This is a genomic window from Dehalobacter restrictus DSM 9455 (assembly GCF_000512895.1).
GTDB lineage: Bacteria > Bacillota > Desulfitobacteriia > Desulfitobacteriales > Syntrophobotulaceae > Dehalobacter > Dehalobacter restrictus.
In genome coordinates, this window is the sequence record NZ_CP007033.1 from 972,414 (window position 1) to 1,030,084 (window position 57,671).

56 protein-coding genes (2 of these 56 cut by a window edge) are annotated in these 57,671 nt (G+C 45.6%); 42 read left to right on the plus strand and 14 right to left on the minus strand.

Annotation, left to right across the window (positions count from 1 at the left end; translation table 11 throughout):
- Nucleotides 1–762 carry the end of a UvrD-helicase domain-containing protein gene (locus DEHRE_RS04620; RefSeq protein ID WP_019225496.1) on the plus strand. It extends 3,270 nt beyond the left edge of the window, so 762 of the gene's 4,032 nt are visible here — the last part of the coding sequence; its start codon lies off the left edge, out of view; it ends in the stop codon at nucleotides 760–762.
- On the opposite strand, the gene DEHRE_RS04625 is transcribed toward DEHRE_RS04620, so the two are convergent.
- Nucleotides 726–1,175: a Fur family transcriptional regulator gene (locus tag DEHRE_RS04625; protein ID WP_019225497.1), complete on the minus strand. Its 450-nt coding sequence runs from the start codon at nucleotides 1,173–1,175 to the stop codon at nucleotides 726–728. The two genes, DEHRE_RS04620 and DEHRE_RS04625, sit on opposite strands and share 37 nt — an antisense overlap.
- A 293-nt stretch (nucleotides 1,176–1,468) precedes the next feature.
- Here DEHRE_RS04625 and DEHRE_RS04630 point away from each other — a divergent pair, with 293 nt between their 5' ends.
- The 4 genes from DEHRE_RS04630 to DEHRE_RS04645 all read left to right on the plus strand — a co-directional run bounded on the left by DEHRE_RS04630 (nucleotide 1,469) and on the right by DEHRE_RS04645 (nucleotide 5,018).
- A complete protein-coding gene (locus tag DEHRE_RS04630; RefSeq protein WP_019225498.1) occupies nucleotides 1,469–2,452 on the plus strand; it encodes a metal ABC transporter substrate-binding protein in 984 nt (327 codons plus the stop codon).
- A complete protein-coding gene (locus tag DEHRE_RS04635; RefSeq protein WP_019225499.1) occupies nucleotides 2,449–3,276 on the plus strand; it encodes a metal ABC transporter ATP-binding protein in 828 nt (275 codons plus the stop codon). The genes DEHRE_RS04630 and DEHRE_RS04635 overlap by 4 nt, the downstream gene beginning before the upstream one ends.
- Complete coding sequence (locus DEHRE_RS04640; RefSeq protein WP_019225500.1) at nucleotides 3,257–4,099, plus strand: metal ABC transporter permease; 843 nt, start codon at nucleotides 3,257–3,259, stop codon at nucleotides 4,097–4,099. Before DEHRE_RS04635 ends, DEHRE_RS04640 begins: the two co-directional genes overlap by 20 nt.
- 307 nt (nucleotides 4,100–4,406) lie before the next feature.
- Nucleotides 4,407–5,018, plus strand: a complete 612-nt coding sequence (locus DEHRE_RS04645; protein ID WP_019225501.1) for an FmdE family protein — start codon at nucleotides 4,407–4,409, stop codon at nucleotides 5,016–5,018.
- A 28-nt stretch (nucleotides 5,019–5,046) separates the two neighbouring features.
- On the opposite strand, the gene DEHRE_RS04650 is transcribed toward DEHRE_RS04645, so the two are convergent.
- The 7 genes from DEHRE_RS04650 to DEHRE_RS15475 all read right to left on the minus strand — a co-directional run bounded on the left by DEHRE_RS04650 (nucleotide 5,047) and on the right by DEHRE_RS15475 (nucleotide 11,031).
- Nucleotides 5,047–6,639 carry a sensor histidine kinase gene (locus tag DEHRE_RS04650; protein WP_158407236.1) on the minus strand — a complete coding sequence of 531 codons (1,593 nt, stop codon included), beginning with the start codon at nucleotides 6,637–6,639 and terminating at the stop codon, nucleotides 5,047–5,049.
- Nucleotides 6,640–6,808: 169 nt separating this feature from the next.
- Nucleotides 6,809–7,051 (minus strand): hypothetical protein, encoded by a 243-nt coding sequence (locus DEHRE_RS14345; RefSeq protein ID WP_034362554.1) that lies wholly within the window; start codon nucleotides 7,049–7,051, stop codon nucleotides 6,809–6,811.
- Nucleotides 7,052–7,201: 150 nt separating this feature from the next.
- Entirely contained in the window at nucleotides 7,202–8,191 is a 990-nt protein-coding gene (locus tag DEHRE_RS04655) for an IS5 family transposase (RefSeq protein ID WP_019226936.1), read from the minus strand.
- A gap of 61 nt (nucleotides 8,192–8,252) precedes the next feature.
- Nucleotides 8,253–9,389 (minus strand): IS4 family transposase, encoded by a 1,137-nt coding sequence (locus DEHRE_RS04660; protein WP_025205356.1) that lies wholly within the window; start codon nucleotides 9,387–9,389, stop codon nucleotides 8,253–8,255.
- Nucleotides 9,390–9,503: 114 nt separating this feature from the next.
- Nucleotides 9,504–10,217, minus strand: coding sequence for a hypothetical protein (locus DEHRE_RS04665; RefSeq protein ID WP_025205357.1), 714 nt, complete (start codon nucleotides 10,215–10,217; stop codon nucleotides 9,504–9,506).
- 118 nt (nucleotides 10,218–10,335) lie between these two features.
- Nucleotides 10,336–10,530 carry a hypothetical protein gene (locus DEHRE_RS04670; protein WP_019226376.1) on the minus strand — a complete coding sequence of 65 codons (195 nt, stop codon included), beginning with the start codon at nucleotides 10,528–10,530 and terminating at the stop codon, nucleotides 10,336–10,338.
- A 378-nt stretch (nucleotides 10,531–10,908) separates the two neighbouring features.
- Nucleotides 10,909–11,031: a hypothetical protein gene (locus DEHRE_RS15475; RefSeq protein ID WP_282432041.1), complete on the minus strand. Its 123-nt coding sequence runs from the start codon at nucleotides 11,029–11,031 to the stop codon at nucleotides 10,909–10,911.
- Between the two features lie 159 nt (nucleotides 11,032–11,190).
- Between DEHRE_RS15475 and aroF the strand changes: the two genes are divergently transcribed.
- From aroF to DEHRE_RS04705, 6 genes are all read left to right on the plus strand, one after another.
- Entirely contained in the window at nucleotides 11,191–12,204 is a 1,014-nt protein-coding gene (gene aroF / locus DEHRE_RS04680) for a 3-deoxy-7-phosphoheptulonate synthase (RefSeq protein WP_019226378.1), read from the plus strand.
- 21 nt (nucleotides 12,205–12,225) lie between these two features.
- A complete protein-coding gene (locus DEHRE_RS04685; RefSeq protein ID WP_242837038.1) occupies nucleotides 12,226–13,089 on the plus strand; it encodes a prephenate dehydrogenase in 864 nt (287 codons plus the stop codon).
- Nucleotides 13,090–13,101: 12 nt separating this feature from the next.
- The gene (aroA, locus tag DEHRE_RS04690; RefSeq protein WP_019226380.1) at nucleotides 13,102–14,397 is read left to right on the plus strand and encodes a 3-phosphoshikimate 1-carboxyvinyltransferase; all 1,296 of its coding nucleotides are present in this window, start codon (nucleotides 13,102–13,104) and stop codon (nucleotides 14,395–14,397) included.
- On the plus strand, nucleotides 14,378–15,478 hold the full coding sequence (gene aroC, locus DEHRE_RS04695; RefSeq protein WP_019226381.1) for a chorismate synthase: 1,101 nt from the start codon (nucleotides 14,378–14,380) through the stop codon (nucleotides 15,476–15,478). The genes aroA and aroC overlap by 20 nt, the downstream gene beginning before the upstream one ends.
- The gene (gene pheA, locus DEHRE_RS04700) at nucleotides 15,466–16,653 is read left to right on the plus strand and encodes a prephenate dehydratase (RefSeq protein ID WP_019226382.1); all 1,188 of its coding nucleotides are present in this window, start codon (nucleotides 15,466–15,468) and stop codon (nucleotides 16,651–16,653) included. Before aroC ends, pheA begins: the two co-directional genes overlap by 13 nt.
- Nucleotides 16,654–16,803: 150 nt before the next feature.
- Nucleotides 16,804–17,151, plus strand: coding sequence for a cupin domain-containing protein (locus tag DEHRE_RS04705; protein ID WP_019226383.1), 348 nt, complete (start codon nucleotides 16,804–16,806; stop codon nucleotides 17,149–17,151).
- Nucleotides 17,152–17,424: 273 nt separating this feature from the next.
- Here the strand turns inward: DEHRE_RS04705 and DEHRE_RS04710 are convergent, their stop codons facing one another.
- A complete protein-coding gene (locus tag DEHRE_RS04710; protein WP_019226384.1) occupies nucleotides 17,425–18,243 on the minus strand; it encodes a lytic transglycosylase domain-containing protein in 819 nt (272 codons plus the stop codon).
- Between the two features lie 253 nt (nucleotides 18,244–18,496).
- Between DEHRE_RS04710 and DEHRE_RS04715 the strand changes: the two genes are divergently transcribed.
- Nucleotides 18,497–18,760 carry a hypothetical protein gene (locus DEHRE_RS04715; protein ID WP_242837039.1) on the plus strand — a complete coding sequence of 88 codons (264 nt, stop codon included), beginning with the start codon at nucleotides 18,497–18,499 and terminating at the stop codon, nucleotides 18,758–18,760.
- A 53-nt stretch (nucleotides 18,761–18,813) separates the two neighbouring features.
- Here the strand turns inward: DEHRE_RS04715 and DEHRE_RS04720 are convergent, their stop codons facing one another.
- A complete protein-coding gene (locus DEHRE_RS04720) occupies nucleotides 18,814–20,973 on the minus strand; it encodes a PepSY domain-containing protein (RefSeq protein ID WP_019226386.1) in 2,160 nt (719 codons plus the stop codon).
- 295 nt (nucleotides 20,974–21,268) lie between these two features.
- Between DEHRE_RS04720 and DEHRE_RS04725 the strand changes: the two genes are divergently transcribed.
- Nucleotides 21,269–21,757 carry an acyl-CoA thioesterase gene (locus DEHRE_RS04725; protein ID WP_051408091.1) on the plus strand — a complete coding sequence of 163 codons (489 nt, stop codon included), beginning with the start codon at nucleotides 21,269–21,271 and terminating at the stop codon, nucleotides 21,755–21,757.
- Between the two features lie 81 nt (nucleotides 21,758–21,838).
- Nucleotides 21,839–22,549: an ATP-binding protein gene (locus DEHRE_RS04730; RefSeq protein ID WP_025205359.1), complete on the plus strand. Its 711-nt coding sequence runs from the start codon at nucleotides 21,839–21,841 to the stop codon at nucleotides 22,547–22,549.
- A 34-nt stretch (nucleotides 22,550–22,583) separates the two neighbouring features.
- On the opposite strand, the gene DEHRE_RS04735 is transcribed toward DEHRE_RS04730, so the two are convergent.
- The 4 genes from DEHRE_RS04735 to DEHRE_RS04750 form a co-directional block, all read right to left on the minus strand.
- A complete protein-coding gene (locus DEHRE_RS04735) occupies nucleotides 22,584–23,984 on the minus strand; it encodes a Sapep family Mn(2+)-dependent dipeptidase (protein ID WP_019226389.1) in 1,401 nt (466 codons plus the stop codon).
- A gap of 215 nt (nucleotides 23,985–24,199) precedes the next feature.
- Entirely contained in the window at nucleotides 24,200–25,582 is a 1,383-nt protein-coding gene (locus DEHRE_RS04740) for a reductive dehalogenase (protein WP_019226390.1), read from the minus strand.
- A gap of 14 nt (nucleotides 25,583–25,596) precedes the next feature.
- Nucleotides 25,597–25,905 (minus strand): hypothetical protein, encoded by a 309-nt coding sequence (locus tag DEHRE_RS04745; protein WP_019226391.1) that lies wholly within the window; start codon nucleotides 25,903–25,905, stop codon nucleotides 25,597–25,599.
- Between the two features lie 147 nt (nucleotides 25,906–26,052).
- A complete protein-coding gene (locus DEHRE_RS04750) occupies nucleotides 26,053–26,745 on the minus strand; it encodes a Crp/Fnr family transcriptional regulator (RefSeq protein ID WP_019226392.1) in 693 nt (230 codons plus the stop codon).
- A 327-nt stretch (nucleotides 26,746–27,072) separates the two neighbouring features.
- Between DEHRE_RS04750 and DEHRE_RS04755 the strand changes: the two genes are divergently transcribed.
- The 28 genes from DEHRE_RS04755 to rpe form a co-directional block, all read left to right on the plus strand.
- On the plus strand, nucleotides 27,073–27,441 hold the full coding sequence (locus DEHRE_RS04755; protein WP_019226393.1) for a GntR family transcriptional regulator: 369 nt from the start codon (nucleotides 27,073–27,075) through the stop codon (nucleotides 27,439–27,441).
- Complete coding sequence (locus tag DEHRE_RS04760; RefSeq protein WP_019226394.1) at nucleotides 27,438–28,136, plus strand: ABC transporter ATP-binding protein; 699 nt, start codon at nucleotides 27,438–27,440, stop codon at nucleotides 28,134–28,136. Before DEHRE_RS04755 ends, DEHRE_RS04760 begins: the two co-directional genes overlap by 4 nt.
- The gene (locus DEHRE_RS04765) at nucleotides 28,129–28,914 is read left to right on the plus strand and encodes an ABC transporter ATP-binding protein (RefSeq protein WP_019226395.1); all 786 of its coding nucleotides are present in this window, start codon (nucleotides 28,129–28,131) and stop codon (nucleotides 28,912–28,914) included. The genes DEHRE_RS04760 and DEHRE_RS04765 overlap by 8 nt, the downstream gene beginning before the upstream one ends.
- 304 nt (nucleotides 28,915–29,218) lie before the next feature.
- Nucleotides 29,219–30,286: an HD-GYP domain-containing protein gene (locus tag DEHRE_RS04770; protein WP_019226396.1), complete on the plus strand. Its 1,068-nt coding sequence runs from the start codon at nucleotides 29,219–29,221 to the stop codon at nucleotides 30,284–30,286.
- Between the two features lie 294 nt (nucleotides 30,287–30,580).
- On the plus strand, nucleotides 30,581–31,075 hold the full coding sequence (gene purE / locus DEHRE_RS04775) for a 5-(carboxyamino)imidazole ribonucleotide mutase (protein ID WP_019226397.1): 495 nt from the start codon (nucleotides 30,581–30,583) through the stop codon (nucleotides 31,073–31,075).
- 27 nt (nucleotides 31,076–31,102) lie between these two features.
- Nucleotides 31,103–32,401, plus strand: a complete 1,299-nt coding sequence (gene purB / locus DEHRE_RS04780) for an adenylosuccinate lyase (protein ID WP_019226398.1) — start codon at nucleotides 31,103–31,105, stop codon at nucleotides 32,399–32,401.
- A 137-nt stretch (nucleotides 32,402–32,538) separates the two neighbouring features.
- Complete coding sequence (gene purC, locus DEHRE_RS04785) at nucleotides 32,539–33,258, plus strand: phosphoribosylaminoimidazolesuccinocarboxamide synthase (RefSeq protein WP_019226399.1); 720 nt, start codon at nucleotides 32,539–32,541, stop codon at nucleotides 33,256–33,258.
- A gap of 85 nt (nucleotides 33,259–33,343) precedes the next feature.
- Entirely contained in the window at nucleotides 33,344–34,744 is a 1,401-nt protein-coding gene (purF, locus tag DEHRE_RS04790; protein ID WP_019226400.1) for an amidophosphoribosyltransferase, read from the plus strand.
- Between the two features lie 23 nt (nucleotides 34,745–34,767).
- Nucleotides 34,768–35,784 (plus strand): phosphoribosylformylglycinamidine cyclo-ligase, encoded by a 1,017-nt coding sequence (gene purM / locus DEHRE_RS04795; protein ID WP_019226401.1) that lies wholly within the window; start codon nucleotides 34,768–34,770, stop codon nucleotides 35,782–35,784.
- Nucleotides 35,781–36,389 carry a phosphoribosylglycinamide formyltransferase gene (gene purN / locus DEHRE_RS04800; protein ID WP_019226402.1) on the plus strand — a complete coding sequence of 203 codons (609 nt, stop codon included), beginning with the start codon at nucleotides 35,781–35,783 and terminating at the stop codon, nucleotides 36,387–36,389. Before purM ends, purN begins: the two co-directional genes overlap by 4 nt.
- Before the next feature lie 194 nt (nucleotides 36,390–36,583).
- Nucleotides 36,584–38,125 (plus strand): bifunctional phosphoribosylaminoimidazolecarboxamide formyltransferase/IMP cyclohydrolase, encoded by a 1,542-nt coding sequence (purH, locus tag DEHRE_RS04805; protein ID WP_025205360.1) that lies wholly within the window; start codon nucleotides 36,584–36,586, stop codon nucleotides 38,123–38,125.
- 32 nt (nucleotides 38,126–38,157) lie between these two features.
- Nucleotides 38,158–39,444 (plus strand): phosphoribosylamine--glycine ligase, encoded by a 1,287-nt coding sequence (purD, locus tag DEHRE_RS04810; RefSeq protein ID WP_019226404.1) that lies wholly within the window; start codon nucleotides 38,158–38,160, stop codon nucleotides 39,442–39,444.
- Between the two features lie 76 nt (nucleotides 39,445–39,520).
- Complete coding sequence (gene metF / locus DEHRE_RS04815; RefSeq protein ID WP_019226405.1) at nucleotides 39,521–40,429, plus strand: methylenetetrahydrofolate reductase [NAD(P)H]; 909 nt, start codon at nucleotides 39,521–39,523, stop codon at nucleotides 40,427–40,429.
- Between the two features lie 23 nt (nucleotides 40,430–40,452).
- Complete coding sequence (locus tag DEHRE_RS04820; RefSeq protein WP_025205361.1) at nucleotides 40,453–42,420, plus strand: N-6 DNA methylase; 1,968 nt, start codon at nucleotides 40,453–40,455, stop codon at nucleotides 42,418–42,420.
- Between the two features lie 70 nt (nucleotides 42,421–42,490).
- Nucleotides 42,491–44,812, plus strand: a complete 2,322-nt coding sequence (gene priA / locus DEHRE_RS04825; RefSeq protein ID WP_019226407.1) for a replication restart helicase PriA — start codon at nucleotides 42,491–42,493, stop codon at nucleotides 44,810–44,812.
- Between the two features lie 181 nt (nucleotides 44,813–44,993).
- Nucleotides 44,994–45,446 carry a peptide deformylase gene (def, locus tag DEHRE_RS04830; RefSeq protein ID WP_019226408.1) on the plus strand — a complete coding sequence of 151 codons (453 nt, stop codon included), beginning with the start codon at nucleotides 44,994–44,996 and terminating at the stop codon, nucleotides 45,444–45,446.
- A gap of 143 nt (nucleotides 45,447–45,589) precedes the next feature.
- Complete coding sequence (gene fmt, locus DEHRE_RS04835) at nucleotides 45,590–46,537, plus strand: methionyl-tRNA formyltransferase (RefSeq protein ID WP_019226409.1); 948 nt, start codon at nucleotides 45,590–45,592, stop codon at nucleotides 46,535–46,537.
- Nucleotides 46,538–46,695: 158 nt separating this feature from the next.
- Nucleotides 46,696–47,385, plus strand: coding sequence for a zinc metallopeptidase (locus DEHRE_RS04840; RefSeq protein ID WP_019226410.1), 690 nt, complete (start codon nucleotides 46,696–46,698; stop codon nucleotides 47,383–47,385).
- Nucleotides 47,386–47,423: 38 nt separating this feature from the next.
- The gene (rsmB, locus tag DEHRE_RS04845; RefSeq protein WP_019226411.1) at nucleotides 47,424–48,839 is read left to right on the plus strand and encodes a 16S rRNA (cytosine(967)-C(5))-methyltransferase RsmB; all 1,416 of its coding nucleotides are present in this window, start codon (nucleotides 47,424–47,426) and stop codon (nucleotides 48,837–48,839) included.
- Nucleotides 48,840–48,971: 132 nt separating this feature from the next.
- A complete protein-coding gene (gene rlmN / locus DEHRE_RS04850; protein WP_019226412.1) occupies nucleotides 48,972–50,054 on the plus strand; it encodes a dual-specificity RNA methyltransferase RlmN in 1,083 nt (360 codons plus the stop codon).
- Nucleotides 50,032–50,817, plus strand: a complete 786-nt coding sequence (locus tag DEHRE_RS04855; protein WP_019226413.1) for an FhaA domain-containing protein — start codon at nucleotides 50,032–50,034, stop codon at nucleotides 50,815–50,817. The genes rlmN and DEHRE_RS04855 overlap by 23 nt, the downstream gene beginning before the upstream one ends.
- Nucleotides 50,818–50,830: 13 nt before the next feature.
- Nucleotides 50,831–51,274 (plus strand): FHA domain-containing protein, encoded by a 444-nt coding sequence (locus tag DEHRE_RS04860; protein WP_019226414.1) that lies wholly within the window; start codon nucleotides 50,831–50,833, stop codon nucleotides 51,272–51,274.
- Entirely contained in the window at nucleotides 51,261–51,983 is a 723-nt protein-coding gene (locus DEHRE_RS04865; protein WP_019226415.1) for a Stp1/IreP family PP2C-type Ser/Thr phosphatase, read from the plus strand. Before DEHRE_RS04860 ends, DEHRE_RS04865 begins: the two co-directional genes overlap by 14 nt.
- Nucleotides 51,984–52,035: 52 nt before the next feature.
- Nucleotides 52,036–53,274: an FtsW/RodA/SpoVE family cell cycle protein gene (locus DEHRE_RS04870; protein WP_019226416.1), complete on the plus strand. Its 1,239-nt coding sequence runs from the start codon at nucleotides 52,036–52,038 to the stop codon at nucleotides 53,272–53,274.
- The gene (locus tag DEHRE_RS04875; protein WP_019226417.1) at nucleotides 53,271–54,686 is read left to right on the plus strand and encodes a peptidoglycan D,D-transpeptidase FtsI family protein; all 1,416 of its coding nucleotides are present in this window, start codon (nucleotides 53,271–53,273) and stop codon (nucleotides 54,684–54,686) included. The genes DEHRE_RS04870 and DEHRE_RS04875 overlap by 4 nt, the downstream gene beginning before the upstream one ends.
- Nucleotides 54,686–56,362 carry a Stk1 family PASTA domain-containing Ser/Thr kinase gene (pknB, locus tag DEHRE_RS04880; protein ID WP_019226418.1) on the plus strand — a complete coding sequence of 559 codons (1,677 nt, stop codon included), beginning with the start codon at nucleotides 54,686–54,688 and terminating at the stop codon, nucleotides 56,360–56,362. The genes DEHRE_RS04875 and pknB overlap by 1 nt, the downstream gene beginning before the upstream one ends.
- A 90-nt stretch (nucleotides 56,363–56,452) precedes the next feature.
- The gene (gene rsgA, locus DEHRE_RS04885) at nucleotides 56,453–57,322 is read left to right on the plus strand and encodes a ribosome small subunit-dependent GTPase A (protein WP_019226419.1); all 870 of its coding nucleotides are present in this window, start codon (nucleotides 56,453–56,455) and stop codon (nucleotides 57,320–57,322) included.
- Between the two features lie 150 nt (nucleotides 57,323–57,472).
- On the plus strand, nucleotides 57,473–57,671 hold the 5' end (the start) of the coding sequence (gene rpe, locus DEHRE_RS04890) for a ribulose-phosphate 3-epimerase (RefSeq protein WP_019226420.1). It continues 506 nt past the right edge of the window; the window shows 199 of its 705 coding nt (coding positions 1–199); the start codon lies at nucleotides 57,473–57,475; its stop codon lies off the right edge, out of view.

The following is a 57,671-nucleotide window of genomic DNA, read 5'->3' on the forward strand; positions in this document are numbered from 1 at the left end:
AATTATATCGATAATAACGACAGTGATGGGCTTCACGGCAGAAATGTAAAGAAAGAGATTGCGCGAAGGCTTGGTTGGGAGTATCCCTTCACTGCCAGTACCCGGATACCGCCCAAAGTCTCTGTCACCGAACTGAAAAGACGGCTGGAAGTAGAGCTTATGGAAGAGCCGGAGCTGGGGCTTGCAACCGGATCAGCTCTCCTGCCACAGCTGATCAAAAAGCCGTTGTTTCTCGAAGAAAAGAAAGGGTTGGGTGCGGCAGAAGCCGGAACGATCCTGCATTTTGTCATGCAGCACCTGGATGTTCAGCGCAATGACATTCCGAATCAGATTCAGGAAATGGTCAAAAAAGAACTGCTCACAGAGCAGCAGGCTGAAAGCGTTGATCCGGAAAAGATAATGTTTTTCCTCGAGTCCCCGCTCGGACGCAGAATGAAGGCTTCAGGCAGTGTAAACCGTGAAGTTCGCTTTAATATAGAAATACCCTGCCGGGAAGTATTCTCTGACATGGCGGCAGGTGCCTGCGGGCAGGAAGTGGTCTTGCTGCAGGGCATTATTGACTGTTATTTTGAGGAAGAAGACGGGATTGTTCTGGTTGACTATAAGACGGACCGGATTCCGGAAGGCGGATCCAGCATTATTCTGGAAAGGTACCGCCAGCAGATTCTCTATTACGCCAGGGCGCTGGAAATGCTGACAGGGAAAAAAGTCAAAAAAAAGTATTTTTATCTTTTTGGCTGCGGCGAGATCTTGCAGTCTTGACAGTAACCGTAGATTTCCAGTTTGTGCTGGATCACATCGAAATTGGCTTGATCTTTCAGGGCCTTTTCAAATTCTTTCATTGGACAGTCCATAATCGAGATCCGTTTATTGCACTTCATACAAATCAGATAGTGTTTGTGCTTGTCGTGATTCAGTTCATATCTGGCTTTGCCATCATCAGAGATATTCGTTTTGAGAAGGAGATTGCCCGACATCAGCTTTTCCAGCGTACGATAGACGGTAGAAAGGCAAATGGACGAACTTTTATCTTTTAGAGAAATAAAAATCTCTTCAGCCGTCAGAGGTTCTTCTGCATTCTGAAGCAGGTCAAATATCAAGTTCCTATGCTTGGTATTCTTGATCCCTGCTTTTTTCATGATTTCTTTTAATGGGTCTTGCTGGTTTTCAGGCAAAGAATTCAGTCCTTTTAGTCAAATTTTTACGTACAACGGAACAGTGCCCCCCAAATTGATCATGAGGTTGTTTTTGTCAGTCGCTCCCAGAAGATTTTTTATGATTTTAGCCTTATATATCTGACTCTATTGTAATACTTTTACACAGCTTCACAAAGCATTAATGACTTTGCCAAAAAATATTTGAAATAATTTCTAATCAAGAGGAATAAAATGCATACTTTTGTAGTATAATCGATTTATATATTAATGCAAATGCGAACCATTTGCAAAAAAATAGGGGAAATTAGCTGATGACTGCTAAGACCGCAAAGACGGCTGTGATTGATAAAACGGCAATGAATAGGAAAAATAGGACCAATAGGACAAAAATGTTTTTTAAGTGGGCGAAACCTTTTTGCGCGGTTTTGCTGGCAATCATGGTAACCTTAAGCGGGTGCGGTGCGAAGGAGAGCGCCGCGGTGAATACGGATGACAGTCGAGGATCGCTGAAAATTGCGACTTCGTTTTATCCGATCTATCTATTCACTTTAAACATCACAAAGGGTATCTCGAATGTGACCGTCGTCAATATGACCAAACCGACAACCGGCTGTCTCCACGATTATGCACTGACGACCGAAGATCTGAAAAGCCTGGAAGATGCCAAGGTTCTGGTGATCAACGGCGCGGGAATGGAATCATTCCTCGCTAAGGTTACAGGGCAGATACCGGATTTGAAGATCATCGACGCCAGTGAAGGGATTACCCTGATTCAGGATGAAACAGGGAGAAATCCGCATGTGTGGCTGAGTATATCTAAAGCGATCAGACAGGTTCAGAACATCGGCGATCAGCTGGCGGTCCTTGATCCCGAAAATGCTGAAAAATATCAGGAAAATACTGCAGAATATATTGCAAAGCTCGAACAGGAAAAAAATAAAATGCACCAGGCCCTGGATGGGGTAAAGAACCGGGATATCGTGACTTTTCATGAGGCATTCCCGTACTTTGCCGAAGAATTCCATTTGAATGTGGCAGCTGTGATTGAGCGGGAGCCCGGATCAGAACCCAGCCCAATAGAACTGGCTGAAACGATCGAGAGAATCAAAGTATTAAAAGTTAAGGCTTTGTTCGCCGAGCCTCAGTATTCTGCGGATACAGCAGAGACAATTGCGAATGAAACAGGTGCCCGGGTCTATTACCTTGACCCAATCGTCACAGGCCCTTTGGAAATGGATGCTTACATTGATCTGATGGATAAAAATCTGCAGACGCTGCAGGAGGCTCTCCGATGAAAAACAAATGCTGCAATCATGAATTATATGAAGAATGCGGATGCGGCTTATGCCGTACGAGGATCAACCACCTCGGGGTAACGCTGAATAACAAAGAAATACTGCGGGATATCAATCTGGAAATATACTGCGGCGATTTGACTGCGGTGATCGGACCGAACGGAGCTGGTAAGACAACCTTGTTTAAAGCTATCCTCGGTGAAATTCCACACACGGGAACGATTGAATTTCTTGATCCTAAAGATAACCAAAAGGGCCGTCCGCTCATCGGCTATGTCCCGCAGAAACTTGATTTTGACAACAGTTCGCCGGTCACTGTGCTGGACTTGTTTACAGCGACTTACAACCGTTTTCCCGTCTGGCTCGGTTCTTCTCAAAAAACAAAAAAACGCGTTCAAAAGAATTTAACGCTTGTGCAGGCTGAACATCTGCTTAACAGAAGACTGGGTGCGCTATCCGGAGGGGAGTTGCAAAGAGTATTGCTTGCGCTGGCGCTTGACCCCGTCCCAAATCTCTTGTTTCTTGATGAACCGGTGTCGGGTATCGACCAGAAAGGGTTGGAACTGTTCTATGATATTGTCTCCAGGCTGCGTCAGGACTATGACTTGTCGATTATTCTTGTTTCGCATGATCTGAATCTCGTGGCCAAATATGCAGACCGCGTGATACTGCTGAACCATGCGACCATCGAATGCTGTGGAACCGCTGCGGAAATCTTCGCCAACGAGAAAGTGATTAAAACATTTGGTATGGGGTGGACCAAAGGAAACGCTGAATCCAAAAGAAAAGAGGAAGAACAAACCAATGATCGAACAATGGTATAGACTGCTGGATGCCTTGCTTCCTCTGGCCTGGCTGGAATATGATTTCATGAAGAACGCCCTGCTGGCTGTTCTTTTGGTGACGCCCATTCTAGGTATCCTCGGCACAATGATCGTGAATAACCGGATGGCCTTTTTCTCAGATGCGTTGGGGCATTCGGCATTGACAGGCGTTGCGGCGGGAGTTGTACTCGGGATCCAAAGCCCTTTTTGGGCTCTGCTGGTTTTTTCGGTGTTGTTTGCGGTTGCGGTAATTAGTGTTAAAAATGCCAATACGGCATCGACGGATACGATCATCGGCGTATTTTCCTCAACGGCAGTTGCATTGGGTATCGTGCTCCTGTCACGCAACGGCGGCTTTAGCAAGTACTCCGGGTATTTGATCGGGGATCTGTTAAGCATAACCCCTTCAGAGCTGGGAATTTTAGCCCTGATTTTTGTGCTGGTGCTGGTGTTTTGGGCAGGCTGGTTCAACAAGCTGCTGTTGGTAAGTGTCAATCAATCCCTGGCCAAAAGCCGGGGAATTCATGTCCGCTTTTATGAATTTGTATTTGCCATCGTGGTCGCCGTTGTGGTAACGTTCGCGATTCGTTGGGTAGGCATTCTGATTATCAGTTCCCTGCTTGTACTGCCAGCTGCTGCTTCCCGGAATATCGCGGCAAATACGAGGCAGTACCATGTCCTTGCCGTGATCATCGCCTTGATTTCCGGTCTGGCAGGACTCATCCTGTCGTACTTTTGGGGAACCGCAACAGGCGCTACCATTGTTCTGGTACTTGCCCTATTCTTTGCCGGGACATTTGTCTGGAAAGTTTCAACAAGATAGGATCTACGATGACCATTCTAGCAAAAAAGTTCTTAAAGTAACCACATAGATAATGAGCTAACTATGGCATGCAGACTTGCAGACTTACAGAAGTAACCTTATGATCAGTCTGGGGGACACAGTTCTGCTGTAAGCGGAGCATGGAGTGCGCAGCGCGGCCTTTTGTACCATGGATGGCACAATGGCCGGGAAGCAGTATTGTGGCCCACAGACTATCCCCAAAAATAGATTATTATCTCAATTTGCGCTGCCTCAATAAGAAGTTAAAATGAGCTTACCGCGTTATTTAAGAAAGGACTGACCAATCATGTGCAGAGAAAAAACACCTTGGGAGAAATGTGCTGAATTTCATGGACACGAATGCATGGGGCTTGCAATTGGCTTCAGACAGGCGTTTATCGGACTCGATGCGCTTGGTGTAGTGAGGGCGGCTGATGAAGAACTGTTTGCGGTCGTCGAAAACGATGCCTGCGGTGTCGATGCGATCCAGGTACTTACCGGCTGTACGCTCGGAAAGGGTAATCTGATTTATAAGGATTCCGGCAAACAGGCGGTCACGCTGGCCAACCGCAAATCCGGTAAAGCGGTTAGGATTTTAAGAAAACGCGGCAACAAACCCGATGATGAACAATACACGGAATTGAAGGCAAAAATATCGGCAGGTACGGCCAGTGAACAGGAAAAGATTGTTTGGGGGAGCCTGCAGAAGGAAAGAATTGAAAAATTCCTGGCCGCACCTGCAGCTGAACTATTTACGGTTACCGAAGTAGCCATGCCCCGAATTGAACCGGCCAGAATTTTTCAGACAGTCGTATGCTCTCAATGCGGGGAGCCATTTGCAGAAGTCAAAGCACATCTTGTCGGAGGAAAAATTATCTGTTCCGACTGTAACGAAGCCTATACCAGGGGATGGCGTTAACCGGAATGGCCCTGATTATAAACAGCCCTCATACTTGAAAAATTGCTTTTAGTGTTGTCCCTTTATTTATTTGTGAAGTAATTTTCAATTGTCCGCCAACACTTTCAATACGTTGCTTCATGACAGCCAAACCCGAATGAGCACCGGAAATAAGCCAAGTTTCCAGTTCATTTACATCAAATCCTTTACCATTATCGCTGATTATGATCTCCAAAATATTCTTTATGAGAATAATATCAACTTTAAATACATGGGACTCTGAATACCGCAGGGCGTTAACGATTCCTTTTTCGATAAAGCGAAAGGCTACAGTTTCAATTTGCTTATCAAAACGATTGCTATTTTCTATCCCAAAAGTATTGAGAATGATTAAAGCCAATTCTTCACGCATGAAATCCTGAATCCACAATTCAATAGTTGGCAATAGCCCTGAACTATCTAACAGCGGAGGGTTGCGCTTATCAATTTTTGCTAAAATCCCCAGCTTAATATCTTGGTCGATTTCCCCAATTTTCAGCATGGTTTGCTGCTTTATACTTTCCGGTAAATTCTTTCTTTGCAAGTAGTCCAGCCAGCTGTATTGATCGAGAACATAGTGGTACGGACCGGCTAATAATTTAGGTATTAGACGATCTTGATTATTCATATTAGCAAAAAGTGAATAGACAAAATTTGGGGGAATAGTATTTTCTATTTCTGTTTCGCTTATTGTTTTCGTATCGTTTATACGTTCATTTAACACAATTAATTCTTTATTAAGGCCATTGATCACAATTAATATCAGCAATTGATAAACCAGTTGACCGGCAAGAAGCGTGAGAAAAGATAATTCTGACTGTATAAATTTTATTTTTGAAAAACGGTGGCCGAAAAAAACGCCGCATACTGAATTATTAGACGAAAAAGGAACAAAAACTTCAGCAGGAAAATCATCTGGAAGTACTTTTGTCTCCATATCAAGTTTGTTATGGTTGTTAAAATATTCTTCCAATATTTTACGTTCATCAAGATTTTCTTGGAAACGGCCAACAGCTTTATTTAGATTATTAAACTGGACATTATCAGTAATAAGGAAAATCCCGTCGATTTCAAGATTTTGGGTCATTTCTATGAGTATTTGGTCATTGGCAATAAGCGAGGTCAGGTTCTCATTTAATTCCTCAATCCTTTGTTTAAAGCTCTTTTTTTCCTGAAGAAAACCGGATTTTTTAAACAATTTACTTAAAATAACTTGGAGATAATGGTAACAAGCAATCAAGATATAAATTGAGAAAAACAATTCTATATATACTTCAAATGTAATAGAAGGCACAATTTTTAATAAGTAAAGGGTTAATAACAAGATAAAGCTAAGACACACTGACGAGAGAATTTGAGAGATGAACCCTTCGTAGATTCGGCGGTAATCCGGCAGATATTTATTAACAACTACATAGTAGAGAGAGAAGGGTACAACTGCAATAAATAACTCAGGAAAAAATGAATTCATAAACGTATAAACCCATTGTTTAGAATTACAAAGAGTAGGAAGCGCAATAAAAAGAAAAAAGGGCAAGAAGCCAATTAGTAACCCTAATAGGATAATATTTGCTTCATTTTTCGCTGCTTGATCTTTTGACAATTTTAATATTATCAGATTAACCACAGCAAATGAGATACTAATAATCATCGTAAATAATGCTAGTTTAACTAACAAATTTGAGAGGCTGAAAAAGCCTATGGAATGTATAATTAGTAACTCAACTTTCCCACCATTAAATAATGGTTAAAGCCATGATTTTTCTGACACATCAGGTTGCAAACAACAATCGTTCTTTGAAAGACCGTGGAATAGTGCTAAGAAAAGTATCCATAATCATATTGGCTAATTCCTGGCTTATGACAGGAAAATTGCTTAGAACACGCCTGAGAGTGTCGATTAACAATACTAATGCTTGAGAAAGTTTGAGATCTTCCATTTCATCACTGTAATAGTAAAATAGTTCTCCAATTGTCCTATCATCCTGAGTATTTCTGCTTTCAACTGCTAACATAATGTATCTTAGGGAACCACTGATTAATAACGTTTTTTATCATCCCAATAAATAATAAAGTGGGATAATCCCAAGTTAGCGGCCCTATCGCCGCCGATTTCAGCTGCCTTTTCCGAGTAATTCTCGAAAAAAGGCGTACTTATCCCCGGATTACGCGCATTGGCTTCGCCAGCCGCCGCTTCGGGCGCACATCAGCAGGTTTGCGCTGGCGGCCAGCATATACAGTCTATTCAGATTCTTGGCAATTCCTCTATAACAAACCTTTTTGAAGCCAAATATGTTCTTAATGATATGAAAGGCGTGCTCCACTTTGGCTCGGACAGACGCTTTCCGAAACTCTATATGGCAATAAAAATCCCGTGCAGGGCCATTGTCCATGCTGCGTTTCTTTCCGGGACGCTCAGCGATACGGTAATCAATTTGTGATTTGTGAGGGTCCTCTGTGATTTCCGGTCGTTTATTTAGTCCCAAATATCCGGCGTCACCGTAGAAAACCTCGTCTTCCGGCCTCATTAGCTTTGACGCTTCGGCTATGTCATGCACATTTGCGCCTGTTGCCGCTATACCATGAATATAACCGGTCCCTGCGTCCACACCGATATGGCATTTCATGCCGAAATACCACTGATTACCCTTCTTTGTTTGGTGCATCTCCGGATCGCGGCTACCGCTTGCGTTCTTCGTTGAGGATGGCGCGCTGATCAGTGTGGCGTCAACAATGGTTCCACCTTTCATGATATGTCCGCACTGTTCCAAACAACGGTTGATCGCCTCAAAGAATGCCTTCCCTAAGCCGCTTTCCTCAATCAAATGACGGAATTTGAGCAGGGTGGTCGCATCCGGCGCCTGCTCATGTATGAAGTCTATTCCCATAAATTTTCGCATGGCGTAACTGTCGTAAATGGCATCCTCTACACCTTCGTCAGAAAGGCTAAACCATATCTGCAGCAGATACATTCTCAGCATTTTTTCAATCCCGAGCGGTGGACGACCGCGCTTACCGTCAAAATAGTGCGGCTGTATAAGCGCCACCCATTCGTCCCAGGGGATGATCTCGTTCATTATTTCAAGAAATTCTTCTCGTTTCGTTTTCTTCCGTCGGTTTGAGTATTCTATATCCGAAAAGGTTTGTTGCCCCATTTTTACCACCTGTTACTGTTTTCTTTAATTTTACCATTTTTTTGTCCGGGGGGCGATTTAATCAGTGTTTCCTTAGAAATACGATGGATGTTGCGGCTACCTGAGCATCATAGTTTCGTCCTTGGTATTCTTTAGCCAGAGCCAAATACGACTTGCATACTTTGAAGAAAACTTCTATGTCCCAGCGTTTGCCGTAAATACGGACAATTTCTTCTTCAGATAGCTCCAAGTCCGTACTCAGGAGGGCCAGCCAGTTTTTCGATCGCCTGTCCTGAACAAAAACAATTTTCACATCGGTTAAGTCTTGAATATTTTTGGTCTCACGTATTTGAACTGTTATTGAACCGATGATCCCTGTTTTAGCATCAGCAATATCACCTGCCAATTTACGAAGTTCCTGAAGGGGCTGCCATTTTCCGTTATAGTGGTAATGAATTTTCTCTGTAATCTTCAACATGCAAATAACATCGCGCTTTTCTTGTTTGACCCTTAAGATCGTCTTAGGATGGGCAAACCAGCTGTCAAAAAGAACGTACTTAGCTGGAATATGAGCAGCACAGTGGAGAAGATTAATCAAAGCATCGGTTGTACTCCCCATCGCCTCGGTTCTTCTTTTGTAAGCAATCGTTCGCTTATCCAAAGGCTTGGCCGGATTCAAGATCTTCTCCGGTTTCTGGGAACTTAAGAGTGAAAAACCAATAGGCAGAAATGTGTTTCCATCGGACCAGCCCAAAGTCAGCATTCGAAAGCCTTTCACAAATTTATGGGTTGTGTGGTCAAAGACCCGAGTCATCAGTTCAACTTTCTTACTTCGACTTCTGCTGTAAAGAGAATCATCAACAATGAGTACCGATTTCCGATCATCACTGGTCAAACCATTAACAAAATCAATGACCTTAGATGCTAGTAACAACAGGAGTTTTGACCAATTATAATGACCGGAGTTTAAGAAGCGATAGGCTGTATTTTTACGGAAAGATAATTCTTCGGGTTTCATTTCAAGTGTTCTAAAGAGATTCTTTCCGGTAAAAACAAGGGTGAAAAGTTCTTTTAAAATAGTCACACACGGAATTCCTGATTCTTTATAAAAATTGCAACGTTTAAGGAGCTTGGAAAATGAATTCTGGATAAAATATTGATCGATTCGTGAGGAAACAGCATTTTCGTTACTCGTCAAATCTGGTATAATACTGGTCATAGGAAACCTCCAAAGTACTGGTATTATTGGGTTTGTGGTTATTCTCATTATACCAGATTTGGTGGTTTCCTTGTTGTATTTAACCATACTTTCAAAGACTTTCAAGGTTTCAACCTACCCGACAGGGTGGGAAAGTTGAGTTAGTAATATAAAAAATACTGCGGCAAGAGCGGTTACAATTTGGCAGCTTACTTTATTGATTTTATTTTCTTTATCTAACGGGAAAATCGAGAAGAAATAAATTAAAGCCACTGCGGTTAGCAAAAAAGTTATGTACTCCAATTCTTTACCTAGAAACAAACCACGGCTGGAAGCTTGAGCCAGAAGTATTGCTAAACCAAGGAAATAATTTAACCAAAATAAAGCGCGGGCCTGTACTAAAGATGGACGTTTCAACCAGGCTATAAATCCCAGGAACCAGAAAATGAACCCAAGTAAGAAATATGGAAGTATAGCTAACATCCTTTGTAAAGCAGGTGGATTTTCTATAGTAATAGTCTGTTCTGTTGTATTTTCTTTAGCAGAAAAACTAATACTGTTAGCTCCTTCGGCCCGCCCCCATTTTCTTAAGATATGATAATTTCCTGCATCCTCCGAATTGATTTTGAAGATCTGATCACCGAACCGGATACCCGATTTATACCCTTCTCCGTTCTGATTGGCAGTAACCACATACCAGTGACCGTCAGAGTTATTAATATCTAAACCAATAAAAGGGCGCTGTGAACAGGAAAAGAAGTAGACTATCCCTATAAAAATAAATATTGCACTGGCTAAATAATAAACTTTTTTTTTATAAATCTTTCCAAATAAAATATTCATATTCACGAAACACTTCCCTTATTATGTATACTACCAGGCATTTCTTTACGGTCGTGCCTGGCAGTATAGTCTATGTTTATATGAAAGACAATTTGATTTAAGCTGAAAGTGATAAGTTTAAATTTTACATCCAACTCTCCATTGGAGATGCAGTGATAAGAGCAGCGCCTCCAGAAACTCTGTAACCGGATAAAACTTTTTGTACAGCAGTGAACTCATTTGACTTAACCTTGTTACCTTGTTGGCTGTTTTGTGCCAACAACATCTTGGGATTTCTAACACAATCATGAACCAAATTAGCAATACTCTCGTAGTTCATCGAGAAAACCCCCTTTTTAAACACAAGTCATCTGCGGTGTTCTTTGTTAAGATAGTTTGACATGGGAAACTTCCAGCTTAACCAATTTTATGTAAATTTCGCCACAAAATGTATATTTCCTCCTAAAACATGTTATATATTTGAAAAAATGGATGAATTGCGAAATGCCTATAGAGAGGCGTTATTTTCTGGCTCCCTAAATAAAAAAGCAAGTTTGGCGGACTTATTTTCAATGTCCTTATTTACAAGTAAAGCTAATGCAGAAAAAGAAAGGTATACAATAACTTTTGTTTGACAGCCAAAGAATCTATACGGTATAATGAACAAAACTCAAAAGTACCTTTTGGGAGAATGAAAATGCTTAACGGTAAGAGAATGCTAGAACAAATCAATAGCTTTACGTTTAGAAGCTTTAGCCAGTGCTATTATTACTTTTATTTTAGCACCGGTTATTTTTGGTTGTTCTACAATCGAATACTTTCTCTCTTCACTAATGAGCATCCGGAAAAATGCCTTGCGGCCTGATCCCGGTCGAGAGGAACCCGAATACGAATTGCGATACCGTTAAAGAAGGCTCATTAGAAATAATGAGCCTTCTGTTTTTATTCAAGCTTGCGTAGTATCATGTAAGTAAGTAGGACAGTTTAGGAGGTAGGGAAAATGATTATTGTAATGAGGCCAAAGACGCCACCAGAGGAGATCACGAAAATGAAACAGAAGATATTGGACCTGGGATGTGAGGTTCATGAGTCTTTAGGCGTGAACTACCATATTCTTGGATTGATCGGGAATACCAGCAGCATTGACCCGGACACGCTGCATGCAAATGATTATGTTGAAAAAGTCATTCATGTTCAGGAGCCTTTTAAAAAGGTTAACCGTTTATTCCACCCGGAAGATACGGTCATCAGTGTCGGGGACAGAAAAATCGGCGGCGACACCTTTGCTGTGATTGCCGGACCATGTTCGGTAGAAAGTGAAACGCAAATCGTCGGCATTGCCGAAGCGGTCAAAAAATCCGGGGCTGCTTTTTTAAGAGGTGGCGCTTTTAAGCCGCGTTCCTCACCGTACAGCTTTCAGGGTTTAAGAGAAGATGGTCTGGAACTTCTGAAAATAGCCAGAACCAAGACAGGACTGCCGATTGTATCGGAGTTAATGTCAACCGAATATCTGGAGAGATTCGTTGAAGACGTGGATATTATTCAGATCGGCGCCCGCAATATGCAGAACTTTGAACTCTTAAAAGAAGTCGGAAAAATCCAAAAACCGGTGATCCTAAAAAGAGGGTTATCCTCGACGATTGAGGAATTATTACTCGCTGCGGAGTATATTCTGGCGCATGGCAACGAGAATGTTATTTTCTGTGAAAGAGGCATCCGTACTTTTGAAAATTACACCCGGAATACGCTTGACCTGACTGCTGTGCCGGTGATCAAGAAACTGAGTCACCTTCCGGTCATTGTTGATCCAAGCCACGCGGCAGGGCTCTGGTGGCTTGTCGAACCGATGGCTAAAGCAGCGATGGTCGTAGGTGCCGACGGTGTCATGATCGAAGTGCACAACGACCCGGCCAATGCCAAATGCGACGGGCAGCAGTCTATTAAACCGGAGAAATTTCAGGCTTTAATGGACTCGCTGAGACAGCTGGCGGTTATACAGAACAAGATTATTTAATTAATGAGATGATCCCTGGAGGTGGATTTCTTGGAAGAACCGGACTTTGGTAGCATGGAAATTACGGTGGTAGGTCTGGGACTTATTGGCGGATCATTCGCCATGGCTTTGAATAAACTAAAACCAAAGAGAATCTGGGCAGTCGATGTTAACAGCAGCGTACTGGAACAGGTAGAAAAAACGGGTGTGATCAGCAAAGGATTCACGGAGGCAAGCATTCCGCTGCAAAGCTCGGATATTGTTGTGATCTGCATCTATCCGGAGCTTGCCGTTCAGTTTGTGAAAGACAATCTGGCCTATTTTAAAAACGGTGCCCTGATTACAGATACGGCAGGACTCAAAGAACAAGTCGTTCAGGAGATTAGTTCAGTCTTAAGGGAAGATTTGAGCTTCGTCGGGGGACATCCGCTGGCTGGCAAAGAATCCAGCGGATTTGCCTATGCTTCTGAAGAGATTTTCCGGGGGGCCAACTATCTGATTACCCCAATCGACGGGACGAAGAATGAAAGCTTGAGACTGGTGGAAAGGTTGATTCTTGGTCTCGGCTGCAGACAGCCAATCCGAATGGAACCGCATAAACATGACGAAATAATTGCGCTGACAAGCCAGCTTCCTCATGTCATTGCGGCCGCCCTGATGAACAGTTCCGGCTCCGAGGATACCGGCAGCTTTGTCGGAGGCAGCTTCCGCGATGCAACACGGGTGGCGAGAATGAATGCCGAGCTCTGGAGTGAACTTTTACTTGAGAATAAAGACAATATTTTAGAACAGATTGACGTGTTCACCGAAAACGTTCGGCTGATCAGGACAGCGATCGCGGAAAAAGACCAGAATTCGCTGAAAGAAATGCTTGAGAATGCCGGCCGGGGCAGAGAAAAGTTTTAAGGAGAGATTTTCTTGACGTGCTTACGCTTGCAACCTTCAACCTTAACAGGGGAGATCAGGATACCTCCTTCTAAAAGCATCAGTCACCGGGCAGTGATATGCGCCGCGCTGGCTGAAGGAATCAGCAGCATTGACAATCTTGTCTTCTCTGAAGATATTTCTGCAACCTTGGACGGGCTGGTGTCTCTGGGTACAACCGTCGGAGAAGTCTCGGTGAACCCTGGTGAACCAGGCGCGCTTTGGCTGGAAGGGAACCCGAAGCTTCAAATCGCGCAGGAAACAATCAACTGCCGGGAATCCGGATCTACGCTGAGATTTCTGATACCGCTGGCCACACTGACAGGAGGCCCGGTGACCTTTACCGGTGCCGGCAAGCTGGTGGAGCGCCCGCTGGACGCATATTATGAGCTGTTCCAACTGCACGGAATCGAATATCAGACCCGGAACGGTTATTTGCCCTTGACGATCAAAGGGAGGTTTTCACCGGGTGAGTATAAACTGAAAGGCAATGTCAGTTCTCAATTTATTACAGGACTTATGTTTTTACTGCCGCTCTTGGACGGAGATTCCAGAATTGTCATTACAACGGAACTGGAATCCCGCGGTTATGTTGACCTGACCATCGATGCGCTGGAAAAGTCGGGAATAACCGTACAAAACAACGCATACCGGGAATTTTTTATTCCAGGAAAGCAGCGGTATAAGGCAATTAATTGCCGCATTGAAGGAGACTACTCCCAGGCCGCGTTCTGGCTGGTGGCAGGGACACTGGGGTCCGGTCTGAAATGTCTAGATATCAACGCTCAATCCTTGCAGGGGGATAGGATGATCCTCGATATTATGTTGGCGATGGGTGCCCGAATTGTTTGGACGGATGATAGTTTGGGAGTCCTGAGCGCCCAGACTGTGGGAACAGTGATCGATGCCGGGCAGTGTCCGGATCTGGTCCCTGTACTTGCAGTCCTGGCTTCTTTAAGCAAAGGAACAACCAGAATCATTAATGCCGGAAGACTCCGGATCAAAGAATCGGACAGACTCAAAGCAACGGCATCAGAGCTGAACAAACTTGGGGCCAGGATTCAGGAGCTGCAGGAAGGGCTCCTCATCGAAGGGGTAGAAACCCTGCATGGCGGAACCGTCGACAGTTGGAACGATCACCGGATCGCGATGGCCATGGCTGTGGCCTCCATCAGGTGTACAGAACCTGTGTTTCTAACCGGAGCCGAAGCCGTAAAAAAATCATATCCGCATTTCTGGCAGGATTTTTGCAAATTGGGAGGTAGAGCTGATGAGTGGAACATGGGGTGAATACCTTAAACTATCGTTGTTTGGGGAATCACACGGAAAATGCATCGGGATCGTACTTGATGGTCTACCGGCGGGACTAAAGCTTGATTTGCCCTTCATCGGCCGGGAACTGGCCAGAAGGGCACCAGGGAAGAATCCGCTTTCAACCCCGCGAAAGGAAAAAGACGAATTTGAAATCCTGAGTGGTTTCTTTAAAGGAACTACGACTGGAGCCCCACTCTGCTGTGTGATCTGGAATAAAGACCAGCACTCCGGGGATTATTCCGAATTGAAAGACACGGTGCGGCCCGGCCATGCGGATTATACCGCGATGGTAAAACACAGAGGCTTCAACGACTACCGGGGCGGAGGGCATTTTTCAGGCAGACTTACAGCGCCGCTGGTATTGGCTGGCGCGATTGCCAAGCAAGTCCTGGAGAAGAAGGGTATTATGATCGGCAGCCATATTTTAAATATTGGCGGTATAAGAGAGGATCATTTTGATAGCCTCCGAATTGATTCAGGGTTGCTTTGGAAACTGACAGAGCAGGAATTCCCGATTCTATCGGAAGAAGCGGGTATTCGGATGAAACAGGAGATTCTCCAGGCCAAAGCTAAAGAGGACTCTGTCGGCGGTGTGATTGAAACTGCCGTAGTCGGTTTGCCCGCCGGTTTGGGGTCACCATTCTTTGACTCAGCTGAAAGTAAAATTGCCCATCTGCTGTTTGCTGTTCCGGCGGTGAAGGGAGTCGAATTCGGTACTGGGTTTGCAATTACGCAGATGAAAGGATCCGAAGCCAATGATCCGTATGCTCTCGCAGATGATAAAGTAGTGACGCTTTCCAATCACAATGGCGGAATTCTTGGAGGGATCACGAATGGAATGCCTTTGCTATTCCGGGCTGCCGTGAAACCGACACCTTCGATTGGCAAAGTGCAGCAGACGGTGAATATGGCCTCCAGGGAAGAGACGCAAATTACGGTTCAGGGGAGACACGACCCTTGCATCGTCCCCCGGGCGGTTCCTGTGGTAGAAAGCGCCGCTGCACTGGCCTTATTGGACTTGATGATAGAAAAGGATGGGGTAACGTGGATGAACTAGAAAATCGGAGACTGCAGGACCTCAGGTCTAAGATAGATGAAATCGATACCGAGCTGCTTCGCCTTTTTGAAGCAAGAATGGAGACCGTCATTGAGGTAGCCGAATATAAGATTTTGAACAGCATCAATATTTTGGATGAATCCAGGGAGAATAAAGTCCTGCAAAAAATTGAGCAGGTCAAAAACAAGGATCTGGCTAAGACAGCAGAAGAATTCCTCAAAGCCGTCATGAGTATTAGCAAAGGTGTTCAGGCCGAACGCTTTTTCAGGCCAGAAACAGGTTCCTGGCAGGTCATTCCGGAAATTGAAGAGGAGTCGAAAATTGAAGAACCGGGAAAATGTGTTTCCGGAAATGTGATCGGGTTTCAAGGAATTCCGGGTTCCTATAGTGAGCAGGCGCTTAAGGAATATTTCGGGGAAGGCAAGAATACCAAGAATTATGTGAACTTTGAAGATGTGTTTCAGGCGTTGGCTGCAGAAGAGATTGATTACGGGGTTCTTCCGCTGGAGAATTCTTTTACCGGCGGTATTGCCGACGTCTACGACCTGCTTTGCCGGTTCGGCTTTTATATCGTTGGTGAAAAATGTATCCAGATCGATCATAACCTGTTGGCGGTTAAAGGAACAAAACTCGAAGATATCAGGGAAGTATGCTCCCATACCCAGGGTTTTCAGCAGTCCAGTAATTTTTTAAGAAAACATCCCGAATGGAGCCAGGCGACCTGCAGCAATACCGCGGTAAGTGCCAAGAAAGTCGCCGATGCAGGTTCGAAAGCCCTGGCATCCATTGCAAGCAGGCGAGCGGCAGAGCTCTATGGTCTGGACATTCTGGCTGAAAAAATCAATAATAACCCGGCGAACTTTACCCGGTTTATCATTATCGGCAGAAAACCTGAGCTTAGAAGTGCGTGTAACAAGATCAGTCTCGTTGTCGCCATTTCCCATGAACCCGGTTCATTGTACAGGGTTCTCAGTCATTTTGCCCGCAATGGGCTGAATATGATGAAGATTGAATCTCGTCCGATGACGGATAAGACCTGGGAATATCTCTTCTATATTGATTTCGAGGGTAATCTGAATAATCGTGTGGTCAAGAAAGCCGTTGAGGGGATCGAGAAAGAAAGCGCTTACTTCCAGATGCTCGGAAACTATCCGTTGGATAAACAAGACAGGTAAAAATAATAAAATAAATAATAAAACTGAATATCAAGTTGTTTCAGGGATCCATTAATTCTTAATTACCCCAGACTAACCCGATAAGTCGATCACCGGAGTAAACTCGATATTCAGTTAATAAAACAGAGAAATCAGATCGGAGGCGAAACGATGATCGTCGGACATGTGAACGAATTGGCAGGGGTCCCTATGCAGGGAGCAGGAATACAGGGTGCCATCAAAAAAGTACTGGTATCTCCCAAAGAAGGCTGGGAGGGCTGGACGATGCGGCTCTTTACGCTTGAACCAGGGGGCTTTACACCCAGACATACGCATGATTGGCCCCATATTAATTATATTGCTTCAGGCGAAGGTACACTGCATTTAGACGGTCATGATTATGCCCTGAAGGAAGGCGCGTATGCCTATGTTCCCGGAGGTGCGCTCCATCAATTTCAGAATGACTCCGGGAAAGAATTTTCATTCCTATGCATTGTACCCGAAGAAGGAGATAAGTAACCTTTATCTTTGCCTTGGATACTATCAATTGAGAATGTCAAGATCGCTTCATTTTTCAATTTGTTTGAATAAAGATTTAGGGGCTGCCAGAATAAGTGGCAGCCTCTTTCAATACGTTCTTTTGGTATGTTTCTTTGTTCAAATAATTGTTACCTTACCCGGACGCCGGGTTCGATGCCCCACGGTCCTCGAAGCCGAACAGTTTGGCAGGAATTGATTCCACCAAAGGTAAAGCCTGCTGATATTAGAAAAAGCTGAGATGTCCCGCTTCTCTTAGGCGCTTCTACCTGTGTAGTAACTCATAACGTTTTGAACAAAATTTCTTGTTTCGGCAGGCATTTTCACAAGATCCTCCAGCCCCTGGACGCCTCTGGCCCGGATTGTTCCTGATCCAGCATTATAGGCAGCCAGAGCCATCTCCGTAGATCCGTAACGGTCGATCAGCTGCCGTAAATAACGCGTTCCACCGTCAACATTCTGTTCAATATTAAAGGGGTCGGTTACGCCCAGCCCTGAGGCTGTTGCCGGCATCATCTGCATGAGCCCGATTGCGCCTGCTGAAGAGACCGCGTTCGGGTTAAAGGATGATTCCTGACGAATGACGGCTGAGATCAAAGATTTTTCCACACCGTATTTTTCCGAAGCTCCCGTAATCGCAGCTTTAATTGAAGCATCAATCGAAGACGCGTCGAAAGAGCTGTCTGTATTATTCGTGTTGTTCATGTTATTCATGTTGTAAGCACTGTAAGCACTGTTGTATATCTGCCCGGATGAGGGCATGTTATTTGTTCCTAGGAAGTCCCCGGTTCTGGTCAGGCTTTCGGTTCCGTCTCCTGTGTTGAGCAGTGAATTCTGCAGATTGATAAGGTTATAGAGATAGAGCATTTGCATCTGGTCAGACGTGTTGGAAGGATCCGTTTGATCCATCTGACTTGACAGATCCGATGTGACATTGCTGTCTTGCTGCATGGTCTCCAACAGCATTTTATAAACCATCTGAAAAGCTTCGGAGTTTTCAGAAGTGCCTTCCAGGGCCTGGACCATATTTTGAAGCTGCAGCTGCAGCAGTTCATTTTGAGCATCAATTTTCATACGATCACCCCGGTAAGCTTGTTTTTAGAAAGATGGAAACGTACTGTTTGTCTTAACTATTATTATGCGATGAACAGACGCTGAAAGCAAGCATGGGATTGTCTTTATTTACCTGCACAATTTCCCGCGGACTTGTTTTATAATAGATGAGTACTTATACAATACAACTGCAGCAGGTGGGATAATAAAGGTGAAACCTCTTTTTGAAAGATCGACAACCCTATTTGAGAAAGTTTTCTTAACTTTGGTTATATTGAGTTTGATAGCATTCTTAGTTGGCTGCAATGTGGATCTGGACATCCTTGTCTATGCGGGATTCGGCGCGTATGTAATCCTTGGCTTCTTTGCTTTTATGCAGCCGAAAAAAATGATGGAAGTACTGAAAAAAGAAAATGAAGATTTTTTAGTCAGAAATCAAAAAAGAATCCCGCTAATTAAAACAGGATTCAGATTTGGTGGATTCACACTGGCCGTTCTTGGGATAGCGCTCGGCTACATTTTCACTGTTTATTATTAGTCTTAGTCTTGCCTGTGGGCCTTGTAGGGATTTCCTTACAATTTTGTACGAAATTAAGATTTGAACCCGGTTTCAAACGCTCTGATCAGGGCGTAAGCTGTATCAGCGCGGGTCATAGGCTGAAGCGGATAAAATTTGTTGTTGTCCGCTTTCAGAATGCCGAGACCCGTGGCGAGTGAAGCGTATCCGCGCTCTTCAACCGGGACATCATCGAAGGAAGTCTGGAACATTGGGTTCAGCGCGGCAATCTTTTCGAGCCCGAGGAAGCGGACGATGATTTGGCTGCACAGTTCTTTGGTAACGATTTGGGACGGGGCCAGGTTATCCTGAATCCATCCTTCTTCTTTAGCTTTTTTTATGACATCGGTATCGGGAAGATTGTTCTCCGAGCCGTTTTTTATTGTGTAAAGAGCCCGCAGGAAGGCACTGGCAGTGATATTTTCGGTCGGCCGGAACTGGCTTCCGTATTCACCGAATAATCCAGCCATCCCCAGCACGGTGATTTCTTTTTCCGCAGTGTTTCCGGCAATATCTGTGAAGATATGAGTCTGAGGCTGATCTTTTAAGGAATTTCCCTGGAAATCCAAAAATGATCCGGTTCTGGCATCTATCAGGCCGGAGGTTTGACTGCTTTCTGAGGAGGGCTGATAGACAAGCCGGACTTCCTTGGCTTCTCCTTGATCGTACAACAGAACATAGGTCAATTGCATAGGTCTAGCCTGGAAGAGTATTTCCTGGACTTTGGCTGGAGACATTGCTTCCGACAATTGCGGGAAATCGAGATTCCACCAATTCAGATAATAAGAAGTGATTTTCTTCGTCTGCAAGTCAACAGTAATGCTGATGTTATTGGAAGGGAACAGAATGCCGTTGACGATCCGTTCATAGTTGAACGTGATGCTGGTGAATTCTGCTGATTTGACGAAATCAGCTGTGTTGTCCGTATTGAGTTTAACCTGCTGAGATTTGGCCGGCTGGATTTTTCTGATAAAATCCAGCGCAATGGTCTGGGCCTGTTCGCTTGTAATCGCATTCAGGCTTCCGTCGGTGTTTGCGGAAGAGGAGTAAACAGAGAAAGAGATTAATTCGCCGCTGGCTGCATTGACCCTGGAATTAATCGTTTGGGCTCCGGACCCGCTTGGGGTTCCCCATTCAAAGGACCATACCTTTCCGCCGCGTAGACTGTAGTCCTGGTAAAGATTGATGCTTTTCAACGTAACGTTCGAAGGGATTTCTACCCACTGCTTGACGGCCTCAATCGCTTTTTCCCTGGTTAAAAGCTTCGCATTTTCGGCGATTTCCTTTTGTTCCTGCGGCGTTAAAGGAACGGATTTGGCTGCGCTTTCAGCCGAGCCAAGTCCACCCAGCGCCCGGTCATTCGTAAACAGCCATTGACCGGAGTTCAGGACCAAGGGTTTTCCGGTGAATGCATCGATTGTTCCACCGTTTTTCAGGGTATAAACCAGCTGGACTTTCTCACTATTTTGTGCTGTGGTCAATGGCTTATAAGCCGGTGCCAGAAAGTATTGCAGTTCCAAAAGTTTAGCGGTATTAAAGTATTCAGTTGCTTGCCCGGCATTGATGATATTATTCACTTCAGGGATCTTAAAATCATTCCAGATGATGTTATAAGCAGTGACCTTGCCGCTCGAAGCACTCACCTGTACACTGACCAGGTTGCCCTGAAACGGGATGCCGTTTTCAAACCGCTGCCAATTGTAGCTGTAAATGGTCTCGCCATAGAGATTGATCGGAACAATCGCCTTATTCTCGAGGAATTTCAATTTGGCATATTTCGTCCCGGTTAATTTTTGGACAGTAGCTTCCGCGACTTGTCTGGCCTGTTCCGGGGTTATCCGCGGAAGTGTATAGGCCTGATTGCCCTGGACAGACTGCCAGGAATATATGGACAGAATTTCTCCGCTGACAGCGTCGACCTGGGCTGAAAAATTACCGCCGGAGCTGCCGGAAGTGTTCCAGTCCAGCGACCAAACCTGACGGGACTGATAATTGCTGAAGCTTGAAGTGAACTCGGTCAGCTCTTTAGAAATTTCAAAATTTTGTTTGACAATCTGCAGGGCTTGTTCCAGGGAGATTTTTGTTTCCGCCGAACCTGTCTGAGGCGTTACGGTATCAGCGCCCAAAAGCGGTACCGGCAGCTGGAAGATCAAAACAAAAACCAGAGGAAGTATTAACCAGCGATGACGTTTCATTTTTCCAACCATCCTTTCACAACATTTTGATCTGTATGCGTTTTCTTGCTAAAATAGACTGTAATAAGGCAGCGATTATGACGCAGCCGAAAGAAAATATTTCCTGTTTTTCCGCAAACTGATTAATCAAAAATTTTAGAGATCACCAATGCCAAGAAACCAATGCCAAGAAAGTGGAAACTAGAAAGGAATCGGATTCAAGGCGGTTGAAATGCTGGAGGCTAAAAAGAAAAGTAAATAACAGATAGCTAATGATTAGCTGTCAAATATGAAAAATTGAGAATAGGAGTAAGAAATGGAACCATATTTGATCTCGACAAAAGAAATCCAGGTAAGTTATGCCGATACCGATATGATGGGCGTAATCTACCACGCCAATTATCTGAAATGGTTTGAACTCGGAAGATGCCAGCTGGTCGAAGATGCCGGATATCATTATCTGGATATGGAAGAAGCCGGGTATTATGCTCCGGTCTATCAAGTCGAAGTAACCTATAAAAAAGCGGTACACTACGGTGATCGTGTGTTCGTGAAAACCTGGGTCGAAGAAAATCAGGGTTTATGGACGGTATACGGCTACAAGGTTGTTAATGACAGCGGTGAAGTCTGCGCCGAAGGACACACGAAACATATTCTGGTCCGGAAAGACAATTTTAAGCCTGTCCAATTCAAAAAAGCATTTCCTGAATGGTTCCGCCGCTACGAAGAAATCAAGAAAAATAGACACAAAACATATTGCTTATTTTTTGTTTGGTATTATCAATTTTGTTCCAATGCGTCGTAACGGAGGTTACCGATTTTTCCATGATCATTGCGCTATAGTAGAGATATCAAAATGACGAAGATCAAGGAAAAGGTGATAAATATGATCAGAAAGATTATAGAAATCGATCAGGAAAAATGCAACGGCTGCGGGTTATGTGTAAACGCCTGTCATGAAGGTGCGCTGCAGCTGATTAATGGCAAAGCCATTTTGGTCAGTGATGCATATTGTGACGGGCTTGGTGACTGCCTGCCGGGATGTCCGACAGGTGCAATTCAGATTATCGAAAGAGAAGCCACAGGCTATAACGAAGAGCTGGTCAAAGCCAAGCTCGCCCAGAAAAAAGAAAAACCGGGTTGCTCTTGCCCGGGCACCATAGCCGCAATGATCAAAAAAACGCCTGCAGGGGAAAAACAGGATTCCGGAGATATCGGGGCTGAACGCCCGTCGGAACTCAGGCAATGGCCGATTCAACTGAATTTGATTAACCCGCAGGCTTCTTACCTGCAAAATGCTGATCTGCTGGTTGCGGCAGACTGTACTGCCTATGCCTATGCTTCTTTCCATGAGAAGTTCATGAAGGACAGAATCACGCTGATCGGCTGTCCCAAACTCGATGACAATGATTATTACACGGAAAAGATCGCGGAGATCATCAGAATCAATCATCCGCAGAGTATCAAGGTGGTCCGAATGGATGTACCATGTTGTTCCGGGATTGTACGGGCTGTAAAAACAGCCATGGTCCAGGCTGGCATTTCGGTGCCGTACAGTGAAGTCATCATCGATTATCGGGGAACGCTATCCTGTTAAATCGAGCTAACGGCAACGAATAAGAAGGTAACGCTTATTCGTTTCTGACAAGTGATTGAAGTGCTAGGGCGTAGATCTCAGTGCACTTGATCAGATGTTCAATCTCCATATATTCATCAGGCTGGTGCTCAACTTTAGGCATCCCGGGAAAAGTCGGACCAAAGGCAACTGCGCGTTTGAAAGCTTTGGAAAAAGTGGTTCCGCCCATTCCCAGAGGTTTTGTTTCAGTGTCTCCGGTAAAATCCTGATAGACCTGTATGAGTCTGCGAATATTGGGATCATCTTCCGGGAAACTCAAAGATTCCAGTGAATCGATGATTGTAAGGTTTCCCTGGAAAACGCTAAAGGCTCTCTCGATTTTGGGTTTGATTATGTCAAGCCGCTCCTTGGCCGGGAAACGAATATCCACCTTCAGGATAATGTTCTTCTCGTCAATCAGGATATACCCGGGGTTAACAGTAAGTTTACCAGTCAGTTGATCTTCAAGACTGAGGCCCAGGGATTCACCATAATATTCCATTGCCATGCTTTGGGCATAGGCTTGGATGAACTCCTTTTGCCCGCCTTCAAGCTCCAGCAGACTTAAAAACATAATGAGCTGGGAAATGGCATTTCGTCCTTCATTGCAGATAAAGGCATGGGCGGATTTTCCCTTGGATATAAGTTTGCAAACAGAAGCATTTTTTTCAAGAGAGATATCATATCCTGTTTGTTCTTGGAATAGCCTGAGTTCCTTTTTGATCTGTATTTTTTGGTCATCATTCAATCTGAGTGTAGCTTCGCAGTAATCAGGAACAATATTAAGGGACTGTCCTCCCCCTTGCATGGTTTCAATCGTAATCCCACTATAGCCGGAGGATTCCAGACTTAATGTTTTCTTGATTTCCAGCCAGACCAGGCCCTTCTCGGCAATTACAACCGGGAATTTCGAATCGGGAACAAAAGAAAAATCAGGTTCTTTAATTTTTTTCAATAATTTGGGCGTTGTATGCCAGATACCCTCTTCATCAATCCCAATAATAATCTGAACCTTACATTCAGAGCTAATTCCTGATCCGGAATCCTTTAAGGCTTTTAAAGCATAGAGGGCTGAGAGCGCCGGCCCTTTGTCATCGATTGCGCCCCGACCATAAATTTTTCCTTCCTGAATCAGACCTCCGAAAGGGGGGGATTTCCAGCCGCTTCCCTCAGGGACAGTATCAAGATGAACAATCATCCCGTAGGTTTTTTCCCCTTCTCCATATTCGATTACTCCACCCAGATTTTCTACGTTATGTGCCGAGAATCCCATGCTATGAGCCAGGGCAAGGTAATATTCCAAGGCTCTTTGGGTACCATCCCGATCGCTAGAGACACTTTTAATCCGAATGCAGTCTTGCACAGACTGAATCAAATCTTCTTTAAAAGAATCTATGGCATCTTTTAACCCCTTCATAAAACCTCCGTATGCTTGCATTATTGTCTGTAGATATTACTAGTATTGTTATTGGAACTTTGAAATATGATTTTTATTCTGAACTTTCGGTTCTGATGGAAAATGTTCCAAGAAAATAATATTTTGGCCAAGGTATATGTTAATAAACAAAAATTATTGCGGCGTATGAAGGAATACGTCGCAATAATTTTTATTATGCAGTTAAACTATACTTTCTAGCTTGGTATATTAATTTTATGAAGCTCTGGCCATTCCAGCCACCATTTGTATTTATCAACAATTTCAGTCCCGTAGCCGAACATATCATCAATGGCTTTCAGCATTGTTGAAGCAGTTTCTCCTTTACTGCCTATCCACAGGCCTGCTTCATGGAACCAGGAGTTTTCTTTGGAATTCCATGGACAGACTTTCATACACCTGCCGCAGTTGACGCCTTCCTCATTACTGCAACGGAATACGGCACATTTTTTGTAGTCGCTGTTCCACCGCAGGTAGCCGTTCATTTCCACTGGCTCTTTATCTGGGCTGATAGCTTTAGAAGGACATTCAACAGCACATTTCATGCAAACCCTGCAAAAATCCAACATTCCAAAATCAATGGGTTTATCGGCAACCAAAGGCAAATCGGTGGTAACCGCAGCACATTTGTTGCGGAATCCCATTCTGGGATGAGCAACACAGTCTCCGGTACGGGTATGTTCACCCAGTCCGGAAGCTATAAGTGCCGGAGGAACGGCAAGACCATAATTGCCAAAATGATGGGCTCTCGCATTATAGCCTATATTTCGAATATATCGCGCCATAATGACGGCAATATTAGCTGTGGCATGATAACAACGCATTGACTGGCTTACAGATATTCCGTCATACCCAGTCGATGCCAAATAGGTTTCCAAATGCTGTTCAACCGCGACAGTAATGACATAGGGGTACTCCGGTTCTGTATTTGGTACTTCTGCGATCGGCGTTTGTGGCGGAAGGATACCGGCAGCTATTACAGTTATGGGAGGCATACACTTCGTGCCGTAATAACCGTATGAAGGCATTTGGCCTATACCAACATCATCTGCCCTGAGATAATAAGCGAGATCTTTGATATGCTGGGACATTTGTTCGGGGTCGGGAATAGGAAGTTTATCTTTTCTCGGCGTGCCCATGACAGTCTCATCTCCACTAATCATCCCAAGAGCCTGCATTATGCCACCCGTTAAAGGACTTCTTTCGCCCTGACTAAGGAGTCCGAATCTCGCCTTATCACCCAGTAGACCTCTGGTAGCAAGCCCGAAACCCGAATTAAATTCTCCCGATTTTTTGATCGGCCCAACAATTTTGCTTGTTCCCAACCACTGATCGTTATTTTCTACAAAGTGAACCGTGGCACCACCATAATGGTTTACAGGGCGTAATTTCGACCATTGTCCTTTGGCAGGTGTATAGCTTAGGTCATGAATAGCCGCGTTTGCCACCTTGGACGGGGCTGCGATTGCCCCCATGACACTCATGGCGGCAGCAGCTGCCCCCGTTTTAAGAAAACCGCGGCGGCTCACTTGATATTGCGGCTTGGTTTCTTTTTCCCCATTTTTTGAAATCTCCGACATCAGTTCTCCTCCTTTTAAGCCTGAATTGACTCTTTTGCCTTGCTTTTTGCGCCGATAAAACCTAATATGCGGGCCAAAACAACGGCCAATATCACTGAGATTCCTCCGAACAGGAAAATCGCTGTGCTTGTTGCCTTGACATGTCCTACGCTGGCATTAATGTAAACAAATGAAATCCCCATGCATGTGATTAAAAACCAAATTACATATAATGCCCAAACCAGCGCGGTCTGCCAATTTTTCTCTTTTTTGGCACGCGGCTTGATAAAAAGGATACCGGCCAAAAAAAGAATCCCCGCTAAAAAAATTAAGAATGTACTCATCATTCTCACCTCCTTAAATTTTGCTGCCTGTTTTATAAGATTATTGTATTGGTCATTACATTATCGGTTATAAGTCCCGGATTACATTGCGTATTGGGTGGAACATTTTTTTTATGAAGAAAAAAATAAACCGCCTTTCGGCGGTATTTAATGATTCATCCAATCCTCAATCAAAGCTTTTAGTTGTGGTAAGTCATATATAATAATCTTATTCCTTGTTTTATTTAAAATGTTTTCTTTTTTTAGATATCTTAAGATTTTATTGACCGTTATAAAGTGAACCCCTGTTATTTCGGAAATTGCCCTTTGAGATATTTTCACATCGATTTCATAAACATTATCAACCAGTTTCCCTTGTGTATTGCAGAGTAAATAAAAGAATCGTAAAATCCTGACGGATGGCTTATAAAGAACCGCCTCACTAGCCTCATGCATGAAATAACAACGTTTGGATGAAAAACACGTAATATATTCTAAAAGCAATTCTTTGTTCTCATGAAGGAGCATAAGAAATTGAAATTTTTCAAAAAAACAGACGCTGCTATCTTCCTCCGAAACAACATGAACATAAGAGCTTGTAAATATGCCAAGGGCTTCATCTATGAAAGTGTACGGATCCGCATGATACATAAATTTTTGCTTTCCATTCTCATGCATGAAGCTGATACCCAATTTTCCCGAAAGTACTAAGATGATACTATCAATGGTTTCTCCAAGGAAGACGATGGATTCCCCTTTGCGATAATGACGGATGATTCCCAAATGAAGGTAATCACGCAATTTCAACATCGGATAAAAATTTTGGGGCAAAATATAATGATCATTCATCATTTTTCCCATGTTTATCTCCTCCCGAAAGAGTCTTCCAATAAGATTTTAATAAGATAGCAACTATTTATTATTATCCTAGACTTATTTTGGATCGAGGGCAAGAAATATATTTTAGTAATTACTAATTCCTCCTGTGTTTAGCTTAAATGCCTCCTGGCTGTAACCGGCAAAGTTTACTCTGTTCCCATCATGTATGGGTCGCTAGAAGTTCTGAGGAGGTTCTGGTTTGGGCAAAAACTTTGCTTTGAAAAGGGTAAATCTGATTTACTTGACTTCAACACTGTACTAGTGTACTATTTATATAGTTAACTAGTACGATGTTAAAGGGGTGACATAATGAATTTTGATAATACTGCGCCGATTTACATTCAGATTATGAATTTGATTAAGAAAGACATAATTCTAGGAAAAATGAATTTAGGCGAAAAACTGCTGTCATCAAGGGAGTATGCCCAAAACCTGAAGGTGAATCCCAATACCATGGTAAGGGTCTTCAATGAACTGGAACGGGAAGGAGTGACCTTTACCAAACGAGGAGTAGGAACTTTTATTACAGAATCGGAGGAGAAGGTGGAGATTATGAAGAAAGAAATGGCAGAGGATATCGTCAGAAACTTTATTGAAGGAATGATGGAATTGGGATTTAATTTTAACGACATGATTGCGCTGATAAAAAGCAGGCTGGATAAGGAGGCTGTTCAATGACATCTGTATTAGTTGCTGAAAATGTCAGCAAAGGATTTTTCCGGAACAAGGCACTGCACGACCTGGATCTGCAGATTGAAGAGGGCAAAGTGTACGGGCTGCTCGGTCCTAACGGCAGTGGGAAAACCACCTTTTTCAAGATTGCCGCAGGGCTTTTTAAGCCAACTTCCGGCAGAATGACGGTTATGGGTTATCCCATCGGGGCAGAAACCAAAAAACTCACGGCTTTTATGCCAACGGATGATTTTCTGTTCGGCTGGATGAAAATTGACGGGATCCTCAGTTTTTACACAGACATGTATGAGGACTTTGATCAAAATAAAGCACTGGAATATTTAACGTTCATGGAATTACAGGAAAATATGAAAGTCAGCAGTTTATCCACGGGCATGAAAGCCAGGCTCAAACTGGCCGTAACGATGGCCCGGAAGGCCAGGCTTTATCTTCTGGACGAACCGCTGAATGGGATTGACCCGATTTCCAGGGAAAAAATTGTAAAGATGATTATGGGTGCTTTCCGCGATGACTGTGCAGTGATTATTTCGAGCCATCTGGTCAGTGAATTGGAAACGATTCTGGATGAAGTAATTTTCCTGGATCGCGGAACGGTCGTCCTGGCTGGTGATGCGGAAAAATTCAGACTGGAGAAATCCTGCTCGATTGAGGCACTGTATAAGGAGGTTTACCATGGCTAATCTGATAAAATATGAATTTATCCGAAAATGGAGGGGCCTGGGCATTTTTATGGCCATCGTCCTGATCCTGAATGCATTTGTTTTGGTGAAGCTACAAATTGGTATGCATACAACCGAAGAACAGATGATCGTGCTGGGGGCATTTTTTTCGGGAATACTTGGTATCTTTTTTGTGCTGTATATTATTGATGTGATTATGATGTACAGCCGCGATCTAGATCATAAGACAGGATATATGTTTATGCTGACACCGAACAGTGGTTACAAAATCCTTGGGAGCAAGGTTATTACTGCAATATTGGAAGGATTACTGTTTCTACTGGTCTATATTCTGCTGCTTGCAGGCAATTTTATGGGGTTTTACGGAGAACCTCTTCGGGCTTTGGTCGGAAGTGATCTCTTTTCTAACATCATCAGTCAAGTCCATCTGGAAGGGATTAATCTGACTTCTTATTTTGCAGTGAGTCTGTTGATGATGTTTGTATCGATTGTGGGCTTGTTTTTAATGGTCTATGCCGCCATATCCATTCGCAAGAGTATCCTTGCTGAGAAAAAATTCGGCGGTTTGATCAGCTTCATCATCTTTATGCTGTTAGCCTGGGTTGACAGTGCCATAACAAATACGCTGACAACGGATATATTTAGTGCCAATTCGATGATCAGTCCAGGGGTGCCAAGCTATACGTTTCTTTTAATTCAAATTTTAATTCAGGTGGTGCTGGGTGCCATTTTCTTCTGTGTTTCCGCCTATTTGCTTGAGAATAAAATGGATATGTGATCAAAAAAATATCTGAATAACAAAAAAAGCTGCTGCAGACAAGGATCCGATGTCTGCAGCAGCTTTTTTCTAGGTATAGGCATTTCTTCGGCAAGTGTTGATACTACTTCCGGAGGGGACGCAACAATTAAAGAACAATTCGGATCAGAAGAGTCTGAGGACATCAGTGTCTTATATTTCTTTATAAAATTGAGGAAATGATAAAAATCGTTATAAACCGCTTAAATGCAATATAAATTATGGCATTTTAATGGTATAATTACACCAGTCAAAGTACCTTTAATCTTGATAACAAGGAGTTCACATGAGGTTAGTCAATATCAAATACGTTCAGGAAGGATCTGTGCTGGCCAGACCGATAAGAAACTCCTACGGCAGGATACTTCTCGGTAAAGGAGTCGAGCTCAATAAGAACTATTTAGCAAAGCTTAAAGATATCGGCTACGATATGGTATTCATTCAAGATGAACGGTTTCAAGATGTTGAAATCGGTTATGCCATTATGGACAAGACCAAAGAGATTGCATATAATGCGGTTCGGGGAGTTACCGATGAACTGGAGAAACATCCGGAGGCAGAGATAGATGCGGATTCAGTCCGTTTTGCGGTTCTGAATCTAGTTCAGGATTTGTTGCACAGTTTTGATATCCTTAGTAATCTGACTGATATTAACGGCTACGACGAATATACGTATCATCATTCGATCAACACCACAGTCCTGGCTTTGATGCTCGGAATCGGCAAAGGTTTTACACAAAACCAGCTTTTGGAGCTTGGGATGGGAGTTCTGATGCATGACATCGGAAAAACAAAAATATCGAAAGAAATTCTAAACAAAAAAGGTAAATTGGAAAAAGAAGAATTTGAGCAGATTAAGACCCATCCGTTGCATGGTTATGAATATATCCGCGGCAATCGCGATTTCAGCATCCTGTCTGCCCATGCTGCGCTGCAGCATCATGAGAAATGGAAGGGCGGGGGCTACCCCAGGGAACTAAGAGAGAATGAAATTCATGAATACGCTAGGATCGCCTCTGTCGCCGACGTGTATGAGGCCTTGACCAGCAAGCGCCCTTATCGCGATGCAATGCCGCCTTATCTGGCATACGAATATATCATTGTTCATTCAGGGCTGCAGTTTGACCCTGAAATTGTCCGCATTTTTGCTCAGTCTGTGGCGCCGTATCCGACAGGAACAGGTATAGAGCTTAGCAATGGTTTGCGCGGTGTTGTTATCAAACAAAACCCTATTTTGCCAACAAGACCGGTGGTCAGGGTAATCACTCAAGGCAATCAAGCCCTGGACAATCCGGACGACCTGGATTTATCCAAGCATTTATCTACGATGATCACCAGCATTGTGGATCATTGATGAAGTATTATTCCTCTACGAAAATTGGAACGAAGGCGGCAAGAATATGGATATCCAAGGCCTAAATGTATGAACCGATAAGGAGACCTTTCGTAGCTTTGCTGTGGGAGGTCTCCTTATTATTGGTCATATTCCGAACATTAGAACAAAAAAACAAAATAATGTTCGGATTCTGATTGACCCTGTATTTGTTGTCGGGTAAAATATGTTTAGAATTTATTGCAGATAATATGGTGAATTTGTGATTATTTCTGCTCACAAATAAGGAAAAGCATTTAAAGGAGGAAATAACGAATGATCTCTGTTGGTGTAATCATGGGTAGTGATTCTGATTTTTCCATCATGGAAGAAGCAGCAAAAATCCTGCAGCAATTCTCAGTACCCTTTGAAATGAAAATATCTTCTGCTCACCGTACGCTGAAAAGAACCGTGGAATGGGTGGAAAGTTTTGAGAAACAGGGAGGAAAAGTGATCATCGCCGGGGCCGGTATGGCTGCGCATCTTCCAGGTGTGATCGCCGGAGCCACGACGCTCCCTGTTATTGGTATCCCGATCAAGAGTGGTGCTTTGGAGGGTGTAGATGCGCTTTATGCGATTGTGCAAATGCCTCCCGGTATCCCGGTCGCCACGGTCGGGATCAACGGTGCCCGCAACGCAGCGCTCTTGGCTGTAGAAATGCTGGCGATCGCTGATCTGGAACTGCAGAACCAGCTGAAAGCTTTTAGACAAAAAATGGCGGCAGATGTTGAAGCCAAGGACAGTGCACTTCAGGATAAACTGAAAGCTTAGAAAATATTTAAATAAAGGAGAATTTCTGTGATAGAAAGGTACACGCTTCCCGCTATGGGGAGACTATGGCAAGATGAATACCGTCTAACGCTCTGGCTGAAGATAGAAATTGCAGCCTGCGAAGGATGGGCGAAAAAAGGAAAGATCCCGCAAGAGGCTGTCGAAGTAATCCGTCAGAAGGCCGCTTTTTCCTGGGACAGGGTCAAGGAAATTGAAGAAGTCACCCAGCACGACGTATTGGCCTTTTTGACCAATGTCGCTGAGAACGTCGGCGATGAAGCCAAATATATACATCTCGGACTGACCTCTTCCGATGTACTGGATACATCGCTCTCGCTGCAGCTGGTTGAGGCTTCCGATATCCTGCTCGAGAAGATGGATAAGCTGATTGATGTTTTGGGCAGAAAAGCCCTCGAATACAAAGATACGCTGCAAATGGGAAGATCGCACGGGATTCATGCCGAACCGATTACATTCGGCCTGAAATTCGCACTCTGGTATGACGAAATGAAACGGCAGAGGGAGCGGCTGAAATATGCGCGCGAAGAGATTCGGGTAGGCCAGATTTCGGGTGCAGTCGGCACGTTTGCGAACGTTGATCCTGCCGTGGAAGAATGGGTCTGTGAGAGCCTGGGCTTAAAGCCGGCTCCAGTGTCAACCCAGATTATCCAGAGGGACAGGCATGCATTCTATGTAGGCGTGTTGGCCGGAATCGCTTCTTCACTTGATAAGATTGCCACGGAAATTCGTAATCTGCAGCGGACGGACGTCCATGAGGTCGAAGAACCTTTTGGTAAGGGACAAAAAGGCTCTTCAGCGATGCCGCATAAGAAAAATCCGGTTATTTCGGAAAGAATTTGCGGAATGGCCCGCCTAATCCGCGGGAATGCCCAGGTCGCTTTTGAAAATGTCGCACTCTGGCATGAAAGAGATATATCCCATTCCTCAGCTGAACGCGTGATCCTTCCTGACAGCACCATTGCGCTGGATTATATGCTGCATAAGATGATTCAGACTTTGGAAGGATTAAGAGTGTCCCCGGAACAGATGATGACAAATATTGAAAAGGTCTATGGTCTGATCTTCTCCCAAAGGGTTATGCTGTCGCTGGTCGATAAGGGCATGAGCAGGGAAACATCCTACGCGCTGGTACAGAAAAATGCAATGAGAGCCTGGGATACCAAGGTGCCGTTTAAGGATTATGTGCTTCAGGATGCTGAGATCATGCAGTTCCTAACCAAAGAAGAAGTTGATGCGCTGTTTGATTATGAGTATCATACGAAAAACATTGACTATATTTTCCGCAGAGTCGGACTACTGAAATAATAAACATAATATCAACTTTTTGGAAATTACCTATTTAAATCACATTGTTATAGGTAGCCTTAAACTCGAACGGTTTATTAAACGATGAAAATTGAATATGGATGTAAATTTAGACATTATTACTGGAGGGTTATGATATGGAAAAGCTCGCAATGCTGTATGAAGGCAAAGCCAAAAAAATCTATGATACGAATGACAAAAATGTTTTCTGGGTCGAGTACAAAGATGATGCAACTGCCTTTAACGGGATAAAAAAGGGTACCATTGTTGACAAAGGGATTATCAACAACAAGATGTCCGCGATGATGTTTTCCTATCTTCAAAAGAATGGCGTCGATACACATTTTGTTGAGCTTTTAAGTGACAGGGAACAAATTGTCCGGCGCCTGCAGATGGTTCCGCTGGAAATTGTTGTCCGCAATATTGTTGCCGGCAGTCTCGTAAAGAAGGTTGGCAAAGAAGAGGGCTATTCCCTGGCTTCGCCTGTGCTTGAGCTTTATTATAAGGACGACGCGCTCGGTGATCCGATGGTCAATGAAACCCATGCGCTTGCGATGGGATGGGCAACGATCGAACAAATCAACAAAATGAAGGAAATTGCTTTGAAGGTCAATGAGCTTATGACCAAAATTGTTGCCAAGGCCGGGATTGACCTGGTTGACTATAAGCTGGAGTTCGGTCTGATTGACGGCAAAGTCATGCTCGGAGATGAGATTTCTCCGGACACTTGCCGCTTCTGGGACAAAGATACCGGAGAAAAGCTGGACAAGGACCGTTTCCGCCGGGATCTTGGCAAGATTGAAGAAGCGTATGCCGAAGTCTATACCCGTCTGAAGGACGCTCTAGAAAATGCTTAAAGCGATTGCTAAAAATACAATGCTGGAAACATAACTGCTAGAGGACAGAGACAGTATATACAGTAGATGAAAGGAGTTCTTGACTGTGGATTTGCTCTGGGATGACAAGCCCAAAGAGGAGTGTGGTCTCTTCGGAATCTTTGCTCCTGAAAAGGAAATTGCCCGTCTGACTTATTATGGCCTTTATGCGTTGCAGCACAGGGGACAGGAAAGTGCGGGGATTGCTGTTTCCGATGGAAGAAAAATCGTTGTAGAAAAAGGAATGGGCTTGGTATCTGAGGTATTCTCGCCTGATTTACTCGCAGGACTGCAAGGGAAGATGGCGATTGGACATGTCCGGTATTCAACGACGGGTTCAAGCCTGTTATCGAATGCACAGCCGCTGGTTGTTCATTTCCAGAACGGAATGATGGCGCTGGCGCATAACGGAAATCTGACGAACGCCGTAGAAATCAGACAGGAGCTTGGCAGTCAGGGAACAGTCTTTCAGACAACCATTGACAGCGAAGTGATTCTAAATATGATTGCGCGTTACCGCAGGCATAGCCTGGAAGATGCGATTATCAAAACGATGATTGATATCAAGGGAGCCTACGCACTGCTGATCATGGCTGAAGACAAAATTGTCGGGGCGAGAGATCCCCATGGCCTGAGGCCCTTGTGCATCGGACGGCTGGGAGAGCGGTACTGTTTCGCTTCCGAAAGCTGTGCGCTCGATACGATCGGTGCGGAATTTGTCAGGGACGTTAAACCAGGAGAAGTCGTGACGATCGACGACGCAGGGCTTCATACCCGTTTCGGTACGCCGCAGGAACGGATTGCCCCCTGCTCTTTTGAATATATTTATTTCGCGCGGCCTGACAGTACACTGGATAATCTGAATGTCTGGGAAAGCAGGAGGCAAATGGGTGTTCAGCTGGCGAAAGAATGCCCGATTGAGGCTGATGTGATTATTCCGGTTCCGGACTCCGGGACACCGGCCGCCCTGGGCTATGCCCAAACGCTGGGTATCCCTTTTGAGGAGGGGCTGCTCAAAAACAGGTATGTTGGACGGACGTTCATTCAGCCCACGCAGGAGTTAAGAGAAGTTGCTGTCCGGATTAAGCTGAATGCCAACAAGCAGGTCATCCATGGACGCAGGGTTGTGATGATCGATGATTCGATTGTCAGGGGGACAACAAGCTCCAAGCTTGTCGAGATGGTCAAAGGATGCGGCGCCAAGGAGGTTCATCTTCTGATCAGCTCACCTCCGGTGAAGTATTCCTGCTATTATGGCATCGATACGGCCGAAAGGGAAAAATTGATTGCTAATCAAATGAACATCGATGAAATTCGCAGGTTTGTCGGGGCGGACACCCTGTACTATCTGTCGGAGGAAGGGCTGAAAAAGGCTTTGGGTAGTGATTCAGTTTGTCTGGCCTGTTTTAACGGTGATTATCCGACCACTGTCCCGAAGAAGTTTTCCAAAGAAGACATGGAGTGTTAAACTAGCCGTTAGGAGGAGTAATCATGGGAATTACCTATAAAGATGCCGGTGTGGATATCCAGGCCGGAAATGAAGCTGTAGAGAAAATTAAGCCTGCGGTAGCTGCAACCTGGCGGCCCGGAGTTTTAGGGGGACTCGGCGGATTCGGCGGATTGTTCAGTCTGGATCTGCAAAAATATTCTGATCCCGTGCTGGTTTCCGGTACGGATGGTGTCGGAACAAAATTGCGGCTGGCTTTTCAGTTGGATAAGCATGATACCATCGGCCAGGACGCTGTTGCGATGTGCGTGAATGATGTTCTGGTCCAGGGCGCCGAGCCATTGTTTTTTCTGGATTATCTTGCGGTAGGGAAACTGGTTCCGGAAAGAATTGCTTCCATTGTAGGCGGCGTGGCCGAAGGCTGCCGTCTGGCAGGCTGTGCACTGATTGGCGGAGAGACTGCTGAGATGCCCGGTTTCTACGCTGAAGAAGAATATGATATTGCTGGCTTCGCTGTCGGTGCGGTGAACAGGGACAAGCTGATTGACGGCTCGGACATCCGCGAAGGGGATATCCTTCTGGGATTGAAGTCCAGCGGACTGCACAGCAACGGCTTTTCTTTGGTCCGTAAGATTTTTGCGGAATACCCCCTTGACAAGGTATTCCCCGAACTCGGGAGACCGCTCGGGGAAGTATTGATCACCCCGACCAGAATCTATGTAAAGTCAGTGCTGGCGCTTCTGGACAAGATTGCTGTTCCGGGTATGGTACATATTACCGGTGGCGGTCTGACTGAAAATATTCCAAGGGTTCTGTCGTCCGGACTCGGAACGGAGATCGTCACTTCCACGTGGCAAGTTCCGCCGGTATTTGAATTAATGCAGAAGCTTGGCAATGTTGAAGATGAGGAAATGTTAAGGACGTTTAATATGGGAATCGGGTTTGTTCTGATCATTCATCCTGAAGATGAAAAGCAGGCCATGGATATTCTGGCTGCAAACGGCGAAGAGCCGATCAGGATAGGCAGTGTGATTTCCGGTCAAGGAGTGAGCTATCGATGAAAGCAGCCGTACTCGCTTCAGGGCGTGGCAGCAACCTGCAAGCCTTGCTGGACGAATGGCAGGATGGCCAGCTCCCTGTAGAATTTGTCGGCGTAGGTTCGAATAAAATAGACGCAGAGGCCCTGACTAGGGCAGAAAGATTCGGTATTCAGGTCCGGACTTTTCCGAGGGAAAGCTATGCAGACAATAGCTCTCAGGAAACGGATATCTTAAACTGGCTTGAAGTCATCGGTACGGAACTGCTGATTCTGGCCGGTTACATGCAGGTGTTAAGCTCGGATTTTATCCGCAGGGCCGAATATCCGATTCTGAACATCCATCCTTCGCTGCTGCCGTCTTTTCCGGGCTTACATCCCCAAAAACAGGCAGTGGAATATGGTGTTAAAGTCAGCGGCTGCACGGTGCATTTTGTGGACGAGGGAATGGATTCCGGACCGATTATCCTGCAGGAGACGGTGCCGGTTTTTGCTGAGGATGATGCCGACCAGCTGGCTGCAAGAATTCTGAAAGTTGAGCACACGATATATCCAGAGGCAGTCAGACTGATTGCGAATGGGAAGATAAAACGAGAGGGAAGAAGAGTGATCGTCCTCAGAGACTCATAATCGCGCGTAAAATTATCATATAACGAACGCAGTATTAGGAAAAATATGCCGTTAGGATATATAAGATTTAGGGCTGACATGGCACTAATGTATTGGCGATATCAAGGATTATTCCGGGATATTATTCTATAGGATAATTCTGAGTATTGTTCTGAGGAGTTATTTTGAGAAATGATGATAGGGGGTTGGACATGATGGCGAAAAAGGCAGTGATCAGTGTTTCGGACAAAACGGGTATTGTGGAATTTGCCGAAGGCCTTGTTGCCGAGGGGTTTGAACTGATTTCAACAGGCGGTACGTATAAGACATTGAAAGAAGCGGATATTCCTGTTCGTTATGTCAGTGAAATTACAGGGTTTCCGGAAATTCTTGATGGCAGGGTAAAAACCTTGCATCCGAAGATTCACGGCGGAATCCTGGCAATGGATACTGAGAAACACCGGGCGCAGTGCGCGGAAAACGGAATTGATTTTATTGATTTGGTTTGCGTAAATCTTTACCCTTTCAGAGAAACGATTGCCAAAGAAGGGGTTACCTTCGAAGAAGCGATCGAGAATATTGATATCGGCGGACCGACCATGGTCCGTTCAGCTGCGAAAAATCACAATAGAGTAACCATTATCGTCAATCCGGAAAACTACGGCAGGGTGATTGAGAGCCTCAGGGAGAACGGTCTAATCCCATTGGCCTTGCGGAAGGAACTTGCAGCCGAAGCGTTTGCGCATACGGCGGAATATGACCGTCTGATTGCTGGATATCTGGAAGGTCAAATCGGTACAAAAGCCTCTTTTCCCCAGCATCTTCGTCTCGTGGCGGCGAAGGTGCAGGATCTTCGCTATGGAGAAAATCCCGGGCAGCTGGCGGCCTTTTATGCAGACCCGGAGGCCGGAAAAGGGACACTTGCTTATGGCCAGCAGCTCCAGGGCAAGGAGCTGTCCTATAATAACTGGATGGACATGGACGCGGCCTGGAAAATCGCTATGGAATATGACAAGACAGTCTGTGTAATCATTAAACATACCAATCCATGTGGTGTTGCGCTTGGGAACTCACTGCTGGAAGCTTATCAAAGAGCGCTGGAAGCGGATCCGGTCTCGGCGTACGGCGGAATTATTGCACTTAACCGCGTGGTAGATGAGGCCACAGCTGAAGCGATTAAAGAGAAATTCTACGAAGTGGTCATTGCTCCGGATTTCAGCCCGCGGGCGAAGGAAATTTTGGCTGTGAAAGTTAACCTTCGTCTGTTCGCAGTTGGCAGGGAAGCATGCGGTAAGACCCGGGGTTGGAAAATCCGTACAGTAAACGGCGGTTTTCTGGTTCAGGATGAGGATGAAGGGACGACACCGTCTGTCGAATGGGAAGTCGTTACAGAAGCCAAGCCGACTGAAGATGATTTGGCGGAACTGGAGTTTGCCTGGAAAGCCTGCAAGCATGTCAAATCCAATGCGATCGTCATTTCGGCGAAGAGACAGGTCATCGGTGTTGGAGCCGGCCAGATGAACAGAGTCGGCTCGGCGAAAATTGCGCTTGAGCAGGCTGCAGAAAAAGCACAGGGTGCCTATATGGCTTCGGATGCTTACCTCCCGTTCCCGGATACGGTCGAACTGGCCCATTCCCATGGGATCAAAGCCATTGTTCATCCCGGTGGTTCTATCCGGGACAAAGAAGTGATTGAAACAGCCAACAGGCTTGGGATGATTATTCTCCATACCGGAAGAAGGCATTTTGAGCACTAAGAATAAATATTACTTATTGAGGTGGGAAAACGATGGCTGACTTGTCTGGTTGTCAAAAAGACGGGAAGAAAATTTTGATTGTAGGCTCAGGAGGAAGGGAGCATGCTCTTGCCTGGAAAATCAATCAGAGCACTTCTTGTCAGAAACTCTTTGTAGCTCCGGGTAACGCAGGAACAGAGCAATGGAATGTCCCGATCAAGGCCAATGAACTTGACGCTTTGGTTGACTTTGCCAAGGATGAAGGGATTGATCTTACGGTTGTTGGTCCTGAGGAACCGCTTAGTCTGGGAATTGTCAACGCTTTTCAGGCTGCAGGTCTCAGAGTATTTGGCCCGTCCGGAGCGGCGGCGACACTTGAAAGCAGCAAAGCTTTTGCCAAGGAAATTATGGTACAGGCGAAGGTCCCGACAGCAGACTACCGGACTTTTACCGAGAAGAGCGAAGCAGAAAGATACATCAGACAAACCGGCGCTCCGATTGTCATTAAAGCGGATGGTCTGGCAGCAGGTAAAGGGGTTATTGTGGCAGCTACACTGGAAGAGGCGTTTGAAGGTATCGAGACCATTATGGGTGGGGCCTTTGGTGCTGCCGGAGACAAGGTCGTGGTAGAAGAATTTCTGGAGGGGCAGGAGGTCAGTCTGCTGTGCTTTTGCGACGGTGAAAAGGCTCTCCCGATGACCCCCGTTCAGGATCACAAGAGAGCACTCGACGGGGATATGGGGTTAAATACAGGCGGAATGGGGACTTATTCTCCGCCTCCTTTCTGGACCAAAGCATTGGAACAGGAAGTTATCGATACGATCGCTCAGCCGACGCTTTCTGTTATGCGCCAAAGAGGAACCCCATTTACCGGCGTACTGTTTTTAGGCTTAATGATTACGGCCAAAGGCCCAAAACTCCTGGAATACAATGTCCGGTTCGGTGATCCTGAGACACAGGTTGTGATGACCCTGCTCAAGTCGGACTTGATCCCAATCTTCGAAGCATGTATCGACGGGAAACTGTCCGAAGTCAAAGTCGAATGGCACGATGGCACCGCGCTGTGTGTGGTCATGGCAGCTCCAGGTTATCCGGGTGAATACAGGAAGGGGATTCCGATCAGTCTTACGGTGACCCAAGAAAACCAGGTAGTTTTCCATGCCGGCACGGAGATGGAAGACGGAAAACTGGTCAGCTCAGGCGGCCGGGTACTTGGAGTTACCGTCCGTGATGCATCCATCGCGGCAGCCAGGGAGAATGTCTATGCACTAGTGGACAGCATCGATTTTCCTGATGCCCATTTCCGCACCGACATAGGGATTAAAGGACTCAACATGTGATGATCCAATTCCGGAGCTTATTCCAACCGGAATTGAATGAGTTTGGGATTGTATTAAAGATGAAGGAGGTTTTAGAATGTTTATCAGCGAATTGTTCCAACAGAAAAAGGTCGTATCTTTTGAGATTTTCCCACCAAAGCTTACTTCATCTATAGAGGTCATTTACGATACGATTGATGCTCTGGCACCGCTCCGTCCTGATTTTATCAGTGTTACCTACGGTGCCGGAGGAAGTACCAGCAAAACGACCGCAGAAATTGCATCCATTGTTGAGAATAAATACAACATTAATTCTTTGGCCCATCTGACCTGTATTACCTCTTCCAAAGAACAAATTGAGGGAACACTGACGCAGCTGGCAGACAGCAATGTCTCCAATATTCTCGCGTTACGGGGAGATATTCCAAAGGGTTCGGAAGAGACCGGCAGGGTAAGGGATTTTCAATATGCTTCCGATCTTGTCGCGTATATCCAGAACAAACATTCTTTCTGTCTGGGCGGCGCTTGTTATCCGGAAGGCCATCCCGAGTGCCCCGATAAAGACCAGGATATTGAAAACCTTCGGCGGAAAGTGGATGCCGGAGTCGGGTTTCTTGTTACACAGTTGTTCTATGACAATGACGCCTTTTTTCGTTTCCAGGAAAAAGTTGCTAAGCTAAACATCAATGTTCCGATTCTGGCAGGGATCATGCCAATCACTAATCGGGTTCAGATTGAAAGAATATTAGCACTGTCGAATGCACGGATGCCGCAAAAACTGATTAAAATACTTGACAAATTTGAGCATAACATGGAAGCTTTAAAAGATGCCGGTATTGCTTACGCGACCAAACAAATTGTGGAATTGCTTGCGAATGATATTGACGGTGTCCATATCTATACAATGAACAAACCGCAGATTGCGAAGGACTTAGTCCGCAACCTCGATTCTCTTTTCTATGCGGTGAACAGCCAGGAAACCAGGAAGGTAGGCAACCTGGATTAATCTAAAGCGACAGGACTGCAGAAATGGATAATCATCGAATTGATTCAAAGTTAATCGCTGAAATTCTGGGGGTATCTGTGCCAAGTATCCGCAACTGGGTCCGGCATGGCTATCTCCATCCTTCTGATCCTGACGGAAAGGTCTTTGATCTTGATGAGGTGCTCCTACTTCGGGAACGGATTGCGCAGGGAGAGCTTGACCGCTTAAGAAAAAGAGCAAACAAAGCCGGTGCTGATAAACGATTTGTCCCGACAGAATACATCCCAAACGAAAGAACACGTAAGCAGATCATGGATCTATTGGCTTATCTGCTCCGGCACAACATAGACCGGGGATGGGCAGTCTTCATTCTGGCTTTGAATTTTTTTCGGAGATCGGGAGACATATTGTCCGACGACCTGAAACAAATTATTGATTTCCCGGAAGCTATTTTCCAGCGACAGCATGTCCGCATAGAGCTGAAGAATTTTTATCAGGATATACTCAGGACATCTAAAAAATCTTCTTTAGAATCTTCTTTGAAGTTTTCGTACGGCAGGCCGGATTCACAGCACCTTGAATATCTTTTTAACATCCGTTTTTCTTTAGAAGAAGATATACTCGGTGTCATCTATCAATCACTGACCATGGAGGGAAATAAAGCTCGCCTTGGTTCTTACTTTACCCCACCAGGCATTGCGTATGACGCTGTCCGGGCTTATATCCGCAGCGGACAGAAGGTGCTTGATCCTTGCTGCGGCACGGGACAGTATCTTTTATCCTTTGCCCGGAATATGGACGAACCCGAAAACATCTACGGGATGGACCTCGATCTGACATCGGTAAGGATTGCCAGACTCAATCTTCTGTTGACATGTTCCCGGGATTTTCAGCCTAACGTTATTCACTGCAATACTTTAACCGATATGCGACGGGAATCTTCTGCTTTCGGGAAATTTGATTTTGTCGCCACGAACCCTCCGTGGGGAGCGGAGATTGATCTGGGTGTCCGCCAGAAAATGGCTGTGGAGTTTCCAGAAATAACTTCTGGGGAGTCCTTTTCTTATTTTCTCAGGGCGAGTCTTGATCTGCTGAAAGACGGAGGGGTTATCTCATTTATTCTGCCAGAATCCATTCTGAACATCCGTGCTCATGCCGATATCAGAGGATATTTGCTTGAGAATTGCCAGATCATCAGGATCGAATATCTGGGCAGGAGATTTAAAAATGTCTTCTCAGCCGTGGTCCGCCTCGATCTCAGAAAAGCCTTGCCATCGGTGCAGGACCAAGTTCTGGTGAAATTCCCGGAACAGGAATACCTGGTTTCTCAGGAAAGGTTTCGGAGTAATGACTGGCACATTTTCGATATTTACCTGAGCAGCCAGGAGGAAGTTATTTTCAGCAAGGTCTATTCGACCAGACATACTTACCTGAAAGATAAGGCCGGCTGGGCCTTGGGAATCGTCACCGGAGATAATCGGAGATACCTGCTTCAGATGAACGGGCCGGGTGCTGAGCCGGTCTACAAGGGCTCGGATGTGGACAGGTTCGTTCTGAAGAAGCCGTCTTCTTTTTTACGGTTTCAGCCGGACAAGTTCCAGCAAACAGCACCGGAGCAAAAATATAGGGCGGCGGAGAAACTGATTTACCGTTTCATTTCTGAAAGACTTGTTTTTGCCTATGATGATCAGGGCAGTCTTACCCTGAACAGTGCCAATATCCTGATCCCCGAACCAGGAAACTATCCGGTGAAATTAATTCTTGCTTTATTTAACAGCAGCCTTTATCAATTCCTTTTCCGCAAGAAATTTCATACCCTGAAAGTGCTCCGGGGAGATCTGGAACTACTTCCGCTGCCCTTATGGGAACAGGCAGTGATTGACCATATCCTGCAATTAACAGACCGAATCATCGTTGGGGAAGATCAGTTTGAAATCCTAGATGAATTCATTATGGAACAGTTTAGGCTGACGCCCGAGGAACGCCGTCATATCAGAGATTTTTCCGCATGAATAGATGACGGGTTATCTGCTATAATTGATACATCCAATTTTTTGACATCAGCAGGGAGGAGCCTTGAAATTGAGCGGATACGCAGAGGTGCTGATCGATGTCGCCAACAGGCGTCTTGATCAGAGTTTTCATTATTACATTCCGGACAATCTCGTAATTCATTTGGGGATGATGGTGGTTGTCCCGCTTAAGTACAGAAAAGTCCGGGGCCTCGTTGTCAGTATCAGTTCCGACCCGCCTGAACTCGACGGTGAGCCCAAATTCCGCAGCATAGAAGCGGTCTTGGAGGAAAACTATCTAATTCCACTGGAGCTCATAGAATTGGCCTGCTGGCTTTCGGAGACGACGATCTGCCCAAAAGCGCAAGCCCTTCATTCAGTGTGGCCTTTTTTAAAGGGAAAGGGAGAAACCTGGATGACTTCCATGGCCAGCATGGACGATGAGGACGTTAAAGTTTTGGAGCTTCTCGATCCGGATACATTTCAGGTCTTAAAAACCCTTAACAGGTCGCGCCGGGGAGGTCTGCCGGAAAATGTCCTGCTAAAAAGAAGCGGAGCGAAGAAAGAACTGCTTGAGGATATGCTTAAGCAGGGATGGATCAAAAAAGAAATCCGGTTTTCCGCAAAAGCAGGCAGTCCCGACATGAATGAAAGAAAAAAAAATAACATAGAGAATAAAATTGATATAGACACAGATAAAGACATAGACGCCGATACAAGAAACAATATTGAGCAGATAACAGCTGGTTCCGTTTGGCACATTACAGGCACATTAAGTCCTGCCCAGGAAAAAGCTTTCCAGGATATTCTGGCGTTTCGCAATAAAAATGATGGCGGGACGGTTTTGATCCATGGGATAACCGGCAGTGGCAAGACAGAGATTTATAAAGAGCTGGTGGCAAAGGTACTGGCTGAAGGCGGCGATGTTATTCTGCTTGTACCTGAGATTTCACTTACTTCTCAGATCTCTAGAATATTTCTGGAACAGTTCGGAGATATTGTCGGAATTATTCATTCAGGCATCAGCTCCGGCGATAAACTAGCAATTTGGGAGCAAATTCTGCAACGGAATAAGCGCGTTATTATCGGAGCGCGCTCCGCTGTTTTTGCGCCTCTGTCAAACCTTAAACTGATCATACTGGATGAGGAACACGATAACGCTTATAAACAGGATGAAAACCCAAAATATCATGCGCGGGACGTCGCACGGAAAAGGATGGAAGACAGAGGCGGGCTTGTACTTCTGGGCAGCGCTACCCCATCCCTGGAAGCGTATGCGGCGGCCCAAAGGGATAAGATTGGTCTTGTGTCACTGGAAGAACGCTTCAATCAACGGGCTTTACCCGCTGTCGATATTGTGGATATGAAACAGGAACTGGCCAGCGGCAATAAAACAATGTTTTCCATGGTACTCAGAAACAAGCTTCAGGAGAGAATCGACAACGGAGAACAAAGTATCCTTTTTCTGAACCGCAGAGGTTATTCCACTTTTGTATTTTGCCGTGAATGCGGGTATGTCGCACGCTGCCCACATTGTGATGTTTCCCTGACATATCACAGTCATAATCAGCAGCTGTGTTGTCACTACTGCAATTATCAACAGGATGTTTTTCACCGCTGCCCGGAATGCAACAGCCGATTTATCCGTTTCTTCGGCCAGGGAACTCAAAAAGTTGAAGAAGAGGTTTCCGCTTTGTTCCCAGGAGTTGAAGTCTTACGGCTGGATACCGATACGACCTCCGGTTCTCGGGAGTACAATAGAATTCTAGAACGGTTTCGCAGCGGAGAGGTTCCGATTCTTGTCGGGACCCAAATGCTGGCTAAAGGGCTGGATTTCCCGAACGTTACCCTTGTCGGTGTAATCTCTGCCGACCAGCTTTTCAATATGCCCGACTTTCGATCCAGAGAACGAGCTTTCCAGCTGCTGACTCAGGTTGCTGGCAGGGCAGGACGTGGGGCTAAAGGCGGCGAAGTGGTGATCCAGACCTATTCACCTGAAGAAAGATCGATCCAGCGGGCAGCCAAACAGGATTATGCAGCCTTTTTTTGGGAAGAGATCACTTACCGCAAACAGCAAAGTTATCCGCCGTTTGCTCATATCATCAGGATCATGATTTTTCATGAAAAAGAAGATCGGGTAATCAAAGCGGCTCAGGACCTGGCCAACAGCATCCGTCTGGTGCTTGCTGATCTGAATCAGGAATATGTGATTCTGGGCCCGGCACCGGCTGTTTTGACCAGGCTGAAGAATGAATTTCGCTGGCAGGTATCGGTCAAAGGAAAGAACCCGGCGGTCCTCCGCAGGATCGTCCACCAAGGAGTCCGGGCTTTCTATCTTGGAACGGCCAGCTCAGGGATCAATATCAGTATTGAGGTGAATCCGCTATCTTAAATACAACATATTTGAGGTAGGTCAGCGTGCCACAGTAGCGCTTTCGGCCATTGTGTCATCCCTGACACGTGCTCTTAAGGTGTTAATTGCTTTCAGGCTTTCAGAAATGTATAATTCTATTATATGGTTTTATTATGGGATATTATTTTAGAAATTGCGTGAGAAGGGAGCGGATCCAGTAATGGCCGTTTACCAGATAGTAAAAATTGGAGAAGACATCCTGCGGGAAAAAGCAATAGAAGTCAAGAAAATTACCCCGAATATCATTAAATTGCTCGATAATATGGCTGAGACCATGTATGAGGCGAAAGGGGTAGGGCTGGCAGCTCCTCAGGTCGGCGTATCCAAAAGAGTTGTGGTGATCGACGTGGGAGACGGTCTTTTGGAACTGATCAATCCGATGGTTATCAAAAAAACCGGTTCGGAAGTAGATGAGGAAGGATGTTTAAGTGTCCCAAATAAGACTGGCCGGGTGAAACGGGCGGCCGAAGTGGTGCTTCAGGCCATGGACCGCAATGGAGAGATGAAGGAATATCATGCCGATGGTTTCCTGGCCAGAGCGATGCAGCACGAAACAGACCATCTTGACGGGATACTTTTCGTCGATATTGCAGACAAGATTTATAATGTGTAGTACCTTAGTCCGCTTGACGCTGAAATTGTAGCACGCAGACAAAATATGGGGTATAAGATATAAGATTTATGGCTAAGATTTGCTAAAGGCGCGAAGAGAAAGTCTTTGCATTTAGAATACGGAACGGGAAGTGACAGTGTCAGATGCGGCTTGTTTTTATGGGAACACCGGATTTTGCGGTGCCTGTCCTGGAGGCGCTCTATGCATCAGGACATCAAATCGGCGGCGTTTTTACCCAGCCCGACAAACCTGCGGGAAGAGGGAACAAATTGAAAGCGAGTCCGGTCAAAGTACTGGCTGAAAAGTATGGACTTGCTGTATTTCAGCCTGCCAGGATTAAAGCACCCGAAGCGGTCGACCAGATCAGGGATTTGCAGCCGGACTGCATTGTGGTGGTCGCTTTCGGACAAATCCTGTCCAAAGAGATTCTGGAAATACCACCTTTTGGATGCATTAACGTGCATGCCTCACTGCTTCCGGCTTATCGCGGAGCAGCTCCGGTCCACTGGGCCGTGATGAACGGAGAGTCTAAAACCGGTGTTACAACCATGCTGATGGATGAAGGTCTGGATACGGGCGCAATGCTTATCAGCAAAGAATATGCAATCGTACCGGAGGCCACAACGGGTGAAGTTTACGATGCGCTGGCCCAAATCGGCGCAAAGGTGTTGATTAATACACTCGAAGGATTGCAGAATGGGACCGTTCGGCCGGTACCGCAGCCTAAAGTATTTTCGTATGCACCGCTTCTGAAAAGAGAACATGAGCAGGTGGACTGGTCCTGGGACGTAGCCAAAATCCATAACAGGATTCGCGGACTGAATCCCTGGCCCGGTGCTTTTACCCTTTTCCGGGGAGAACAGGTTAAAATATGGCTAAGTGAGCTGTCCGGAAAACCTGCCTTATCCGGACAGACTGCGCAAAACGCTTTGCCGGGAAGCATTTTGTCCCTTGCTAAGGGAGGACTGCTGGTTCAGACCGGGGAAGGTATTATAAAAATTTTAGAGCTTCAGCCTGCTGGGAAAAAGAAAATGCGTGCCCAGGACTTTTATAATGGATACAGACCTAAAGCAAATGATCGTTTTGAGTAAACGATCGCACTCATCTTTCCTTCTTTTAAGCAAAATCTAAGAATAAATGGATATACTTCTAATAGTTAAACAATGATTGTTTTAGTGCCTTGAATTATACATAAGAAGCATGACTCCTATGCTATTTGAGCAGGTCTAGCTTTTTAAGGAGGAAGATTATGTTTTTATTTGATTACACGATTATACTGCTAATTCCAGCGATTATTCTTACTGTCTATGCTCAGGCCAAGATCAGTGGTGCTTACGGCAGATATTCCAAAATGAGGAGCAGTTCGGGAGCGACGGGCGCAGACGTGGCCAGAGCGCTGCTGAATGAGAATGGCCTTTATGATGTTCAGGTAGAGCAGGTTGCCGGAAACCTTACGGATCACTACGACCCGAGGACTCATGTTGTGAGGCTCAGCAGCGGTGTATATAACAGTACGTCCATTGCAGCGCTGGCTGTCGCGGCTCACGAAACAGGTCACGCTGTGCAGCATGCTGACAGCTATGTTCCGTTGAAGCTCAGGTCGGCCTTTGTGCCAGTGGCTTCATTCGGCAGTCAGGCAGGACCCATCTTGATCCTTGTTGGACTGTTCCTGCCGTCTATATCCTTCTTGTTGGATATTGGGATTTATGTTTTTGCGTTTGCAGTTTTGTTCCAAATCGTTACGCTTCCTGTTGAATACAATGCCAGTAACAGAGCCTTAGCTTTTCTGGGAGACAGCGGCATTATTAAAGATACAGAAGAGATGACAGGTGCAAGAAAGATGCTCAGTGCGGCAGCCCTGACCTATGTCGCCGCAGCACTGACTGCGATCCTGACTTTGCTGCGCTTTGTGTGGATTGCACAAGGCCGGGATGATTAATACCGAATCAAGAGAATAAAAAAGATTGGGATAGAAAAATGACGGAGAAGAATAACCCTATTACTGAAGAAAAAACCAAACGTACGCGGAAACGCATAAACGATCAAAACGCACGGCTGATAGCCGTGCGTATTCTTACGCGGGTCGAAAAAGAAGGGGCCTATGCCAATCTTCTTTTACGTTCCCAGCTTTCAGGACTGACCCAGAGCCGGGACAGGAATCTGGCTACTGCTTTGGTCAACGGGGTATTAAAAAACAAATTGACGCTGGATTATGCGTTGAGAAAACATCTGAATAAGCCGATGTCCGCATTGCCGCAGGAAGTCAGGGCGGTTTTAAGGACCGGTGTTTTTCAGATACTACTCATGGACAGAGTGCCGGTGCCCGCCGCGGTCAATGAGAGTGTTGACCTGATGAACCAACTGAACCGAACCTATTCCCCCCTTGTCAACAGTGTCCTGCGCAAGGCGGCTGAAACAGGCTGGAATTTTGAATGGCCAGACCAAAAGAAGGAAACGGTCCGCTATCTTTCGGTCAGATATTCCCATCCTGAATGGATGATCAAGCGCTGGCTGGCAAGGTGGGGGCAGGAAGAAACAGAAGCTTTGCTCAAAGCCAACAACGAACCTTCCCTTACTTCTATCCGTGTAAACACCCTAAAGACAACAAGGCAGGAACTAAAAACCTTATTGGAAAGTCAGGAAATTGAGGTCGTGGACGGAGAATACACACCGGAAAGTTTAATTCTGAAAGATTTTGGCGGATTGGACCAACTTTGGGAATTCCAAAACGGATATTTCACGGTTCAGGATCAGAGTTCTCAGTTGGCTGCTCATCTATTGGGAGCGCGGGAAGGGGACAGCGTATTGGATGTCTGCAGTGCCCCGGGAGGGAAGACAACCCATCTGGCGCAATTGATGAAAAACAAGGGAACCATTGTTGCTGTAGATATGTATCCCCAAAAGCTTGATTTGATCAAGGAATCAGCCGAGCGGCTCGGAATTACAATGATAAAAACTGTTGAGAGCGACGCCCGGATTTTGGAAGGAATCGGAGAGAAGTTTGACCGGGTCCTGGTTGATGCGCCCTGTTCGGGCTTGGGTGTGCTTAGAAAAAGAGCTGATCTGCGCTGGCAGAAGAGAGAAGACGAGATCAGCAAACTGCCAGAACTCCAGCTGGCAATCCTGCTGAAAGCTGCCGATCATGTGCGGGAAGGCGGAGAGCTTGTTTATTCGACCTGTACCACGGAGCCGGAAGAAAACTTTGAAGTGATTAAAGCTTTCCGGCAGCTTAAGCCCGAGTTTGTTTCCGTCGACTTGTCGGGAAGTTTGCCTTTTGCAGCAGAGGAGAGAGATCTGAAACAACTCCGGAAAGGGGTATGGCAGATCCTGCCTCATCATCACAATATGGATGGATTCTTTATCGCTAAGTTTCGAAGGCCATGGATGGCCTAGTGACGCGATGCTACGGATAGCAAGGAGCGGCAAGAAGATTTTATAGCAAGTCTATGTGCTTTAATTGACAAAGCTTTACGTCTGGCGGAAAAACATGTTTAAGATCATGAAATTGGGAGAATAATACTAATTATGGAAAAGTTGGATTGCCGCGGTTGTCTTGAAGGAGAGATGCGTGCAGCATGCCTCGAAAACGGCTTAAAAAAGTTTAGGGCCAATCAGGTTTTTAACTGGGTTAATGCCAGAGGAGTTCATCATTGGGATGAAATGAAGAATATCGGGAAACAGGACAGCGAACGGCTTGACAGGGTTTTCTTTATCCAGCCGCTGACTGTTTTAAAAGCGCAGCGCTCTGCCGATGGGACCCGGAAGTTTTTATTTCGCCTGGCTGATGGAGAAAGCATTGAAACGGTTCTGATGGACTATGATCATCTGACAAGCCGGGACAGACACACGTTATGTGTCTCGACTCAGGTAGGATGCCCTGTGGGATGCCCTTTCTGTGCAACCGGAATGGATGGATTCCGCCGAAACTTGACTGCAGGAGAGATCACCGGCCAGGTGCTCGAAATCAGTCGGCTGCTTCAGCAGGAAGACCCGAAATTCACGGTAACCAATATTGTTTTCATGGGGATGGGCGAACCTTTTCTTAATTATGATGCGGTGATGAAAGCGATTCGAATCCTGAACAGCGAGAACGGTCAGAATATCGGCATGCGGAGAATGACCATCTCGACGAGCGGTGTTGCCCCCAAGATTATTCAACTGGCACAGGACAACCCGCAAGTCGGTTTGGCTGTATCGCTTCATTCAGTCAGAAATGAAGTCAGGGATACGCTGGTTCCTATCAACAGGAGATATCCATTGCAGGAACTGCTGGAAGCCTGCCGGTATTATTCCGATCAGACGAACAGAAGAGTTACATTTGAGTTTGCTTTACACCAACAGAATGTCTCCAAAGAGGAAGCAGAAAAACTGGTCGTTCTCCTTAAGGGCATGCTGGCCCATGTCAATTTGATCCCCATTAATCCGGTAATCGGCAGCGACGTTCAAAAAGCGGGCAAAGAGCGGTTAACGATGTTCAAAAGGGTTCTCGAAGCGGGCAAGATTCCTGTTTCGATCAGAGAAGAAAAAGGCCTGGACATTGACGCAGCCTGTGGTCAGCTTAGACAGCGTTTGGAGTGTGAGGAGTATGCGTCTCTTAAACAAAGTTGAATCGATCGCCGAACAGATGGCTACATTTTTGTTCAGCAAGTCGGTAGGTACGATTCAGCCTGTTCAGGTTGCCAGGGAACTAAATAAAATCATGCTGAAAAATAAACAGGTCAGCATATCCCATGTCTATGTCCCGAATGTTTACACCGTAAGTTTAAACCCAAAGGATTATGCGGTATTGGAAAGTTTTGGAGAGACACTGCTGGTGGAGCTGGCCAAACATCTCTATGACGAAGGGACCAGGCAGGGCTACACTTTTCTGGCGCTTCCGGTTGTGCGGATGCAGCCTTCGGAGAAGATGGATGCTGGCTTAATTAAAACCCAGATTGAGTTTAAAGATTCTGTTGTCGCCAATTGGCGGATTAACGAAGAAAAACCGCCTGCGGAAGATGAAGAAATGGAAAAAACAACAGTTCTGGCGGATGCTGCAAGATTAATCATGGCATCATCCAAAACAATCGGCAGGAAAACTCATCCTTATCTCGAAGTTATAAAAGGGACAAATGAAGGTGAGATTTACGATCTTAATAAGGACGAGTATATCGTCGGACGCCAGGAAGATTGTGATATTGAAGTCGGAGACCTGGAGATCTCCCGTCACCATTTGAAGCTTTATACAGAGAATAGAAGGTGGTTTGTTCAGGATCTAGGCAGTACCAACGGTACCTATCTGAACAAATTAAGGGTTGACCGCTATATGGTAAATCCTGGGGACAGGATAAAGGCCGGACAAACGCATTTTCAATTTCAGGTAGATAAGTAAAGTCGGTGATTGAATGCAAATGCTTACGGTAGTTGGAAGGATTGTATTTGTTGGTTTTATCTATCTCTTTCTCTTACGGATATTGACGGTTATGCTGGCCGATTTAAGGTCGAAGGGAATCATGAGCAAAACCGAATCTGATCTTGGCTGTATCGAGGTCTTAAGCGGAGCTGAAAAGCTGCCCAAAGGACGCAAGATCAAGATTGATTCCCGAGGGCTTTCCATCGGAAGAGGAAAGCACAACGATATCGTCGTTCCGGACCATTATTGTTCGCTGGATCATGCTGAATTCAAGCACAACAGAGGGATGACAACGCTGGAGGATGTTGGGAGCACGAATGGTACCTGGGTGAACGGAGAACGGATCAACTCCCAGGTCCAGCTTGTTTCCGGTGACTTCATCAAGATAGGCAGCATTACTTTTCTATATTCGAGGTGGGGAAATGAAAGCAGTTAGGATTTATGAGACCGGTTGTGTTAGAAAAAACAATGAGGATTATTTTCTTATATTGCCGGAGGAGTCATTTTTTGCGGTGGCCGATGGAATGGGTGGACATAATGCCGGGGAAATAGCTTCGAGGATCGCGGTCGAACAATTAGAGGAAAAAGCAGCTGAATTAAAATCTACGGATATTCAGGATATGCAGGACTGGATCGTTCAGGCTGTGAATCAGGCCAACCGTGAAGTATACGAAGTATCGCTTCGGACTGAAGGGACGGAAGGCATGGGAACAACTCTGACTGCTCTGATGATCTATGACAATAAAGCCGTTGTTGGCCATGTGGGCGACAGCAGGATTTATTTATGGCGAAATCAGACCCTCACGCTCCTGTCGGAGGATCATTCGATGGTTAACGAACTTGTCCGCCTCGGGGAGCTGACGGAGGAGAAAGCCAAAAATCATCCGCACAAGCATATTTTGTCCAGAGCGCTGGGTGTGGAGCTCAACATTGATGTAGATTGTTTCCAACTTAAAGTACAGGACGGAGATGTTTTTCTTCTGTGCACGGATGGCTTTTCAAATGAAATCAGTGATCAGGAGATTGCTGCGGAGTTTTCCGAGGCTAAATCATGGGATGACCATCTCGAAACCTTGAAGAATGTTGTGATCGAACGGGGGGCTCCGGATAATTTTACGGCTATATGCTGTATTGTGGAGCGGTGAGAACATGCTACATCGTCTATCTTTGAGAGTTCTGACTTTAGTAATTCTATGGATGGGACTTGGTGTACTGAAACTTGATGATATGACTGAAAGCGGTTTTTTCCTGCAAGGAGCTGTATTTTCTTTTTTGATCCTAGCAGGTGCCTTGTTTGAAATATTTTTTTGCTATCAGGGAGATCCGTATCTCCTGCCGGTAGTTCAGACCATCCTCGCGATTGGCTTGGTTTTTCTAACAAGGATCAATCCTGCCCTGGCGGCGGACCAATTTATCTGGGCGAATCTGGGCTTGATCATTTACTATGCTGTCTTTCTTATTTTACGAGATTACCGCAAGCTTGGTGAGTATCAGTATCTCTGGGGAATGCTGGCCTTGCTTATGCTTCTGCTGACGCTGATATTTGGGACCACCATCAATGGTGCGACAAGCTGGTTTAGGTTTGCCGGGATGGGTTTCCAGCCCGAGGAGCTCGTCAAAGTGGCCCTGCTTCTTTTCCTGGCATCCTATTTAAGTGATAATAAAGAGCTTTTACGTTTTGGAACGATTCAGGTTGGGAAATTTTCTCTGCCTGATGCCAAAACAATGGGCCCGTTTGTTTTTATCGGCGTATTTGTTCTCGGATTGCTGGGTGCCCAGAAAAGCCTTGGAACGGCGCTGGTATTCTTCCTTCTCATGGTGTTTATCTTGTATGTCGCAACCGAAAGACTGCTTTATCTCGTGGTTTCCGTTCCGCTGGTCATGGTGACCGGGGCAGCTGGTTATATCCTGTTTGATCATGTCCGCGTAAGGGTTGCTACCTGGATTAATCCGTGGCTGGATGCCAGCGGCGGGGCTTATCAGATCTCCCAGTCGATCTTTGCCATAAGCGGGGGAAGGCTTCTCGGGACAGGTCTCGGAAATGGGATAGGTGCTTACCAGATTCCGAATGCGGACACTGATTTTATCTTTTCGGTAATTGCTGAGGAAATTGGTTTTATTGGCGCAATGGCAGTCATCAGTCTGTTTATTATTGTTGTAATGCGCTGTTTCTGCGTCAGCACCAGAGCTGTGGATCGGTTTGGCCAGATCCTGGCGGCGGGAATAGGCATTCTGATCGGTGTGGAAGCGCTGATCATCCTGGCTGGGGTGACCAAAATGCTTCCGCTTACAGGTCTGCCTTTGCCTTGGATGAGCTACGGGGGAAGTTCCATGGTCGGACACTTTTTACTCCTTGGGATTCTGGCCGGCATTTCTCATAGCTCAGCTTTCTCCGTGAGTCAGATACCAATTGGAAAGCAGGCAGATGCCTTATGAACAATGGAATCCGCAAAATTGCACTGATCATGGTTTTTAGCTTTGTTTTTCTAAGCCTGGGTCTGGTATACTGGCAAGTGGTTAAGGCCGATGAGATGCTGGATAATCCAGCTAACCGGCGCGCGATTTATTTAGAGGAAAGAATTACCCGGGGCGGCATTTTTGACCGCAACGGCGTTGTTCTGGCAAAGACGGAGCAAACCGCTGACGGAAAAGTCAGAACGTATCCGCAGGGTGAGATGTTTGAGCCTTTACTGGGGTATGCCACAGTAAAATACGGTTCTGCCGGCCTTGAAGCAACGGAGGCGGAAACACTTCTCGGAATGAAGAATCCTTCCATTCTCAGACGGATTCAGAATGCATTTGAATTGCAGAGAACAGGTAATGACCTGATACTGACACTTGATTCCCGTCTACAGGAGACTGCTTATCAGAGTTTGCAGGGCAAGACCGGAGCAGTGGTGGCAATCGATCCACAAAACGGGGATGTTCTGGCGCTGGTCAGTCAGCCAAGCTATGATGCTGGAGCAATTGAACAGGACTGGGACGAAATTATTGCCGAGGCGGACAGTCCGCTGGTGAACCACGCTTTCTCGTTGTTTCCTCCAGGATCAATTATGAAAGTTGTTACTTCAGCAGCCATTTTTCAGGCAGGACTCGACACGACAGAACTTTATGATTGTGAAGGTTCTACTGTGATTAACGGGCAGACGATCCAGGAACAAAATGATAAAGCGCACGGCTGGGTCAATTATGATCTTGCTTTGGCCTACTCCTGCAATACTTATTTTGCTCAGTATGGGATCAAAGCTGGTGTGAATCATTTTTTGGAGGCTGTGTCCAATTTCGGATTTGGCAGGGATATCCCGTTTGATCAGTATGTTCCGATCAGTTCAATTACCAGAGATGACCCTTTGCCGGAGAACTTAAGCCTCAATTTGTTTGCCGAGAGTACCTTCGGTCAGGGTCAGGTAATGGTTAGTCCTTTCCATATGGCCTTGATCACAGCCGGAGTTGCCAATGACGGCAAAATAATGGTTCCACATTTGATTGACAGTGTGCTCGATTCCAAGCAAAATAGTATCTATCGAAGGACACCTGAAGTTTGGCTGACGCCTCTCAGTAAGGAAGAAGCAGAAAAAATAACAAGCGGCATGGTTTTGGCTGTCAATAAAGGAACAGCATCTCCCGGAGCCATATCTGGGGCCCAAATAGCAGCAAAAACCGGCTCGGCTGAACCGGGCGGAGACGGGGATACCCACGCCTGGTATATTGCTTTCGCTCCTGCGGAGAATCCGGAAATAGCTGTAGCGGTCCTGGTGGAACATGGCGGAACCGGCGGCGGAGCGGCAGCGCCGATCGCTAAAGCAGTCATAGAGAAAGCACTTGAATTGAAAGAAGGTGAAAACTAATGGAAAAGATGTTCGGAGGAAGATATGAAATAGAAGAAAAGATTGGGGCCGGAGGGATGGCAATCGTCTACCGGGCCAAGGATACATTACTGAACAGAACCGTTGCTATCAAGGTCCTGCGGGAACAGTACGCTTCCGATGAGGGTTTTATCCGTCGTTTTCGCCGGGAAGCGCAGTCTGCAGCCAGCCTGTCTCACCAGAACATCGTTTCGATCTATGATGTGGGCAGAGACGGGAACGAAGATTATATTGTCATGGAGTATGTCAAAGGCCAGACGTTAAAGGATATTATCCGTACGCAAGCGCCTCTTTCCCAGGATAAGGCGATTCATATTATCCGTCAGATTGCTGAAGCACTGGTTCATGCACATGCCAACAATATTATTCATCGGGATATCAAACCGCAGAATATTTTAATTGCATCGGATGGAAGGGCCAAAGTTACTGATTTTGGGATAGCCAGAGCCGCCTCTTCGGCAACCGTCACCCATACCGGGGATATCGTCGGCTCAGTGCATTACCTGTCACCGGAACAGGCCAAGGGTTCCCAAACCACGGAACAGTCCGATATCTATTCGCTTGGAATCATCCTTTATGAACTGATTGCGGGAAGGCTTCCGTATGACGGAGATACCGCGATTACCATTGCCTTGAAGCATATCCAGGAGGAAGTCGAGCTGCCCGGGAAGCTTGTTGCCGGAGTCAGCCCGGAACTGGAAACAGTGATCATGAAAGCACTGGCCAAATCACTTCAAGACCGCTATAAAAGTGCAGCGGAATTTCTCGAGGATCTCGACAGGATCGAAGCCGGAGAGACCATTGTTTGGGAAAAAAGACAGGCCAGAGACCATGAAGATACCATGCAGACCCAGGTTCATAGGGGCTTGAAGGATAAAGTAATCCCGAATGAGGCCAAGAATGATGCGCTTCTGCGTACCAAAAAGCGCAAGAAAAAAATTCCGATGCTGGTTATGATTGCTATTGCCGCACTGATTGTAGTTGTCGGGACATCCTCAGGAGTTTGGGTTTTCACCCATACACAGGTGGTTAACGTTCCGGATCTTACCGGTAAGACTGTAGAAGAAGCTACAATCGAATTGACCAAAGCCCGTCTGGCTCTCGGCAACCGGACCGAAACCTACAGCGATAAAATTAAGCAGGGTGGGATTGTTTCTCAAAGCATTAAGCCAAAGAGTGAAGTTAAGGCTGGAAGGTCAGTGGACATTGAGATCAGCAAAGGGGTAGAATACATTAAAGTACCGAATGTAACAACCGGGTATCCGCTTCAGGAAAACGCTGAGAGTACGCTTAAGGAAGCCGGTTTTACGAATATTTCGGTCAAAACAATGCTGAGCGCTTCCATTTCGAAAGGACATGTTTTTGGACAATCGGTTGCGCCCGGTTCGACCTGGACAAAGAACGGAGAGATCGAACTGTTTGTCAGCGAAGGAATTCAACCAACGATTACCGCTATGCCTGATTTTACAGGCATGTCACTGGAGTTTACCACGGATTACCTAGAAAAATACGATATGAAAGTAATGCCGATCATGGAAGAATCGGATTTGTTTCCGGAGAAAGCCGTGATTACCACTGAACCCAAACCGGGCAAACCAATCCAGCAGGGTTCGGAAGTGACCATTGTTGTGTCTCAGGGACCGGGGCCCCCGGCCTAAAATGACCCAAATATCTGATGCAATCATTTTTTTGACATGATAAGAGGTACAGGAGTAATTTGAATTAGAGCGGAGGAAAGAACAGGATATATGCTGATTCAGGGAACATTGATGAAAGGATATGCCGGCTTTTATTACGTATACGCCGATGACCGGGTATGGGAATGCTCCCTGCGCGGTCGTTTTCGTGTAAAAAAGCAGGAATTTATCCCCGGCGACAAGGTGATGGTTCTTCCAGGAACAGGGGATAAGGCCACGATTGAAAAGGTACTCGAACGTCAAAATTCTCTGGTCAGGCCGTATATTGCAAATGTGGATCAGGTTCTCTTGGTCTTCTCCCTGAAGACCCCTGATCCGGATTACAATTTGCTGGACAGGCTGCTCATTCAGGCCGGAGAAGCAGGAATCAGCATTTTGATCGTATTCACCAAGGAAGATCTGGATGTTGGAAATAAAACCCCGTCTGTCGATTACCGCAGGATCGGCTATGAAGTCGTCCAGGTGTCGAATCGGACGCTGACAGGAATTGATGAAATTGCTGAAAGGCTCAAGGGCAATGTGTCTGTGTTAGCAGGACCTTCCGGATCTGGCAAATCCAGCCTGATCAATGCTCTGAATCCCGGGAAGGCACTTAAAACAGGTAACGTCAGCGACAAAATCGGCCGGGGAAGGCATACAACCAGGCATGTCGAGCTTCTTTCCGTAGCAGGAGGACTTGTTGCAGATACGCCGGGATTTTCATCCCTGTACCTGCCCGAAATGAAGAGAGAGGAACTGCAGTCCTACTTTCCTGAGTTTGTCCGGATTAAACAGGAATGCCGCTTTTCAAGCTGCCTTCATGACAAGGAACCTGACTGTGCTGTAAAAGAAGCCCTGAGCGAGAGCCTTATTAGTTCTTCCAGATATGAGCACTATCTGCAGTTTTTAAAAGAAGTCATCGAACATGAAAAAAAATATTAGATGTATCAGAAGGTAACTTAGAATTTTTTTGATACCCCAATAAAGGGTTTCAGGGCTGAACGAAGAATAATTACAGAAAACCGTACAATAATGATAAGAAACTGCACGCAGCCAAAGAAACAGCACCATAGGTTTGGAAGGAGGATCTTTATGGCTTTGACGATTGCCCCATCGATACTGTCTGCCAATTTTGCCAGATTGGGAGAGGACGTCAGTCTTGTTGAAAATGCGGGGATTGATATGCTGCATATAGATATTATGGATGGACATTTTGTTCCGAATATCTCGATAGGGCCTGCCGTTGTTGGATCGCTCCGCAAGGTCTCCGCGCTGGAGTTTGATGTTCATC

Bases quoted from the DNA above. Each gene is read 5' to 3' on its own strand.
- DEHRE_RS04750 (WP_019226392.1), bottom strand. From the start codon at position 26,745: ATGGGAAAAATGATGAATGATCATTATATTTTGCCCCAAAATTTTTAT.
- DEHRE_RS04865 (WP_019226415.1), top strand. From the start codon at position 51,261: ATGAAAGCAGTTAGGATTTATGAGACCGGTTGTGTTAGAAAAAACAAT.
- DEHRE_RS04755 (WP_019226393.1), top strand. From the start codon at position 27,073: ATGAATTTTGATAATACTGCGCCGATTTACATTCAGATTATGAATTTG.
- DEHRE_RS04730 (WP_025205359.1), top strand. From the start codon at position 21,839: ATGATCAGAAAGATTATAGAAATCGATCAGGAAAAATGCAACGGCTGC.
- rsgA (WP_019226419.1), top strand. From the start codon at position 56,453: ATGCTGATTCAGGGAACATTGATGAAAGGATATGCCGGCTTTTATTAC.
- fmt (WP_019226409.1), top strand. From the start codon at position 45,590: ATGCGGCTTGTTTTTATGGGAACACCGGATTTTGCGGTGCCTGTCCTG.
- rsmB (WP_019226411.1), top strand. From the start codon at position 47,424: ATGACGGAGAAGAATAACCCTATTACTGAAGAAAAAACCAAACGTACG.
- DEHRE_RS15475 (WP_282432041.1), bottom strand. From the start codon at position 11,031: ATGCTCATTAGTGAAGAGAGAAAGTATTCGATTGTAGAACAACCAAAA.
- DEHRE_RS04645 (WP_019225501.1), top strand. From the start codon at position 4,407: ATGTGCAGAGAAAAAACACCTTGGGAGAAATGTGCTGAATTTCATGGA.
- DEHRE_RS04765 (WP_019226395.1), top strand. From the start codon at position 28,129: ATGGCTAATCTGATAAAATATGAATTTATCCGAAAATGGAGGGGCCTG.
- DEHRE_RS04855 (WP_019226413.1), top strand. From the start codon at position 50,032: ATGCGTCTCTTAAACAAAGTTGAATCGATCGCCGAACAGATGGCTACA.
- DEHRE_RS04725 (WP_051408091.1), top strand. From the start codon at position 21,269: ATGGAACCATATTTGATCTCGACAAAAGAAATCCAGGTAAGTTATGCC.
- DEHRE_RS04630 (WP_019225498.1), top strand. From the start codon at position 1,469: ATGACTGCTAAGACCGCAAAGACGGCTGTGATTGATAAAACGGCAATG.
- DEHRE_RS04655 (WP_019226936.1), bottom strand. From the start codon at position 8,191: ATGGGGCAACAAACCTTTTCGGATATAGAATACTCAAACCGACGGAAG.
- pknB (WP_019226418.1), top strand. From the start codon at position 54,686: ATGGAAAAGATGTTCGGAGGAAGATATGAAATAGAAGAAAAGATTGGG.
- purH (WP_025205360.1), top strand. From the start codon at position 36,584: ATGGCGAAAAAGGCAGTGATCAGTGTTTCGGACAAAACGGGTATTGTG.
- def (WP_019226408.1), top strand. From the start codon at position 44,994: ATGGCCGTTTACCAGATAGTAAAAATTGGAGAAGACATCCTGCGGGAA.
- DEHRE_RS04840 (WP_019226410.1), top strand. From the start codon at position 46,696: ATGTTTTTATTTGATTACACGATTATACTGCTAATTCCAGCGATTATT.
- DEHRE_RS04745 (WP_019226391.1), bottom strand. From the start codon at position 25,905: ATGAGTACATTCTTAATTTTTTTAGCGGGGATTCTTTTTTTGGCCGGT.
- aroF (WP_019226378.1), top strand. From the start codon at position 11,191: ATGATTATTGTAATGAGGCCAAAGACGCCACCAGAGGAGATCACGAAA.
- purD (WP_019226404.1), top strand. From the start codon at position 38,158: ATGGCTGACTTGTCTGGTTGTCAAAAAGACGGGAAGAAAATTTTGATT.
- DEHRE_RS04705 (WP_019226383.1), top strand. From the start codon at position 16,804: ATGATCGTCGGACATGTGAACGAATTGGCAGGGGTCCCTATGCAGGGA.
- DEHRE_RS04635 (WP_019225499.1), top strand. From the start codon at position 2,449: ATGAAAAACAAATGCTGCAATCATGAATTATATGAAGAATGCGGATGC.
- purN (WP_019226402.1), top strand. From the start codon at position 35,781: ATGAAAGCAGCCGTACTCGCTTCAGGGCGTGGCAGCAACCTGCAAGCC.
- DEHRE_RS04670 (WP_019226376.1), bottom strand. From the start codon at position 10,530: ATGAACTACGAGAGTATTGCTAATTTGGTTCATGATTGTGTTAGAAAT.
- DEHRE_RS04860 (WP_019226414.1), top strand. From the start codon at position 50,831: ATGCAAATGCTTACGGTAGTTGGAAGGATTGTATTTGTTGGTTTTATC.
- DEHRE_RS04660 (WP_025205356.1), bottom strand. From the start codon at position 9,389: ATGACCAGTATTATACCAGATTTGACGAGTAACGAAAATGCTGTTTCC.
- purE (WP_019226397.1), top strand. From the start codon at position 30,581: ATGATCTCTGTTGGTGTAATCATGGGTAGTGATTCTGATTTTTCCATC.
- DEHRE_RS04720 (WP_019226386.1), bottom strand. From the start codon at position 20,973: ATGAAACGTCATCGCTGGTTAATACTTCCTCTGGTTTTTGTTTTGATC.
- metF (WP_019226405.1), top strand. From the start codon at position 39,521: ATGTTTATCAGCGAATTGTTCCAACAGAAAAAGGTCGTATCTTTTGAG.
- DEHRE_RS04735 (WP_019226389.1), bottom strand. From the start codon at position 23,984: ATGAAGGGGTTAAAAGATGCCATAGATTCTTTTAAAGAAGATTTGATT.
- aroC (WP_019226381.1), top strand. From the start codon at position 14,378: ATGAGTGGAACATGGGGTGAATACCTTAAACTATCGTTGTTTGGGGAA.
- DEHRE_RS04870 (WP_019226416.1), top strand. From the start codon at position 52,036: ATGGGACTTGGTGTACTGAAACTTGATGATATGACTGAAAGCGGTTTT.
- DEHRE_RS04760 (WP_019226394.1), top strand. From the start codon at position 27,438: ATGACATCTGTATTAGTTGCTGAAAATGTCAGCAAAGGATTTTTCCGG.
- DEHRE_RS04740 (WP_019226390.1), bottom strand. From the start codon at position 25,582: ATGTCGGAGATTTCAAAAAATGGGGAAAAAGAAACCAAGCCGCAATAT.
- DEHRE_RS04710 (WP_019226384.1), bottom strand. From the start codon at position 18,243: ATGAAAATTGATGCTCAAAATGAACTGCTGCAGCTGCAGCTTCAAAAT.
- rlmN (WP_019226412.1), top strand. From the start codon at position 48,972: ATGGAAAAGTTGGATTGCCGCGGTTGTCTTGAAGGAGAGATGCGTGCA.
- DEHRE_RS04820 (WP_025205361.1), top strand. From the start codon at position 40,453: ATGGATAATCATCGAATTGATTCAAAGTTAATCGCTGAAATTCTGGGG.
- DEHRE_RS14345 (WP_034362554.1), bottom strand. From the start codon at position 7,051: ATGTTAGCAGTTGAAAGCAGAAATACTCAGGATGATAGGACAATTGGA.
- DEHRE_RS04640 (WP_019225500.1), top strand. From the start codon at position 3,257: ATGATCGAACAATGGTATAGACTGCTGGATGCCTTGCTTCCTCTGGCC.
- purM (WP_019226401.1), top strand. From the start codon at position 34,768: ATGGGAATTACCTATAAAGATGCCGGTGTGGATATCCAGGCCGGAAAT.
- DEHRE_RS04875 (WP_019226417.1), top strand. From the start codon at position 53,271: ATGAACAATGGAATCCGCAAAATTGCACTGATCATGGTTTTTAGCTTT.
- purC (WP_019226399.1), top strand. From the start codon at position 32,539: ATGGAAAAGCTCGCAATGCTGTATGAAGGCAAAGCCAAAAAAATCTAT.
- DEHRE_RS04770 (WP_019226396.1), top strand. From the start codon at position 29,219: ATGAGGTTAGTCAATATCAAATACGTTCAGGAAGGATCTGTGCTGGCC.